General features: G+C 74.0%; 42 protein-coding genes and 5 tRNA genes (1 of these 47 running past the window's edge). 23 read left to right on the top strand and 24 right to left on the bottom strand.

What is annotated here, in order from left to right:
* From AB0G14_RS12220 to AB0G14_RS12210, 3 genes are all read right to left on the bottom strand, one after another.
* Positions 1 to 1,095: the 5' portion of an exonuclease SbcCD subunit D gene (locus tag AB0G14_RS12220; RefSeq protein WP_350711643.1), read on the bottom strand. 54 nt of this gene lie to the left of the window's left edge; the window shows 1,095 of its 1,149 coding nt (coding positions 1-1,095); its start codon is at positions 1,093 to 1,095; its stop codon lies beyond the left edge, outside the window.
* A gap of 11 nt (positions 1,096 to 1,106) precedes the next feature.
* Positions 1,107 to 2,861 (bottom strand): ATP-binding protein, encoded by a 1,755-nt coding sequence (locus tag AB0G14_RS12215; protein ID WP_357696469.1) that lies wholly within the window; start codon positions 2,859 to 2,861, stop codon positions 1,107 to 1,109.
* A gap of 143 nt (positions 2,862 to 3,004) precedes the next feature.
* Complete coding sequence (locus tag AB0G14_RS12210; protein ID WP_357696467.1) at positions 3,005 to 3,751, bottom strand: pyrimidine reductase family protein; 747 nt, start codon at positions 3,749 to 3,751, stop codon at positions 3,005 to 3,007.
* Positions 3,752 to 3,901: 150 nt separating this feature from the next.
* Here AB0G14_RS12210 and AB0G14_RS12205 point away from each other — a divergent pair, with 150 nt between their 5' ends.
* The 3 genes from AB0G14_RS12205 (at position 3,902) to AB0G14_RS12195 (ending at position 7,195) form a co-directional block, all read left to right on the top strand.
* The gene (locus AB0G14_RS12205; RefSeq protein WP_357696465.1) at positions 3,902 to 4,447 is read left to right on the top strand and encodes a plasmid pRiA4b ORF-3 family protein; all 546 of its coding nucleotides are present in this window, start codon (positions 3,902 to 3,904) and stop codon (positions 4,445 to 4,447) included.
* Between the two features lie 182 nt (positions 4,448 to 4,629).
* Positions 4,630 to 6,063 (top strand): GH1 family beta-glucosidase, encoded by a 1,434-nt coding sequence (locus AB0G14_RS12200; protein WP_357696463.1) that lies wholly within the window; start codon positions 4,630 to 4,632, stop codon positions 6,061 to 6,063.
* Between the two features lie 85 nt (positions 6,064 to 6,148).
* Positions 6,149 to 7,195, top strand: coding sequence for a LacI family DNA-binding transcriptional regulator (locus tag AB0G14_RS12195; protein ID WP_357696461.1), 1,047 nt, complete (start codon positions 6,149 to 6,151; stop codon positions 7,193 to 7,195).
* Positions 7,196 to 7,380: 185 nt separating this feature from the next.
* Here the strand turns inward: AB0G14_RS12195 and AB0G14_RS12190 are convergent, their stop codons facing one another.
* Together AB0G14_RS12190 and AB0G14_RS12185 are read right to left on the bottom strand one after the other, a co-directional pair.
* Positions 7,381 to 8,604, bottom strand: a complete 1,224-nt coding sequence (locus AB0G14_RS12190) for an acyl-CoA dehydrogenase family protein (RefSeq protein WP_357696459.1) — start codon at positions 8,602 to 8,604, stop codon at positions 7,381 to 7,383.
* Positions 8,604 to 9,692, bottom strand: coding sequence for a phosphotransferase family protein (locus AB0G14_RS12185; RefSeq protein ID WP_357696457.1), 1,089 nt, complete (start codon positions 9,690 to 9,692; stop codon positions 8,604 to 8,606). Before AB0G14_RS12185 ends, AB0G14_RS12190 begins: the two co-directional genes overlap by 1 nt.
* A 150-nt stretch (positions 9,693 to 9,842) precedes the next feature.
* On the opposite strand from AB0G14_RS12185, the gene AB0G14_RS12180 reads away from it, so the two are divergent.
* Both AB0G14_RS12180 and AB0G14_RS12175 read left to right on the top strand, forming a co-directional pair.
* Entirely contained in the window at positions 9,843 to 10,547 is a 705-nt protein-coding gene (locus tag AB0G14_RS12180; protein WP_357696455.1) for an amino acid-binding protein, read from the top strand.
* Between the two features lie 120 nt (positions 10,548 to 10,667).
* Entirely contained in the window at positions 10,668 to 11,729 is a 1,062-nt protein-coding gene (locus tag AB0G14_RS12175; protein WP_357696453.1) for a GNAT family N-acetyltransferase, read from the top strand.
* Positions 11,730 to 11,786: 57 nt separating this feature from the next.
* On the opposite strand, the gene AB0G14_RS12170 is transcribed toward AB0G14_RS12175, so the two are convergent.
* From AB0G14_RS12170 to AB0G14_RS12160, 3 genes are all read right to left on the bottom strand, one after another.
* Positions 11,787 to 13,352 (bottom strand): aldehyde dehydrogenase family protein, encoded by a 1,566-nt coding sequence (locus AB0G14_RS12170; protein ID WP_357696451.1) that lies wholly within the window; start codon positions 13,350 to 13,352, stop codon positions 11,787 to 11,789.
* A 481-nt stretch (positions 13,353 to 13,833) separates the two neighbouring features.
* Positions 13,834 to 14,598: an LPXTG cell wall anchor domain-containing protein gene (locus AB0G14_RS12165; RefSeq protein ID WP_357696449.1), complete on the bottom strand. Its 765-nt coding sequence runs from the start codon at positions 14,596 to 14,598 to the stop codon at positions 13,834 to 13,836.
* A gap of 410 nt (positions 14,599 to 15,008) precedes the next feature.
* A complete protein-coding gene (locus AB0G14_RS12160) occupies positions 15,009 to 15,968 on the bottom strand; it encodes a hypothetical protein (RefSeq protein ID WP_357696447.1) in 960 nt (319 codons plus the stop codon).
* A 126-nt stretch (positions 15,969 to 16,094) separates the two neighbouring features.
* Between AB0G14_RS12160 and AB0G14_RS12155 the strand changes: the two genes are divergently transcribed.
* The 3 genes from AB0G14_RS12155 (at position 16,095) to AB0G14_RS12145 (ending at position 18,622) form a co-directional block, all read left to right on the top strand.
* The gene (locus AB0G14_RS12155; RefSeq protein WP_357696445.1) at positions 16,095 to 16,619 is read left to right on the top strand and encodes a DUF488 domain-containing protein; all 525 of its coding nucleotides are present in this window, start codon (positions 16,095 to 16,097) and stop codon (positions 16,617 to 16,619) included.
* A 66-nt stretch (positions 16,620 to 16,685) separates the two neighbouring features.
* Positions 16,686 to 17,201, top strand: coding sequence for a SigE family RNA polymerase sigma factor (locus AB0G14_RS12150; RefSeq protein ID WP_357696443.1), 516 nt, complete (start codon positions 16,686 to 16,688; stop codon positions 17,199 to 17,201).
* The gene (locus tag AB0G14_RS12145; protein ID WP_357696441.1) at positions 17,201 to 18,622 is read left to right on the top strand and encodes a WD40 repeat domain-containing protein; all 1,422 of its coding nucleotides are present in this window, start codon (positions 17,201 to 17,203) and stop codon (positions 18,620 to 18,622) included. Before AB0G14_RS12150 ends, AB0G14_RS12145 begins: the two co-directional genes overlap by 1 nt.
* Here the strand turns inward: AB0G14_RS12145 and AB0G14_RS12140 are convergent.
* From AB0G14_RS12140 to bioB, 3 genes are read right to left on the bottom strand one after another with little or no spacing between them, the layout of a single operon-like run.
* Positions 18,612 to 19,118, bottom strand: coding sequence for a GNAT family protein (locus AB0G14_RS12140; RefSeq protein ID WP_357696439.1), 507 nt, complete (start codon positions 19,116 to 19,118; stop codon positions 18,612 to 18,614). The genes AB0G14_RS12145 and AB0G14_RS12140 overlap by 11 nt on opposite strands.
* A gap of 5 nt (positions 19,119 to 19,123) precedes the next feature.
* Positions 19,124 to 19,351 (bottom strand): hypothetical protein, encoded by a 228-nt coding sequence (locus AB0G14_RS12135; protein ID WP_357696580.1) that lies wholly within the window; start codon positions 19,349 to 19,351, stop codon positions 19,124 to 19,126.
* A gap of 37 nt (positions 19,352 to 19,388) precedes the next feature.
* Complete coding sequence (gene bioB / locus AB0G14_RS12130) at positions 19,389 to 20,384, bottom strand: biotin synthase BioB (protein ID WP_350711677.1); 996 nt, start codon at positions 20,382 to 20,384, stop codon at positions 19,389 to 19,391.
* Positions 20,385 to 20,539: 155 nt separating this feature from the next.
* On the opposite strand from bioB, the gene AB0G14_RS12125 reads away from it, so the two are divergent.
* The 4 genes from AB0G14_RS12125 to AB0G14_RS12110 all read left to right on the top strand — a co-directional run bounded on the left by AB0G14_RS12125 (position 20,540) and on the right by AB0G14_RS12110 (position 24,923).
* Positions 20,540 to 21,676, top strand: coding sequence for an 8-amino-7-oxononanoate synthase (locus AB0G14_RS12125; RefSeq protein WP_357696436.1), 1,137 nt, complete (start codon positions 20,540 to 20,542; stop codon positions 21,674 to 21,676).
* A gap of 138 nt (positions 21,677 to 21,814) precedes the next feature.
* Positions 21,815 to 22,516, top strand: coding sequence for a dethiobiotin synthase (gene bioD / locus AB0G14_RS12120; RefSeq protein WP_357696578.1), 702 nt, complete (start codon positions 21,815 to 21,817; stop codon positions 22,514 to 22,516).
* A 54-nt stretch (positions 22,517 to 22,570) separates the two neighbouring features.
* Positions 22,571 to 24,256 carry a histidine kinase gene (locus tag AB0G14_RS12115; protein WP_357696434.1) on the top strand — a complete coding sequence of 562 codons (1,686 nt, stop codon included), beginning with the start codon at positions 22,571 to 22,573 and terminating at the stop codon, positions 24,254 to 24,256.
* Complete coding sequence (locus AB0G14_RS12110; protein ID WP_357696432.1) at positions 24,246 to 24,923, top strand: response regulator transcription factor; 678 nt, start codon at positions 24,246 to 24,248, stop codon at positions 24,921 to 24,923. The genes AB0G14_RS12115 and AB0G14_RS12110 overlap by 11 nt, the downstream gene beginning before the upstream one ends.
* 286 nt (positions 24,924 to 25,209) lie before the next feature.
* Here AB0G14_RS12110 and AB0G14_RS12105 read toward each other — a convergent pair whose 3' ends face one another.
* The 5 genes from AB0G14_RS12105 to AB0G14_RS12085 all read right to left on the bottom strand — a co-directional run bounded on the left by AB0G14_RS12105 (position 25,210) and on the right by AB0G14_RS12085 (position 31,685).
* Positions 25,210 to 26,373 carry a cytochrome P450 gene (locus AB0G14_RS12105; protein WP_357696430.1) on the bottom strand — a complete coding sequence of 388 codons (1,164 nt, stop codon included), beginning with the start codon at positions 26,371 to 26,373 and terminating at the stop codon, positions 25,210 to 25,212.
* 9 nt (positions 26,374 to 26,382) lie between these two features.
* A complete protein-coding gene (locus tag AB0G14_RS12100) occupies positions 26,383 to 27,051 on the bottom strand; it encodes a 50S ribosomal protein L11 methyltransferase (RefSeq protein ID WP_350684270.1) in 669 nt (222 codons plus the stop codon).
* Positions 27,052 to 27,148: 97 nt separating this feature from the next.
* Positions 27,149 to 30,076, bottom strand: a complete 2,928-nt coding sequence (locus AB0G14_RS12095) for a M36 family metallopeptidase (protein WP_357696428.1) — start codon at positions 30,074 to 30,076, stop codon at positions 27,149 to 27,151.
* Between the two features lie 278 nt (positions 30,077 to 30,354).
* Entirely contained in the window at positions 30,355 to 30,930 is a 576-nt protein-coding gene (locus tag AB0G14_RS12090; RefSeq protein WP_357696426.1) for a TIGR03086 family metal-binding protein, read from the bottom strand.
* A 152-nt stretch (positions 30,931 to 31,082) separates the two neighbouring features.
* Positions 31,083 to 31,685, bottom strand: coding sequence for a TetR/AcrR family transcriptional regulator (locus AB0G14_RS12085; protein WP_357696424.1), 603 nt, complete (start codon positions 31,683 to 31,685; stop codon positions 31,083 to 31,085).
* Between the two features lie 283 nt (positions 31,686 to 31,968).
* Between AB0G14_RS12085 and AB0G14_RS12080 the strand changes: the two genes are divergently transcribed.
* From AB0G14_RS12080 to AB0G14_RS12070, 3 genes are all read left to right on the top strand, one after another.
* Positions 31,969 to 32,041: transfer RNA gene (locus tag AB0G14_RS12080), tRNA-Gly, on the top strand.
* 34 nt (positions 32,042 to 32,075) lie between these two features.
* Positions 32,076 to 32,146 (top strand) — tRNA-Cys (locus AB0G14_RS12075).
* A gap of 13 nt (positions 32,147 to 32,159) precedes the next feature.
* Positions 32,160 to 32,234, top strand: a tRNA-Val gene (locus AB0G14_RS12070).
* 436 nt (positions 32,235 to 32,670) lie between these two features.
* On the opposite strand, the gene AB0G14_RS12065 is transcribed toward AB0G14_RS12070, so the two are convergent.
* Together AB0G14_RS12065 and AB0G14_RS12060 are read right to left on the bottom strand one after the other, a co-directional pair.
* Positions 32,671 to 34,341 carry a helix-turn-helix domain-containing protein gene (locus AB0G14_RS12065; protein WP_357696422.1) on the bottom strand — a complete coding sequence of 557 codons (1,671 nt, stop codon included), beginning with the start codon at positions 34,339 to 34,341 and terminating at the stop codon, positions 32,671 to 32,673.
* 185 nt (positions 34,342 to 34,526) lie between these two features.
* Positions 34,527 to 34,766, bottom strand: coding sequence for a DUF6458 family protein (locus AB0G14_RS12060; RefSeq protein WP_357696420.1), 240 nt, complete (start codon positions 34,764 to 34,766; stop codon positions 34,527 to 34,529).
* 175 nt (positions 34,767 to 34,941) lie between these two features.
* Here AB0G14_RS12060 and AB0G14_RS12055 point away from each other — a divergent pair.
* The 7 genes from AB0G14_RS12055 (at position 34,942) to AB0G14_RS12025 (ending at position 48,234) form a co-directional block, all read left to right on the top strand.
* Positions 34,942 to 35,014, top strand: a tRNA-Gly gene (locus tag AB0G14_RS12055).
* A gap of 49 nt (positions 35,015 to 35,063) precedes the next feature.
* Positions 35,064 to 35,138 (top strand) — tRNA-Val (locus AB0G14_RS12050).
* A 198-nt stretch (positions 35,139 to 35,336) separates the two neighbouring features.
* Complete coding sequence (locus AB0G14_RS12045) at positions 35,337 to 36,347, top strand: NAD-dependent epimerase/dehydratase family protein (protein ID WP_357696418.1); 1,011 nt, start codon at positions 35,337 to 35,339, stop codon at positions 36,345 to 36,347.
* A 142-nt stretch (positions 36,348 to 36,489) separates the two neighbouring features.
* Positions 36,490 to 36,942 carry a hypothetical protein gene (locus tag AB0G14_RS12040; protein ID WP_357696416.1) on the top strand — a complete coding sequence of 151 codons (453 nt, stop codon included), beginning with the start codon at positions 36,490 to 36,492 and terminating at the stop codon, positions 36,940 to 36,942.
* A 112-nt stretch (positions 36,943 to 37,054) separates the two neighbouring features.
* Entirely contained in the window at positions 37,055 to 40,774 is a 3,720-nt protein-coding gene (locus AB0G14_RS12035) for a LamG domain-containing protein (RefSeq protein ID WP_357696414.1), read from the top strand.
* 177 nt (positions 40,775 to 40,951) lie between these two features.
* Positions 40,952 to 47,824, top strand: coding sequence for a polymorphic toxin-type HINT domain-containing protein (locus AB0G14_RS12030; RefSeq protein WP_357696412.1), 6,873 nt, complete (start codon positions 40,952 to 40,954; stop codon positions 47,822 to 47,824).
* A gap of 41 nt (positions 47,825 to 47,865) precedes the next feature.
* Positions 47,866 to 48,234 (top strand): hypothetical protein, encoded by a 369-nt coding sequence (locus AB0G14_RS12025; protein ID WP_357696410.1) that lies wholly within the window; start codon positions 47,866 to 47,868, stop codon positions 48,232 to 48,234.
* Between the two features lie 91 nt (positions 48,235 to 48,325).
* Here the strand turns inward: AB0G14_RS12025 and AB0G14_RS12020 are convergent, their stop codons facing one another.
* A complete protein-coding gene (locus AB0G14_RS12020; protein ID WP_357696408.1) occupies positions 48,326 to 49,300 on the bottom strand; it encodes a nitroreductase in 975 nt (324 codons plus the stop codon).
* Positions 49,301 to 49,603: 303 nt separating this feature from the next.
* On the opposite strand from AB0G14_RS12020, the gene AB0G14_RS12015 reads away from it, so the two are divergent.
* Positions 49,604 to 50,242 (top strand): response regulator transcription factor, encoded by a 639-nt coding sequence (locus AB0G14_RS12015; protein ID WP_357464030.1) that lies wholly within the window; start codon positions 49,604 to 49,606, stop codon positions 50,240 to 50,242.
* 99 nt (positions 50,243 to 50,341) lie between these two features.
* On the opposite strand, the gene AB0G14_RS12010 is transcribed toward AB0G14_RS12015, so the two are convergent.
* From AB0G14_RS12010 to AB0G14_RS11990, 5 genes are all read right to left on the bottom strand, one after another.
* Positions 50,342 to 52,018, bottom strand: a complete 1,677-nt coding sequence (locus AB0G14_RS12010) for a GAF domain-containing protein (protein ID WP_357696576.1) — start codon at positions 52,016 to 52,018, stop codon at positions 50,342 to 50,344.
* Between the two features lie 99 nt (positions 52,019 to 52,117).
* Complete coding sequence (locus tag AB0G14_RS12005; RefSeq protein ID WP_357696406.1) at positions 52,118 to 53,155, bottom strand: nitroreductase; 1,038 nt, start codon at positions 53,153 to 53,155, stop codon at positions 52,118 to 52,120.
* 41 nt (positions 53,156 to 53,196) lie between these two features.
* A complete protein-coding gene (locus AB0G14_RS12000; protein ID WP_357696404.1) occupies positions 53,197 to 54,069 on the bottom strand; it encodes a universal stress protein in 873 nt (290 codons plus the stop codon).
* Positions 54,066 to 56,468, bottom strand: a complete 2,403-nt coding sequence (locus AB0G14_RS11995; protein ID WP_357696402.1) for a phosphoketolase family protein — start codon at positions 56,466 to 56,468, stop codon at positions 54,066 to 54,068. Before AB0G14_RS11995 ends, AB0G14_RS12000 begins: the two co-directional genes overlap by 4 nt.
* A 127-nt stretch (positions 56,469 to 56,595) precedes the next feature.
* A complete protein-coding gene (locus tag AB0G14_RS11990; protein WP_357696401.1) occupies positions 56,596 to 57,423 on the bottom strand; it encodes a universal stress protein in 828 nt (275 codons plus the stop codon).
* Between the last annotated feature and the right edge of the window lie 248 nt (positions 57,424 to 57,671).

Here is a 57,671-nt window from a genome sequence, read left to right as displayed (position 1 = left end):
GGTGTGCCCCCGGCTGTCCAGGTAGTCGGCGAAGAGCTGCCGGGGCGAGCGGCCGGCCCGCTGCGCCACCCGGGCGCCGCCGCCCGGGGCGGGCACCAGCTCGGGGTCGATGCGGATCTCCAGGGCGCGGGGGAGCAGCTCCTGCACCTCCTCGCGCAGCCCGGCGCGGGGCTGCTCCCGCACGTACACCCGCAGCCAGGCGTCCGGCACGTCCATCTCGGCGAGCTGGGCCAGGGTGCCCCGGACCGTGCGCAGCGTGGCCGCCGCGACGACCGGCACCTCGCGGACCTGCGCCGCCGTGGTCGCGGTGACCTCGACGACCGTCACCGACGGCACGTTCTCCTGCTCGCCGAAGTCGACGGCGAGTGGGCTGCCGCTGTAGCGGATCGGGCAGGGGCCCTGGACCCGCTGCGAGCGGTGCAGGTGGCCCAGCGCCACGTAGTGCGCGGTGCCCGGGAAGACGGTCGCCGGCACGGCGTAGCCGAGCACGGTGTGCGCGTCCCGCTCGCCGCCGCCGGTCGCCGCGCCGACCACGGTCAGGTGGGCGGTGACCAGGTGCACCCGGTCCGGCTCGGTGAAGCTCTCGGTCAGCCGGCCCAGCACCCGGCCCAGGTGGTCGGCGTACGTCTGGGTGGCCTCGGCGGCGGTCAGCTCGTACATCTCCACGGCCCGGATGGCGTAGCGCTGGGAGAGGAACGGCAGCGCGGCCAGCCGCCAACGCTCGCCGCCGGCCGTGGTGCCGTCGACGACGTGCTCGTCCGGGTTCTCCCGGACGCCGCCGCGCAGCGTGATCCCGGCCGCCTCGGCCCAGGGGCGCAGCGCGTCGAGGGCCTGGCCGTTGTCGTGGTTGCCGCCGATCGCCACCACGTCGGCGCCGGTGCGGCGCAACGCGGTCAGGGCCCGGGTGACCAGCCGGGTGGCCTCGGGCGTCGGCGCGGCGGTGTCGTAGAGGTCACCGGCGACGATGACCAGGTCGGGCCGCTCGGCCCGGGCGACGTCGATCACCCCGGCGAGGACCTGCTTGTGCTCCTCGGCCCGCGACTGGCCCTTGAGGACCTTGCCGACGTGCCAGTCGGAGGTGTGCAGGATCTTCACGGGTTCTCCCCCTAGAACGGGATGTCGTCGTCGCTGGCGCCGCCGCCGGAGCCCACCACCGCGAACGGGTCGACGGACTGGGTGATCGACCGGAGCGTCTCCGACGGTGCCCGGCCGGCCTCGGAGACCCGGGTGGCCCAGGCCGGGAACGGGAACTCCAGGCAGAGCGGCACCGGGATGTCGGGCTGGTTGACGAACATCGTGCCGGGCTTGGCCAGCAGCGCGCGCTGCCGCTGGGCGGGCGGCAGGAAGCCGTACTCCGGGCGGGACGCCTCGGCCGGGTCGAGCCGGCCGACCACCCGGATCGCCGAGTTGGTGACGATCCGCCGCTCCACCTCGCTCGCCGTCTGCTGGGCGCCGACCAGGATCACCCCGAGCGAGCGGCCCCGCTCGGCGATGTCGAGCAGCACCTCCTTGATGGGGGAGGAGCCCTCGCGGGGGGCGTACTTGTTGAGCTCGTCGAGCACCACGAAGAGCAGCGGCTTGGCGGTGCCGGCCTTCTCCTTGCGCTCGAACTCGCTCTTGAGCGTCACGCCGACCACGAACCGCTGCGCGCGGTCCGGCAGGTTGTGCAGGTCGACCACGGTGACCTGGGCGCTCTCGGCGGTGTTGATCGAGTGTGGGCGGCGGGTGGCCAGGTCGCCCCGGATCAGCCGGGACAGGTCCTTCTTGCTGCCGATCAGCCGGCGGGCGAACGCGTTGACCGTGCCCAGCCCGACAGCGCTGCCGGCCCAGTCGGAGCGGGTCTCGTCGTCGTTGAGCTGCTCGACGACGTGGTCGACCAGGTCGGCGTACGAGCCGAGCCGCACCCCGTCGATGCTCACCCCGCCGTCGGCGGGCTGGGCGTGCCGGGCCAGGTGGGCGGCGACCGAGTGGACGACCATCGTGTACTGCTGGCGCTCGTCGTCGGCGTCGGCGAAGACGTAGGGCAGCAGGCGGTCGGCGCAGAACTCGGCGAGCGTCCAGTAGAAGCTGTCCACCCCGGTGAGCCGGCTGCTCACGTCGGGCGTGCCGGAGGAGTCGCCGACCCTGGGCGGGGCGTAGACCCGCACGTCGGGGAACGCGCCGGCGGTCAGGCCGAGCTTCGCGTACGCGGCGCGGGTGGCGTCGTCGAGCCGGGTGTTGGGATGGTCGAGGAAGAGCAGGTCCTCGCCCTTGACGTTGAAGATGAGCGCCTTGGCGTTGACGGCGTCGCCGCCGAGCACCCCGGAGCGGAAGACCGAGTAGAGCAGGAAGGTGGCGAAGCTCGTCTTCGTGGCGACGCCGGAGATGCCGGAGATCGACACGTGCGCGCCCCGGCTGCCGTCGAGGAAGTCGGCGTTGAGGTAGACCGGCACCCCGTCGCGGCCCATCCCCATCGGGATCCGCCGCTCCATCCGGTCGAAGTGCAGCGCCCGCGCCCGGGCGTCGCCCTCGGCGCGGTGCACCACCGCACCGGGCGACGGCGGCACGTAGAGCTCCGGGTCGACGCGGGTGGTGGTGATCTCGGCGGCCTCCTGCACCTGCGCCGGCAGCGTGCCGTCGGCGATGGCGAAGACGTCGGAGTCGAACTGGGCGCCCTCGTGCCGGGCGCGCACCTGGGTGACCACCCCGGCGATCGTCACCGGCTCGCGGTCGGGCAGCTCCCGGCGGGTCACCACGACGTCGTCGAGCTGGAGGTAGCTGCCGGGGGAGACCGCCGTCCAGAACTGCAGGGGGGTGGCGTCGGCCGTGCCCAGCACCCGGCCGACCTCCTCGCCCGGGCCGTCGAACCCGTCGTCAGTCATCGGGCAACTCCGGTCGGCTGGTCGTCGCGGTCGGGGCACACGTGGTGCATCCTGCCGCAGGAGTACGACAGGTTGCCACGCGACGCGGCGGACGCCACGCACCCGGCCCGCCACCCCGTCGCAGGGTGCCCGCCCGACCACGCTCAGTCGCGGGCGTAGCGGAGCATGAGGACGCCGTCGGCGGCGGCCAGCACGTGCCGCAGCGGCAGGTGGCGCACCTCGCTGGCGTCCCCGGCGGTGATCCGCCCCGGGCCCGCCCCGGCGAGCAGCGGGGCGACGGTGAGGCAGACCTCGTCCACCAGGTCGGCGGCGGTGAGCGCGCCGAACAGCCGCGGCCCGCCCTCGCAGAGCACCTGGTCGAAGCCGCGGCGGCGCAGCTCGGCCAGGCCCGCGGCGAGGTCCACCCGGTCGTCGCCGCAGCGCACCACGTCGGCGACGTCGGTCAGGCCGGGCGGCGCCGCCGCGTCGGACCGGGTGAGCACGACGGGCCGCGCCGGCGCGTCGGCGAACGCGGCCTGCGCCGGGTCGAGGTCGAGCGAGCCGGAGACGACGACCAGGGTCGGGTACTCGGGCAGGCCGTGCTCCCGGCGCCACGCCCGGCGCCGCTCGTCGAGCCGGACCGCGCGGTAGCCCTCGTGCCGCAGGGTGCCGGCGGCCACGACGAGGGCGTCGCAGAGCATCCGCAGCAGGCCGAAGACGCGCTTGTCCGGCTCGCCGGAGAGCCCGGCGGAGTAACCGTCGACGGCGACCGCGCCGTCGACGCTCGTCACGAAGTTCACCCGCAGGTGGGGGCGGTCCGCGCGCCCGTAGCGGGCCGTGAGCGCGGCGTCGTCCAGCGGCTGCGCCGACGGGTCGGGCCAGAGCGCCGAAATCGGGATTCCGACGCTCATTCGCCGGCCGGACCGGTGACCGGAGGGGTGGGTCGGGGGGTACGGTGCTGGCAGTCGCACCAGTTCCGCCCCGGACAGTCGTCGTGCCGCCTCGCCCGGCACGCTCGGCAGATCATGCTCGCAGCCTATGCCGAGGAAGGATGGGACAGCATGCCGCGTCAGATCTTCCAGCTGAAGATTTCCCTGGCCGGGGTCCGGCCGTCCGTCTGGCGCCGGGTGCTCGTCCCGGGCGGCTACACGCTGGACCGGGTGCACCGGGTGGTGCAGCACGGCATGGGCTGGCGGGACTGCCACCTGCACTCGTTCGAGATCGAGGGCCGGCAGTACGGCGAGCCCGACGCCGACGGCGAGCTGGCCCTGCGCGACGAGCTGGACGTCCGGCTCGACGCGGTGGTCGGCAAGGGCAGCCGGTTCCACTACACCTACGACTTCGGCGACTGGTGGGAGCACGACCTGGTGGTGGAGGACGCCTTCACCGCCGACCCCGACGAGCGCTACCCGTCCTGTCTGGACGGGGAGCGGGCATGCCCGCCGGAGGACGTGGGTGGGCCGGTCGGCTACCAGGCCCTGCTGGCGGCGGTGGCCGACCCGGGCCACCCCGAGCACCGGTCGATGCGGGACTGGGTGGGCGAGCACTTCGACCCGGCCGCCTTCGACGCCGGCCGGGTCGCCACCCTGCTGCGCCGCTTCTGCTGAACGCCGCCGCCGGCCGGCTCCGAGTCGCGGGGCGACGGCCGCGGTAACGATCTGGGAACGCTCCCATTCGTTCGTTGACACCCCCCACGGCCCCCGACATGCTCGTGGCAGCGCCGCAGGCCCCTGGGTTCCCGTCGTCCTCCCGCGACACTGCGCGGGATCATGGAAGGTGCCGTCACGTCGTGAGCAATCCCGCCACCCCGCCCGCCGTCGGCGTCCTCGACGACCGCCCGCCGCTGATCTTCCCGCCCGGCTTCCTCTGGGGCGCGGCGACCGCCGCGTACCAGATCGAGGGCGCGGCGGCCGAGGGCGGCCGGACCCCGTCGATCTGGGACACCTTCAGCCACACCCCCGGCCGGGTGGTCGCCGGGCACACCGGCGACGTGGCCTGCGACCACTACCACCGCCTCGGCGCCGACGTCGCGCTGATGGCGGAGCTGGGGCTGAAGTCGTACCGGTTCTCGGTCTCCTGGCCCCGGGTCCAGCCCGGCGGCGCCGGCCCGGCCAACGCCGAGGGGCTCGACTTCTACTCGCGGCTCGTCGACGAGCTGCTGGCGCACGGGATCGAGCCCTGGCTCACCCTCTACCACTGGGACCTGCCGCAGCCGCTGGAGGACGCGGGCGGCTGGCCGGCCCGGGACACCGCAGCCCGGTTCGCCGACTACACCACGCTGGTCGCCGACGCGCTCGGCGACCGGGTGCGCTACTGGACCACGCTGAACGAGCCGTGGTGCTCCGCGTTCCTCGGCTACGGCTCCGGCGTGCACGCGCCGGGCCGCTCCGACGGGGCCGACGCCGTCCGGGCCGGGCACCACCTGATGCTCGGCCACGGCCTCGCCGTGCAGGCGCTGCGCGCGGCCCGGCCGGCCGCCGAGGTCGGGGTGACGGTCAACCTCTACCCGGTCACCCCGGCCAGCGACGCGTCCGCCGACGTCGACGCCGCGCGGCGCATCGACGGGCTGGCCAACCGGTTCTTCCTCGACCCGCTGCTGCGCGGGTCGTACCCGGCGGACCTGACGGCCGACCTCGCCCGGGTCACCGACTTCGGGCACGTACGCGAGGGCGACCTGGCGACCATCGCCACCCCGCTGGACCTGGTCGGCGTCAACTACTACAGCCGCCACGTCGTCGCCGCCCCGATGGCGGGCGCCGAGCCGGAGCCGTACTGGCGGGCGCCGTCCTGCTGGCCAGGCAGTGAGGATGTCCGCTTCGTCACCCGGGGCGTCCCGGTCACCGACATGGACTGGGAGATCGACGCCCCGGGCCTCGTGGAGACGCTGCGCCGGGTCCACGAGGAGTACACGGACCTCCCGCTCTACGTCACCGAGAACGGCTCCGCCTTCGTCGACGCGGTGGTCGACGGGCGGGTCGACGACGTCGACCGGGTGGCGTACTTCGACGCCCACCTGCGCGCCGCGCACGAGGCGATCGGGGCCGGCGTTCCTCTGCGCGGCTACTTCGCCTGGTCGCTGATGGATAATTTCGAGTGGGCCTGGGGCTACACCAAGCGATTCGGGATGGTCTACGTCGACTACGACAGCCAGGCCCGGATCCCCAAGTCCAGCGCCAGGTGGTACGCCGAGGTGATCCGACGCAACGGTCTGGCCGCACAATAGGCGAGGGCCAGCCATCAACGGGCGGCCCCGGCAACCACCCGCCCGGGGTGTGGCCGGGGCCGGCCCGCCGTCGGAGGAGCAGACGATGACAACGCAGCGCACCCGGTCGCTCGGGCGCCCGACCCTCGACGCCGTCGCCGCCCGCGCCGGCGTCGGCCGCGGGACGGTCTCCCGGGTGGTCAACGGCTCACCGCAGGTGAGCCCCGAGGCGCGCGCCGCGGTGCAGCAGGCCATCGCCGAGCTGGGGTACGTGCCGAACCGCGCCGCCCGCGCCCTGGTCACCCAGCGCACCGACTCCATCGCCCTGGTCGTCTCCGAGTCCGGCGACCGGGTCTTCACCGAGCCGTTCTTCGCCGGCATCGTCCGGGGCGTCAGCTCGGGGCTGCTGGAGACCCGGCTGCAGCTCTGGCTCGCCATGGTGCAGTCGCCGATCGAGCGGGAGCGGGTCGAGCACCACCTGACCAACCAGCACGTCGACGGGGTCCTGCTGCTGTCGCTGCACGACTCCGACCCGCTGCCCACCCTGCTGGAGGAGCGCGGCCTGCCCACTGTGCTGGGCGGGCGGCCGGCCCGGATGCTCGTGCCCGGCGCGCAGCCCGGGTACTACGTCGACGTGGACAACGTCGGCGGCGCCCGCCAGGCGGTGGAACACCTGGCCGGCCGGGGGCGGCGGCGCATCGCCACCATCGCCGGCCCACAGGACATGGGCGCCGGCCTGGCCCGCCTGACCGGCTACAAGGAGGCGGTCCAGGCCGCCGGGGGCGGGGTCGACCCCGACCTGATCGCGTACGGGGACTTCAGCGAGGACAGCGGGGCGACCGGGATGCGGCGGCTGCTGGAGGTCTGCCCCGACCTCGACGCCGTCTTCGTCGCCTCCGACCTGATGGCGTTCGGCGCGCTGCGGGCGCTGCGCGAGGCGGGCCGGCGGGTGCCGGAGGACGTGGCGGTGGTCGGCTTCGACGACGCCCCGATCGCCCGGCAGTCCGACCCGCCGCTGACCACGGTCTTCCAGCCGGTGGAGGAGATGGGCCGGCAGATGGCCCGCCTGCTGGTCTCCCGCATCCGCGGCGAGAAGCTCCCGTCCCCCCACCTCCTCCTGGACACCAAACTAATCAACCGCGCCACCTCCTGACCCCCGCTCCCCACCCCCCCCGCCCCGCGATCTTGCACTTACTGCCCGGGCATTGCAGACATTGATCGCAAAACAAGGGCCGAAAGTGCAAGATCGACGCTGGAAACGGTGCGTGGGATGGGGCCCGCGCGGGAGTGCGGGGGCGGGGGCGGCGGCGGGGCGGGGTGGGGGCGCGGTGGGGTTTGTCAGGTGGAGGGAGGGGACCAGCGGCGGAGTTCGCGCTTGGCGAGGCTGGCGCGGTGCACCTCGTCCGGGCCGTCGGCCAGGCGCAGGGTGCGGGCCTGGGCCCAGAGAGCGGCCAGCGGGGTGTCCTGGCTGACGCCGGCGGCGCCGTACGCCTGGATGGCCTTGTCGATCACCCACTCGGCCATCGCCGGCGTGGCGATCTTGATGGCCTGGATCTCGGTGTGCGCGCCCTTGTTTCCCACGGTGTCCATCAGCCAGGCGGTCTTGAGCACCAGCAGGCGGGCCTGCTCGATGCGCACCCGGGACTCGGCGATCCACTCGCGCACGACGCCCTGCTCGGCGAGGGGCCGGCCGAACGCGACCCGCTCGGTGACCCGCCGGCAGAGCAGCTCGAGGGCCCGCTCCGCCATGCCGACCAGCCGCATGCAGTGGTGGATCCGGCCGGGGCCGAGCCGGGCCTGGGCGATCGCGAAGCCGGAGCCCTCCGCCCCGACCAGGTTCTCCGCCGGCACCCGGACGTCGGTGAAGTCGATCTCGGCGTGCCCGCCGTGCGGGGCGTCGCTGTAGCCGAACACCGTCATGCCCCGGCGGACCGAGACGCCGGGGGTGTCCCGCGGCACCAGGATCATGCTCTGCTGGCGGTGCCGGTCGGCCCCCGGGTCGGTCTTGCCCATCACGACGAAGATCTCGCAGGCCGGGTCCATCGCCCCCGACGACCACCACTTGCGCCCGTTGACCACGTAGTGGTCGCCGTCCCGGGTGATCCGGGTGGCGATGTTGGTCGCGTCCGAGGAGGCGACCTCCGGCTCGGTCATGCAGAACGCCGAACGGATCTCGCCCTCCAGCAGGGGCCGCAGCCAGCGCTCCTGCTGCTCCGGCGAGCCGAACTCGGCGAGCAGTTCCATGTTGCCCGTGTCCGGCGCGGCGCAGTTGACCGCCTCCGGCGCGAGGTGTGGGCTGCGCCCGGTCAGCTCGGCCAGCGGGGCGTACTGGAGGTTGGTCAGCCCGGCGCCGTGGCGCGGGTCGGGGAGGAAGAGGTTCCACAGGCCGCGCCTGCGCGCCTCGGCCTTCAGCTCCGCCAGCACCGGCGGCCGCGCCCACGGATCACCGGCGGCGGCGACCTGCGCGGCGTGCACCGGCTCGGCGGGACAGACGTGTTGCTCCAGGAACTCGGTCAGCTCGGCCCGCAGCGCTTCCGTGCGGGCGTCGTACGCGAAGTCCATCACCGCTCCCCGGCGGCGGTCAGCCCGTGCTCGACCAGCGGTGCCACCATGTCGCCGATCCGGTCGAAGCCCTCGCCGAGCGTCTGCCCGAGCGTGTGCCGGTAGTGGATGCCCTCGCAGATCACCGCGAGCTTGAAGCAGCCGAGCGCGACGTGCCAGTGCAGCGGCCCGACGTCGACGTCGCCGAGCCCGGCGTACCGCTCGATCAGCTCCGACCCGGTGGGGAAGCCGGCGCGCGGGCCGAGCCCGTCGGCGACCGGGTTGCCGGCGGCCGAGTCGCTGCCGCCGAGCACGTCCCAGTAGGTCAACAGCAGCCCGAGGTCGGCCAGCGGGTCGCCGAGGGTGGCCATCTCCCAGTCGAGCACCGCCCGGACGGCCACCGGGTCGACGGTGGCGAGGAGGTTGTCCAGCCGGTAGTCGCCGTGCACGATCCGGCCCGCGTCGGCGCCCTCCGGCGCGGTGGCGGCGAGCCGGTCGCGCAGCTCCTCGATGCCGGGCAGCGGCCGGCTGCGGGAGCGGTCGAGCTGGCCGGACCAGCGGCGGACCTGCCGGGCGAGGTAGCCCTCCGGCCGGCCGAAGTCGCCCAGCCCCACCGACGCCGGCTCGACGGCGTGCAGGGCGGCGAGGGTGTCCATCATCGCCATCGCCAGCTCCCGCCGCTGGCCGGCGGTGAGCGGGTCCGTCTGGGCGCGGGTGCGGAACACCTCGCCGCGCACCCGCTCCATCAGGTAGAAGGGCGCGCCGATCACCTCGGGGTCCGCGCACAGCAGCAGCGCCCGCGGCACCGGCACGTCGGTCGGCGCCAGCGCGGAGATCACCCGGTGCTCCCGGGCCATGTCGTGCGCGGTGGCCAGCACGTGCCCGAGCGGCGGGCGGCGCAGCACGACCTCCTGCCCGCCGGCGTGCAGCAGGTAGGTCAGGTTGGACTTGCCGCCGGCGATCAGCCGGGCCCGCAGCGGACCGTCGGCCAGCTCGGGCCGGTGCTGCGCCAGGTAGCCGGCGAGCCGGTCGAGATCCAACCCCCGGGGCGAGGTGGCGGGGGCGGGGCCGTTTCCCGGCCCGTACGCGTCGACGGCCGGCTCGGTCATCCGACTAGTTGATGGCAGCTCCGCCAGGTTGTCAAGGTCGGATTTGACCCTCGGGACATGCCGCTGCAACAGGGGCGAAACGGCCACGGGTCAGGCTGGTGCCCAGCCTGCCGGCCAGCGGTGCCGGCCCGCCGAGCGGAGGGTTCAGACATGTTGCTGCGAGTTCGGGTCACCCTGCCGGACCGTCCGGGCACGCTCGGTCAGGTGGCGCGCACCATGGGCGTGTCCGGTGCGGACATCGTCCAGGTGGTCGTCCTGGAGCGGCTCGGCGGTCGGGCGGTGGACGACTTCACCGTGGTCTGGCCGGGCGCGGCGCGGGTGGAGCGGCTGCTGGCCGGCCTGGCCGCGATCCCCGGGGTCCGGGTGGACGGGGTGTGGCGGGCGATCGGCGCGCCCACCACCACCGGGCAGGACGCCGAACTGCTGGCCCAGGTCGCGGCGAACCCCGCCGAGGGGGTGGCCACCCTGGTCGACGCCGTGCCCGGGCTGCTCGCCGCCGACTGGGCCGTGGCCGCGGTGGTGCCCGTGGACTGGGCCGCGCGGACCGGCACCACGGGGGAGGCGACCGTCGCCTACGCGAGCTGGCGCGCACCCGTACCGACACGGCTGCCCGAGGTGACCCCGCTGCGCGCCCGGGCGATGACCGCGCCCGACGGTGAACACTTCGCGGTCGCGCCGTTCGGCCGGGCCGGCCTGGTGCTGGTGGTGGCCCGCGAGCGCACCGGGACGCCGGCCGCGGCGGCGTTCCACGCCACCGAGGTGGACCGGCTGGCGCAGCTCGTCCGGGCCGGCGCGGTGATCCTCGGCGACCGGCTCGACCTGGTCGGAGCTCCGCCGGCGGCGGCGAACCCCTGAGCCCGGCCCGCCCGCCGGTCACTGTGGCGCAGGTCGCGGCGGCCGATCCGGGCCGTCACCCCGGGGCAACCGGCCCGCAACAGCCAGCGGCGAGGGTCGTACGGGGAAAGGGAGGCAACCATGACGTTGTGGCGGATCCGGGCGACCGTGGACGACCGGCCCGGCTACCTGTCCGTGCTCACGGCCAGCCTGGCGTTGCGCGGGGTCAACATCCTCGCCGTGCAGGTGCACACCACCGAGCGGGGCGCGGTCGACGACTTCCTGGTCGACGCGCCGGACGCGCTCGGCGAGGCCGACCTCGTCGCCGCCGTGGAGCGGGGGCGGGGCCGGGACTGCTGGGTCGCGCGCAGCGAGGCGCGCGGGCTGGCCGACCAGCCCACCCGGGTGCTCGGCCTGGCCAACCGCCTCGTGCGGGACCCGGACGCGGCCGGGGACGCGCTGCGCACCCTGCTCGGCGCGGACATGGTCAGCTGGCGGCCCGCGCCGGCCGGCGCCGGTGCCGGGATCACCGGCACCACCATGCTGCTGGCCGACCCGGGCGGCGGCGCGTTCACCCTGCGCCGCGTCGCCCCGGACTTCACCCCGGCCGAGTACGCCCGGGCGCAGGCCCTGCTGGAGCTGTCGGCCACGGCCGCACGTCGGGCCGCCGAGCAGGTCACCCTGGTGCTGCCCGACGGGACCGAGGCGGCCGTACGCCCGGCGGGTGCCGACGACCTGGCGGGCGTGGTCGAGCTGCACGAGGGGTGCTCGGCGCGCAGCCGGTACCGCCGCTACCTGGGCGGCGCGGTGGTGCCCTCGGCGGCCCGGCTGCGCCGGCTGCTGGAGCCGGCCCGGGGCCTGACCCTGCTCGCCACGGCCGGCGGCGACGCCGGGCCGACGGAGACGGTGCTGGCGATGGCGAACCTGCTCGCCGAGGGCGACGAGGCGGAGGTGGCGCTGCTGGTCCGGGACGACTGGCAGCGGCGGGGGCTCGGTTCGGCCCTGCTGCGCAGGCTGGTCCGGCACGCCGATCAGGCCGGGTACGCGGCCCTGGTGCTGCACGTCCACGCGGAGAACGCCCCGATGCTGCGCACCCTGCGGAGACTCGGCCGGCCCACGCCGACCGAGCGCGACGGTGCCCTGCTCACCCTCACCGTCCCGCTCGCCGCCGGCGCCGCCGTGGAGGGAAGGGCACCGTGTTGACGCCTCCGGTACGGGAAGGCCCCCTGCCAGGCGTCGGCAGGGGACCTTCCGCGCGCCTCAGGTCGTGGGGTAGCTGCTGTAGTCGGGGAAGTTGCCGTAGAGGCGACCGCCGCCGCCCTGGGTGACCGCCTGCACCAGCAGGTCGCCGCCCACGAAGGCGCCCTTCCAGGACGCGCCCCGGCCGCCGAACGGCTCCTCCCGGTCGCCCCGGGAACGCGGCTTGTTGATGCCCACCTTGAACGCCTGGAGGTCGACCGCCAGCTTCCCGGCCAGCTCCTCGTCGTCGCAGGCCAGCGAGGCGACCAGCGCGCCGTTGGAGGCGTTCATCGCGGCCAGCAGCTCGTCGGTGGTGTCCACCACCACGATGGTGTCGACCGGGCCGAACGGCTCGGCGTGCATCAGCCGGGACCGGCCGGGCGGGGCCAGCAGCACCGACGGCGCCACGTACGCGGAGGTGTCCTGCCCGTCCAGGAACGGCGCGCCGGCGAGCTTGCCCCGGTGCAGCGGCACCGCGCCGCCGCGTACCGCCTCGTCGACCTTGCGGCGCAGCTCGTCGGCCTTGGCGGCGCTGATCAGCGGGCCGAAGTCCAGCTCGGGCAGCGGGTCCCCGGCGGCCCAGTCGTCGCCGACGGCGAGCGGGTGTCCGAACCGGACCGAGCGCACCACCGGAAGGTACATGTCGAGGAACTCGTCGACGAGGTCCCGCTGGACCACGAAGCGCGGGTACGCGGTGCAGCGCTGCTTGCCGTACTCGAAGCCCTTCTTGAGGTGCCCGGCGAGCAGGTCCCACTGCGAGAAGTTCCAGATGCCCCAGGCGTTGAGGCCCTCCTGCTCGATGAAGTGCCGCTTGTCGGAGTCGAGTAGCGCCGCGGCCACCTTGCCGCCGTTGGAGCGGCCGCCGACGAACGCCACCGCGCCGACCTCCGGGGCCCGGACGAGCACCTCGGAGAGTTCCTCGCCGCCGCCGGAGACCAGGGTGGCGGGCAGCCCGGCCCGGTGCATCAGGGCGTGCGCGACGGTGAGGCAGACCGCGCCGCCCTGCGACGGGGTCTTGGCGATCACCGCGTTGCCGGCGAGCAGCTGCACCAGCTCGGCGTGCACGAGCACGCTCATCGGGTAGTTCCACGACGCGATGTTGCTGACCGGCCCGGGCAGCGGCTCCCGGCCGTCGGCGAGCATCCGGTCGATCTCGCCGACGTACCAGCGGACGCCGTCCAGCGCCCGGTCCACGTCGGCGCAGGCCAGCCGCCACGGCTTGCCGATCTCCCAGACCAGCAGCAGGGCGAGCAGGTCGCGGTGGGCGGTGAGGGCGTCCAGCGCGTCGGTGACCCGGGCCTTGCGCTCGGCGAGCGGGGTGTCGGCCCAGACGCGGTGCGCGGCGGCGGCGTGCGCGACCGCGGCGCGGGCGGTCTCCGCGTCGAGGCGGGGCAGGTTGACCAGCACGGTGTTGTCGACCGGCGTGCGGACCGGGCTGGGCGTGCCCACCGCGTGCCAGTCGCCGCGCACGAGGTTGTGCAGCGTGGTGACGCCGTCGACCGGGGCGCCGAACGCCTCCGGCGCGGCGGCCACCGCGCGGGCGAGGGTGTCGGACCAGGCGGTGCCGTCGGCAAGTCGTAGAGCCATCGCGATCTCCTCAGGGTGTGGCCGGGGGAGCGGCGGCGTCGATGGCACCGCTGGTGTCGCGTACTGTCGCGCGCCGGAAAGCGGCGCGGCAACCGTACGTTCGTATGCCGGAACGCCCGGCCCGCGCCCGGCCGGCCGCGGCGCGACCTCCCGGCCACGATCCCCGGCCCTGAGCTGGTCGTACGCGGGCAGGACATGCATAGGCTTGGATGATGTGATGCACGTCCGGGTGGCGTCGACCGGCTCGCCCGTCAGTGCGCTCAAGCGGCTCCGGCGGATCGACGCGCCAGCCGCCAGGTCGGGAAATGGCGCCGGCCGAGGGGCCGCCGATTGGCGCCGCCGACGGGCGGAACGGCGGCCGGCCGGCCCGGGACGAGACCGGAAGCAGCCCCACGGGAGGCGCCGGGTGCGACGGCTGGGGGTGGAAACGGCGACCGGCCGCCGGACGAGGTGTCCGGCGGCCGGTCGGGCTCAGGTGGGATCAGCTGGTGAAGGTGACGTTGTCGCGCCGGCGGCGCAGCATCAGCAGCGCGCCGCCACCGATCAGGACGAGGCCGCCCAGCGCGATGCTGGTCGTCGCCACGCCGGTCAGCGGCAGGCCGCCCTCGTTCTCGTCGTCGCCACCACCGCTGCCGCCCGTGCTCTCCGACGGCGTGACCGACGTCGACGGCGAGACCGACTCCGACGGCGAGACGGACCCGCTCGGGGAGGTGGACTCCGACGGGGACACCGACGTCGAGGGCGACACCGAGGTGGACGGCGACGGGGAGGCCGACGCCGACGGGCTGGGGGTCGGCGACTGCGTCGGGGCGGTCCCGGCGCAGGTGTGGCTCAGGTTGAACCGGTCGGCCTCGCCGCTGATCGTGGCGGTGCCGTCGACCAGGGTCCACCCGGCCGGCGTGAACACGTAGGCGTGGATGACCCGGCCGCCCGCGGAGTAGAGGTAGTCGGGGTAGGCGTCGGAGGCGTCCGGCACCTTCACGGTCACCGGGCCGGTGCCGTTGTCGAAGGTCAGGGTGATGCTCTCGAAGCTCCCGGACTTCCCGCCGCCGGGAAGCACGAAGTGCCACCCGTCCTGGCCGGCCGCGAGGTCGTCGAAGCGCTCGTCGTCGCACTCCTGCTGGAAGGCGGCTGCCGTCGAGCCCTGGTGGGCCGGGTGGAGCGGGGCCGTGCTGCTGGCCCAGGCGGGGGTGGCGAGAGCGAGAAGGGCCGTAGCGGCGGCTGTGGAAACGGCAGCGCGCGCCACGCGCCGACGGTGTGCCATGAGGACTCCTCTGGAGTTGATCGAGGGGACAGCACATGATCGCACAATGCGTGACGGTCGTGGACATCGGTCGATCGGCCTGAGCAGCGGCGACGCGGCAAGATTGAGCGACCCGGCGTCGGAATTTCTCACCCTTCGCAGGCGTGTCGATGTAACGCGATAGGCCCCGACGACGCTCCGTCCCGGCGCCCGCGCTGGGACCGGTTCATCCTGGCCAGTCGTCACGGCACCCACACCGGCCCGGGCCCCGGCCCGCCGGGCTCTCACACGACACCCACACCGCCACGGACCCCAGCCCTCCGGGCTCTCACGGCACCCCACCGTCCTGATGCTCACCGGTCGCGCGGATCTTGGACAGTACCCGTTCGCGAGGTGCGGGAACTGTCCAAGATTTACTTCGCGGGTCGCCAGCCGGCGGCGATGAGGGCCCGGCGGACGGAGTCGGCGACCTCGTCGGGGCGGGCGCGGACCAGCCACGCCGGGAAGCGGAGGATGCGGTCCCCGGAGGTCCAGACGTCGTTCTGGCGCTTCATGTCGGCCGCCCAGTGCCGGACGTCCATGTGGTGGGCCCCGTCGATCTCCACGTGCAGCCCCCACTCCCGCCAGTACGCGTCGAGCCAACGGGTGCGCCCGGCGGCGTCGGCGCGCCGCTGCTGGAGGCCGGGCGCGGGCAGGCCGTGGCGGCGGCAGAGCCGGACGAAGTCGAGCTCCGAGAGCGCCTCCGCACCGCCGGAGATGTCGGCTACGGTCTGCCGGATCAACGCCCGCCGACGGGCTCGGGGTAGCGCCTCCACCACGGCCGACAACTCTTCCGGCGTGACCCGTCGCTGCTGACAGCCCGCCGCCAGCGTCGCCTGCGCCTGATCGACCGTACGGGCCCAGCCGGCGGCGTCCACCAGTGCCCGGGCGGTGCAGGTCCGCGGCGGACGGGCGCGCTGGAGATGCGCCGCCGGCAGCACCGACGTGCGGTGCACGACGACCGCCGGCATGTCGATCGGCAGCCGGCCCAGCACCGTGCGGCCCGCCCGCCGGTGCGCCGGCACGAGCACGTGCAGAGGATCCCGCCGCAGTCCGCGTACGCCCGCCTCGGCGGCAGCCGTCGCGCCGGCCAGCACGGCCCCGGGACCCGTGGCGAGCACGGCCACCCACAACTGCTGGTCCCGGGTCAGCCGGCCGTTGCCGGTGAGCAGGACGCCCCGGCAGATCGAGCGCCAGCGCCCGGAGCGGACGTGTCCGCGTACGGTGCCCTCGGTCAGCAGCCGGGTCGCCTGGGCGGTGGTGACGACGCCGGCCTGGTCGAACGCCAGCCAGTCGAGCGCGTCGGCCTCGTCGGAGGGAAGGATGGGCCACATCCGTCCCACCATCGCCGCCCGCCCGGCCCCGCGCCGCCGGATCCCCGACCGTCCGGCCCGCGGATCCTGGACAGCTTCCGTTTCCCGAGGACGGTAACTGTCCAGGATTCGGGGCATCCCCTCCACGTGGAGTTGCTGACGGTGGGGCACGGGGCGGCGGACCGGGCGCGGCTGGGCGAGCTGCTCGCCGGCGCCGGGATTGCCCTCGTCGTGGACGTGCGGCGGTTCCCCGCGAGCCGCACCAACCCCGACGTCCGCCGTGAGGAGCTGGCACGCTGGCTGCCGGCGGCCGGGATCGACTACCGCTGGGAGCAGCGCCTCGGCGGGCGGCGGCACACGCCGGCCGGCATCGCCGAGCCGGACAGCTGGTGGACCGTCGCCGCCTTCCGGGCGTACGCGGCGTACACCCGTACCGCCGACTTCCGGGCGGCGCTGGACGCGGTGCTCGCCGGCGCGGCGGCCCGGACCACGGCGGTCATGTGCAGCGAGAGCGTCTGGTGGCGCTGCCACCGACGACTGGTCGCCGACGTGGCCGCGCTGGGGCGCGGCGTGCCGGTGGTCCACCTGATGCCCGACGGGCGGCTCGCCCCGCACCGGCCCGCCGCCGGCGCCCGCCGGCTGGACGGCGGCGACCTCGTCTGGGACGGCTGAGAAAATGTCCCACCGGACCCACCCGTCGGGGCGTCGCCGCGCGTGGTCCCCGTCGGGAGGTGGGGTGTGGACCCTGAGGAGTCGTTCCGCGCGTACGTGTCGGGGCGCATCGCGGCGCTGTCCCGCGCGGCGTGGCTGCTGACCGGCGACCGCCACCAGGCCGAGGACCTCGTCCAGCTCACCCTGGTGCGGGTCGCCCGGCACTGGGAGCGGATCAGCGCGGCCGGCGATCCCGACCCGTACGTGCGGCGCACCATGTACAGCCAGCACGTGTCGCTGTGGCGGCGCCGGTGGCGGGGCGTGGACCTGCGGGCCGAGCCGCCGGAGCGGGCCCTGCCGGACGGCAGCGCCGACGTCGCCCGCGCCCTGGTGGTGCGGGCGGCGCTGGCCCGGCTGGCGCCCCGGCAGCGGGCCGTGCTGGTGCTGCGCTTCTACGAGGACCTCACCGAGGTGGAGACGGCCCAGACGCTCGGCTGCTCGGTCTCCACCGTCAAGAGCCAGACCCGGGACGCGCTGGCGCGGCTGCGTACGCAGGCTCCCGAACTGGCCGAGCTGGTCGGCGCGACGGCGGGGGAGGCGTGATGGGCGAGGAGCTGCGGAACGTGCTGCGGGATCTGGGCGAGCGGATGCCACCGGTCCGGCTGGGCGACGACCCGTGGACGGCGGGACGGCGGCTGCGGCGGCGGGCGCGGCGGCGGGCCGCCGTGGCGTCGCTGGTGGTGGTGCTGGCCTGCGCCCTCGGCGTGCCGGTGACGCTCGGCGCCGTCGAGCAGCGGTCGATGACGGGCGCCGTGCCCGCCGCCGTGCCGCACCGGATCGGGCTGCCGTACATGTGGCAGGCGACCGTCGAGCAGGATCCGCCCGGCCGAGCGTCGCTGCTGTTCAGCGGCGGCGACCACCTCGGCCTCCGTGGCATCGACCCGATCGACCACGAGGGCAAGGTGGCGGTGCTCGGCATGGGTGGGAAGTACCGCATGATGCTCTACGGCGAGGCCGAGCGCAGCGCCGGGATCGACGTGCTGCTCTCTCCGGACAGCCGGTACGTCGCGGACGGTTCCGCCGACGGGTGGGTCCACGTCACCGACCTCACCACCGGCGACCGGCGGTCCTTCGCCGGCGGGGCGGACAGCACCTGCTGCACCACGCCGGTCGCCTGGGCCCCGGGCGGCGACGCCCTGCTCGTGCTGTCCCACGCCGACGCCGACGCGGACGGCGACGGGGTGTACCCCAGCCGGTTGCTCCTGCTGGACCTGGCCACCGGCGCCAGCCGTCGGGTGGGGGGCGACCTCGGCGACCGGTGGGGCCTACGCACCGGGTCGCTGGCCGCGTTCTCCCCGGACGGCACCCGGATCGCCGTCGCCGCCGGCGGCGAGCTGACCATGCTGGACCGCGCCGGCACGGTCGCCTGGTCCCGCGAGCTGGGGCCGGACGAACGGCTCGCCGGGGTCGGCGCGTTCACCCCCGACGGCTCGGCGGTCGCCGTCTTCCGTCTCGACGGCTGCCGGAGCGGGTGCGACGCCGACCAGCGGGCCGCCCGCACGTGGCGGACCGGCTACGTCGACGCGGCGACCGGCGGGGACGGCACCGGCCCCGCCCTGCCCCCGGCCGAGGGGCAGGCCCTGCGCGCGCTGGGCTGGCGCAACGGCCGCGCCCTGGTCGCGCTCAGGTACGTCCCGAAGCCCGGCGTGATCATGGGGGAGAGCAACGAGTGGGACGACACCGGCTACTGGGAGACCGGCCACGTCCAGCTGGTGTCGCTGCGCCCCGACGGGCGCGTCCAGGTGCTGCTCGACCCGCCCGACGGCGTGCGGGCGATGGACGTGGCGCGCCACCTGATGGAGGCCGGCCGGTTCGGCGCCTCGCCCCCCGACCCGCGTGCGTTCCCGGCCCGGCCGCTCGTCCTGCTGCCGGCCGTGCCGGTGCTGCTGATGGTCGGCGGGGTCGCCGGGGCGGTGCTGTGGTGGCGCTGGCGCCGGCGCCGGCGCCGGGCGGTCAGTCGGTGAGCTCGTCGGCGAGCAGGTCCATCAGCAGCCCGTCGTGCCAGCGGCCGTCCTCGCCGCGCTCGTAGCGGCGCAGCACGCCCACGGGACGGAAGCCGACCTTGGCGTAGCTGCGCACGGCCGGGGTGTTGGCCGCCGCCGGGTCGATGGTGAACCGGTGGTGCCCGTGCGCCTCGACCAGGTGCCGGACCAGGGTGCGGATCGCGTCCGGCCCGAGCCCCCGGCCGTGCACCGACGGGTCGAGGAAGACGTCCAGGCTGGCGTGCCGGTAGTCCGGGTCGTCCTCGGCGTACCACTGGATGGCGCCGACCACCCGGTCGTCGTGCTCGATCGCGTACACCGACAGGTCGTCGTCGGCCAGGTCGGCCCGCACGGCCGCAGCGAGGTCGTCGCCGCCGCGCCACCAGCGCCGGACCTGCGGGGTGGCGCGGATCGCGGCGAGCGCCGGCACGTCGGCCGCGGTGGCCGGACGCAGCGTGACCGCCTTGCCCCGCAGCATCCCCCTCAGCCCCGGATCTCGCCGTGCTCGACGCAGACCGCCGCCCAGCCGACCGGCAGCACCTGCACCTTCATCCGGCGGCGGCAGCGCGCGCAGTACCGCGGCGGCTCCAGCTCGCGCGCCGCCCGGCAGGCCGCGTGGGCACCGGCGCCGGCCGGCTCGCCGCACCGGTCGCACCACGGGTCGGCGGCCACCCCGCCGCCCGCCGCCGGCACCCCGTCGCTCGTCGTCACCGGGGCGCTCACCGCGTCGCTCGTCGTCACCGGGCGCTCACAGCGTCGCGGAGAGCGCCTTGACCGGCATCTTCAGGTCGTCGAGCAGCTCGAGATCCGCGGTCGCCGGCCGGCCCAGGGTGGTCAGGTAGTTGCCGACGATCACCGCGTTGATGCCGCCCAGCAGGCCGTCGCGCGTGCCCAGGTCACCGAGGGTGATCTCGCGGCCGCCCGCGTACCGCAGGATGGTGCGCGGCATCGCGAGCCGGAAGGCGGCGATGGCGCGCAGGGCGTCCTTGCCCTCCACCACCGGCCGGTCGCCGAGCGGGGTGCCGGGCCGGGGGTTGAGGAAGTTCAGCGGGACCTCGTGCGGGTCCAGCTCGGCGAGCTGCGCGGCGAACTCGGCCCGCTGCTCCACCGTCTCGCCGAGGCCGAGGATGCCGCCGCAGCAGACCTCCATGCCGGACTCGCGGACCATCCGCAGCGTCTCCCAGCGCTCCTCCCACGAGTGCGTGGTGACCACGTTCGGGAAGTAGGAGCGGCAGGTCTCCAGGTTGTGGTTGTAGCGGTGCACGCCCATGTCGACCAGCTCGTCGACCTGCTCCTGGCTGAGCATGCCCAGGGACGCGGCCACCTGGATGTCGACCTCGGCCTTGATCGCGGCGACGCCCTCGCGCATCTGCTTCATCAGTCGGGCGTCCGGGCCGCGCACGGCGGCCACGATGCAGAACTCCGTCGCCCCGGTCGCGGCCGTCTGCCTGGCCGCCTCGACCAGCGACGGGATGTCCAGCCAGACCGAGCGCACCGGCGAGGTGAACAGGCCGGACTGCGAGCAGAAGTGGCAGTCCTCCGGGCAGCCGCCGGTCTTCAGCGAGACGATCCCCTCGACCTCCACCTCGGGGCCGCACCAGCGCATCCGCACCTCGTGGGCGAGCTGGAGCGCGGCGGGCAGGTGTTCGTCGGGCAGGTTCAGCACGGCGAGGACGCCGGCCTCGTCGAGACCGACGCCGTTCTCCAGCACCTGGGTTCGGGCCTGGTCGAGGATCTCTGGCATGGCTCGTACCCTACAAGGCCGCCCGGCCGGGAAGAACGGCCAGCGTGTCGGGCCGGCGGCGCCGGGGTGGACGCGCCGGGCCAGGTCCGGCGGGTGGTAATTTCGCCCGGCGGAAGCAGCCGACGACGAGCGGCACGGGCGGCGTGGGGGTGACGGTGGCGGACTGGCTGGCGGCGCTCGACCGCCGCGCCGAGCTGCGCGCGAAGGCGGGGCTGACGCGCACGCTGCTGCCCCGGGCCGCCGGCGACGCCGCGGTCGACCTGGCCGGCAACGACTACCTCGGCCTGGCCACCCACCCCGAGGTCACCGCCGCGGCGGCGCGGGCGCTGTCCGCGTACGGGCTGGGGGCCACCGGGTCGCGGCTGGTGCGTGGCTCCACCGACGCCCACCACGCGCTCGAGGACGCCCTCGCCGACTGGCTCGGCACCGACCGGGCGCTGGTCTTCTCGTCCGGCTACCTGGCCAACCTCGGGGCGGTCCGGGCGCTCGTGCGGCCGCGTACGCTCCTGGTCTCCGACGCCCACAACCACGCGTCGCTGATCGACGGCTGCCGGATCTCCGGCGCGGAGACCGTGGTGACGCCGCACGCCGACGTGGCGGCGGTGGCCGCCGCGCTCGCCGCCGCGCCGGGCCGGCCGGCGGTGGTCGTCACCGAGTCGGTCTTCTCCGTCGACGGCGACCTCGCCCCGCTGGCCCGGCTGCACGCCGTCGCCCGGGAGCACGGCGCGATACTGCTCGTCGACGACGCGCACGCCCTCGGGGTGACCGGCCCGGCGGGCGCCGGGGGCGTCGCCGCCGCCGGTCTCGCCGGCCAGCCCGACGTGGTGGTCACCGCGACCCTGTCCAAGGCGCTCGGCGGCGCGGGCGGTGTGGTCGCCGGGCCGGCCGCGCTCGTCCGGCACGTGGTCGAGACCGGGCGGACGTTCATCTTCGACACCGCGCTGCCTCCGGCAGTCGCCGCCGGCGTCCACACCGCCGTCGGGTTGGCCCGCGACGGTGACGGCCTGCGCGCGGAGTTGGCCGAGCGGGCCGCCCTCGCGGTGCGCCGGCTGACCGCCGCCGGCCTGGCCGTCTCCGACCCCGACGGCGCGGTCGTCTCGGTCACCGCACCGGGGCCCGAGGCGGCGACCGCGTGGGCGGCCGACTGCCGCGACCGGGGGGTGGCCGTCGGCTGCTTCCGCCCCCCGTCCACCCCGGACAGCCGGTCCCGGCTGCGGCTCACCATCAGCGCGGCGGTGCCCCGGCGGGACTTCGAGCGGGCCCTGGAGGTCATCGTGGAGTGTGCACCGTGAGCGCGAGGAGTGAGCCGGTGTTGCGAGCCCCGCAGTCGCGAACTGAGGTGGCAGCGTGAGCGCGAGGAGTGAGCCGGTGTTGCGAGCCTCGCAGTCGCGAACTGAGGTGGCACAGTGACCAAGCCGTGGCGGGGGCCGGTGCTGGTGACCGGCACCGACACCGAGGTCGGCAAGACCGTGGTGACCGCCGCGATCGCGGCCGCGGCGCAGGCCGCCGGCCTGCGCGTCGCGGTGGTCAAGCCCGGCCAGACGGGTACGGCCACCGGCGAGCCCGGCGACGTCGACTCCGTCACCCGGCTGGCCGCCCCGCTGACCGGCCGCACCCTGGCCAGCTTCCCGGACCCGCTCGCCCCGCTGGCCGCGGCCCGGGTCGCCGAGCTGGAGCCACTGGAGCTCTACACCGCCGTCGACGCCGTCCGCGAGGAGGCCGAGAAGCACGACCTGGTGCTGGTGGAGGGCGCCGGCGGGCTGCTCGTACCGATGGGGCTGCGGCCGTCGGGGGCGCCCTGGACGGTGGCCGACCTGGCGGTCTCGCTGGGCTCCCCGGCCGTGGTGGTGGCCCGGGCCGGGCTCGGCACCCTGAACCACACCGCGCTCACCCTGGAGGCACTGGAACGCCGGGCGGTGCCGGCCGGCGTGGTGATCGGCGCGTGGCCGGCCGACCCGGAGCTGGTGCACTGGGCCAACCTCACCGAGCTGGTGCCGCACCTGCTGGGCGCCCTGCCGGCGGGTGCCGGCGCGATGGACCCGGGGGTGTTCCGGCGGTCCGCGCCCGGCTGGCTCACCCCGGCGCTCTACGGGGTGCTCGACGACTGGCGTGCCTGGGCCGACGAGATATGAGCACCTGACTTTCGTCGGTGCCCGCCCAGGTCGGGCGTGGGTAGCCTGGCCGCCGTGGAGAGCTGGTGGGCCTCGCGCGCGGGCGGCGGACGGGTGGCCCGGGCGGGCGTCCGGCGGTGGACCGGTGACCTGCTCCTGTGGCTGGTGACCGCCGCCCCGATCGGGTACGCGGGCGTCACGCCGCCGCACTCCGGGCGGGCCGTCGCCCTGACGGTCGGCGCGCTGCTGCTGCTCGCCGCGGCGGTCGCGGTGAGCCGGCGGTGGCCGGTGGCCGCCCTGGTGGCGGCGGTGCTCGGCTCGTTGCTGGACGGCAACTTCCTCTTCGCGATCCCGGTGTTCAGCTACCTGACCGGCCGCCGCAGCGCCACCGCCGTGCCGGCTGCTCTCGCCTTCGCCGCCATCGCGGCCGGCGGCACCGCACTCAACCTGGGGCTGCTCGGCACCGGCGCGGCCACCTGGTTCCTGCTCGCCTCGGTGCTGCTCTTCGCCGGGGTGTTTCCGTGGCTCGTCGGGCGGTACCGGCGCCAGCAGGCCGCCCTGGCCGACGCCGGCCGGTGGCACGCCGAGGCCCGGGACCGCGAGCAGCGGGGCGCCGCGGAGCGGATCCGGCTGCGGGAACGGGCCCGCATCGCGCAGGAGATGCACGACTCGCTCGGGCACGACCTGAGCCTGATCGCCCTGCGCGCGGCCACCCTGGAGGTCACCGACGACCTCGCCCCGGCGCACCGGGCCGCCGCCGGCGAACTGCGGGCCAGCGTCGCGGCCGCCACCGAGCGACTGCACGGGATCATCGGGGTGCTCCGGGACGAGGGCGGAACGGCCACCACCCGGCCGGCCGACGAGACCGTCGCGGACCTGGTCGACGGGGCCCGGGAAGCCGGCATGGCGGTCGACGTGGACCCGCCGGGCGGGCTGCCGGACCTTCCGGCGGCCACCGCGCGCACCCTGCACCGGGTGGTCCGGGAGGCGCTCACCAACGCCGCCCGGTACGCGCCCGGCGCGGCGGTCACCGTCGCCCTGGCCGGCGACGGCGACCGGGTCGAGGTGTCGGTCGTCAACGCGCCGCCGCCGGCCGGGCCGCTGCCCGGCCCGCCGTCCAGCGGTTCCGGCCTGCTCGCCCTCGCCGAGCGGGTCCGCCTCGCCGGCGGTGCCCTGACAGCCGGTCCCCTGGGCGGTGGCGGCTTCGCCGTCCGCGCCCGGCTGCCGCTGGACGGCCTTTCCGTCGCCGACGCCGTCCTCCCGCCCGGCGACGTCCCAGGCCTCGGCGACGCCTTAGGCCTCGGCGACGCCCCAGGCCCCGCCGGCGGCCCAGACCCTGCCGGCGGCCCAGACCCTGCCGGCGGCCCAGACCCTGCCGGCGGCCCAGACCCTGCCGCCGGCCCTCGGCCGGCCGAGGCCGAGCAGCGGCTGCGCGCCGCCCGCCGACGGGTCCGGCGTAGCCTGCTGACGGCGCTCGGCGCCCCGGTGGGCCTCGCCCTCGTCCTGTCGCTGGTCTACTACCCGGTCGCCACCGCCGGTACGGTGCTTCACGCGGACGCCTTCGCGCGGATGCCCCTCGGCGCGGAGCGCGCCGCGCTGACCGGGCTGCCCCGGCGCCAGCTCGACCCGCCCGCCGAGCCGGCGCGGCCCGGCTGCGAGTACTACACCGACGGGAACTTCCCCCTGGCCGAGCCGACCTGGCGGCTCTGCTTCGCCGACGGCCGGCTGGTCAGCAAGGAGCGGATCACGGATGAACGCTGACATGGGCGGCCCGGTGCGGGTCGTGCTCGCCGACGACGAGGCGATGATCCGGGCCGGTGTCCGGGCCATCCTGGCCACCGATCCGGGGATCGAGGTGATCGGTGAGGCTGCCGACGGCCGGGCCGCCGTGGACCTCGTCCGGGCGCACCGGCCCCGGGTGGCGCTGTTGGACATCCGGATGCCGAGGCTGGACGGGCTCAGCGCGGCCGCCGAGATCCGCCGCCTCGTGCCGGAGACCGCGACGGTCATGCTGACCACCTTCGGCGAGGACGACCACGTGGCTCGGGCGCTCGGGCACGGGGCCAGCGGGTTCCTGCTCAAGGCCGGCGACCCGCGCGAGCTGATCGCCGGGGTGCACGCCGTCGCCGACGGCGGCGCGTACCTGTCGCCGCGGGTGGCCCGTCGGGTGATCGAGCTGGGCGGGGACCGGGTGGCCCGCCGGCCGGTGGCGCGGGACCGGCTCGCCGGGCTGACCGAGCGGGAGCGGGAGGTGCTCGCGCTGGTCGGGGCGGGACTGTCCAACGCCGAGATCGCCCGCCGGCTCTACCTGGTCGAGGGCACCGTGAAGAGCTACCTGACCAGCATCTTCACCCGGCTGGAGGTGCGCAACCGGGTGCAGGCGGCGATCCTCGCGTACGAGGCGGGGCTGGTCGAGCCCGGCGGCTGACCCGCCCCGTGCCCGCACGCGCCCAGGGCGGCGCCACCGGGCACGGCACCCCACCGGGCGCTGTCGACCTGCCCTCATGGACGGGGCGGCGGGCGCCTTCGGGTGGTCTGGGGGACGGCGGCGCCTTCCGGGGTGGTCTCATGGATGGGGCAGCTCGACAGGGGCGCTCAGACTGCCCGCCCTCGGCCGAAAGCGACCGACCGGAAGGCTTCAATCTGGCCACCCGGCCCCCCGACCATCCGCCGCCACGCCGCCACGCCGCCACGCCACGCGGGGCGTCGGCGGCTCAGCGGCGGCGGACGACGAAGGCGTCGGGCATCCGGAACGTGAGGTTGTCGGGGCACCACGGCTCGCGGACGACGGCGACCCCGTCCAGCAGCGGCGCCGTCTCGCCGACCACCACCGCCGCCTCCATCCGGGCGAGCTGGTCGCCGACGCAGCGGTGTGCGCCTGCCCCGAAGGCCAGGTGCCGGCGGGATCCGCGCTGCCCGGGCCGGAACTCGTCGGGCGCCTCCACGGTGGCCGGGTCCCGGCCGGCGCGGGCCAGCCACAGCACGATGCTGGTGCCCGCCGGCACCGCCGTCGCGCCCAGCGTGGCGTCCACGGCGGCCACCCGTCGCCAGGTGACGATCGGCGGCTCCAGCCGCAGCCCCTCCTCGACCACGTCGGCGACCGCGACGGTGCCGGCCCGCAGGCCGGCCAGCACGGCCGGCTCGCCGGCCAGCCGGTGCAGCAGCAGGGTGAGGAACTGCGACGTGGTCTCCTGGCCGGCGACGAGCAGGAAGAACAGCGCGCCGACCACCACGTCGGGCGGGTGCCCGGCGGCCCGCAGCGACCCCGCGAGCCCGCCCCCGGTCTCGGCGAACTCCCGCAGCACCCGGTGGAACCGGCCCACCTCGGCCGCGAGCGCCGCCTGGCGGTCGGCGTCCAGTGGCGCCCAGAACAGTTCCAGCGCCGCGCGGGCGAACTCCTTCACGGCCGCGACCGGCGTGTCGGGCAGCTCGACCAGCCGGGCCAGCACCAGCAGCGGCAGGTCGGCGGCGAGTTCGGCGTAGAGGTCGACCGGCGCGCCCGCGTCCAGGGCGGCGCCGATCGCGGTGAGGCGCTCCCGGACCAGTCCGGTCAGCCAGGGCCGTTGCGCGGCGACCCGGGTCGGGTGCAGGGCCTCGGCGACGATCGCCCGAATCTGCGGGTGGCTGGCGCCGCCGTTGTTCGCCAGGGTCGGCGGCAGCCGGAACCGGTGCCCGGCCAGCACCCGCAGGGCGGCCACCGGGATCGGGGTCACCGCGTCCAGCGCGTTGTCCGGCCGGTACGTGACCGGGTCGGTCAGCACCTCCCGGACCAGCGCGTGCCGGGTCACCACCAGGTGTTCGACACCCACGTGGTCGGCCACCCGGGCCACGTCCGGCCAGTGCGCGTCGGTGGTCTGCGCCCAGCTCCGGAACAGCACGTCGACACGCTATCGGGCGGCTCCCGGCAGCCCGGCCCGCAACTGCCACACCGTGGTGCGCTTCACCCGTACGCTCTCCAGCGTCTCGGGCACCGGCACGTCGTAGGCGGCCAGCTCGTCGAAGCGGTCGCGGGGCAGGAACGCCCGGCCGGGATCGCCGACCAGCACGTCCGCCCCGGCGCGGGCGGCCCGGAGCAGGAAGCGCAGCACCCGGTTGGCCATCGCCTCGCTGTAGAACACGTCCCCGGCGAACACCACCTCGGCCCCGCCGGCGTCGCCGTCGAGGATGTCGCCGAGTTCCGCGTCGACGCGTACCCCGTTGGCCTCGGCGTTGACCGCCACGGCCGCGACGGCCAGCTCGTCGATCTCCACGGCGCGGACGGCGGCGGCGCCGGCCCGCGCGGCGGCGATGGCGACCAGGCCGGAGCCGGCGGCGAGGTCGAGCACCCGGCGGCCGGCGACCAGCTCGGGATGGTCGCTGACGTACCTGGCCAGCGCCTGCCCGCCGGCCCAGGCGAAGGCCCAGAACGGCGGCGGCTGCGCGCTGCGGAACTCGCCCTCGGTCAGCTCCCACAGCCCGATGGCGTCGTCCGCCTGGTGCAGCCGCACCTCGGGGACGAAGGCGACCGGGGCGAGGCGGGCGTGCAGCCGGACGAAGGCGGTGGAAAGGTCGGACACGCCGCCGATTGTCTCCCGCCGTCCGTCGGCCGGCGCCACCGGCCGTCGGGGCTGGCCGTCGGGGCCGGCCGGCGCGCCGACCGGCCCCGACGGACGGTCACTTCGAGAACGCCTGGAACTCCGCGATCCGCACCTGCGTACGCGCCGGGCTGGCGGTCGCGCAGTCGGTGGTGGTCGCCGGGTCGTCGTCCTGCTCGCCCGCGTAGTCCGGCCCGCCGGTGCACTGGCTGGCCAGGACCTCCAGCCGCAGGTGCGTGGCCAGCGTGGTCGGCACCGGGAACTCGCGCAGGTTGATGTCCCGCACGTACGCCCGGTACGCCCCGCCCGGGAACGCGTCCGCCGCGCTGGTGTGGATCCGCTGCCAGTTCGCCGGATCCGCGCAGTCGGTGGTCTTCGCGTTGCAGGCCGACACCGCGAACGACCGCAGCGCGCTGAGCGAGTTCTGGCTGCCCGGGTCGGCGTCGCCGGTGATCGACGGGCGCAGCATCGCGCTGACGTTGACCCGCTTCACGACCTGCGGCGCGTCGCCGGGCAGCGCCACGGTGACCTGCTTGCCGGCCACCCCGTCGAGGGAGGCCCAGTTGGTCGCCTCGGTGTCGTCGGCGATCCGGTCCAGGTTGACCCCGTCGCCGGTGATCGTCGCGCCGGAGGCGGTGGACGCCAGGTTGCGGCTCATCCGCAGGTCGACGTACCCCTCCTTGCCGGCCTTGGCGACCACGGTGAGCCGTTGGTGGCCGAAGCCGGGCGCGACGGCGAGCAGTTGGTACGTGCCGGGCACCAGCTCGATCCGGTCCGGCAGCGCCGTCGCCGGGTCGGTGTCGGCCACCGGGACCGCCCGCGCCTCGTACGCCCCGACGTACACCCGGATCGGCGCGTCGGCGCTGTCGCCCTTCGGGCGGAGGGTGAGCACGGCGTTGTCGGCGTCGGGGGCGGCGAAGCTCGGCGTCGGGTCGGTGTCGGAGGCGCCGTTGCTGGCGGCGTCCCGGCCCATCCCGGAGCGGGCGAACTCGGCCCAGATCAGGTCCTGGTTGGCGCCGCCGAAACGGAGCAGGTCGGCGGTGAGCATGTTGTCCCGCATGTCGAGCATGCTGACCTGACTGGCGGCCTGGAGCAGGAACGAGTCGAAGACGAGCTGCGCCCAGCGCCGGTTGCCCGGGCACCGGTCCACCGCCACCCTGCCCTGCGCGCAGTCGAGCTGGCGCTGCGGGGTGCCGACGCCGTACCGCTTCATCAGCGCGGCACGGATCCGGAAGTTGGTGGCGCTCCAGATCTCGCCGTCGGCGTGCACCGCCGGCCCGCCGGTGTTGTATCCGACGTCGGAGTAGTTCAGCGGGCTGCGGCTGAAGTCGTGGTTGCGGATGCCGCTGACCAGGTTGCCGGTGACGTACCCGCCGGTGACGTAGGGCGTCTCGCCGGGGGCGCGCAGCCCGTGCTCGAAGAGGTACTCGGCGGCCAGCAGGTCGCTCCACGACTCGCCCATCGAACCGCCCTGGTGCCCGCCGATGCCGCTGTCCGGGCCGGCGATCATCCGGTTGGTGATGGCGTGGGTGTACTCGTGCCCGATCACCGTCATGTCGTAGTCGCCGTCGACGCAGGGCGGGTACGGCCCGCCGGCCTGCGGCTGCCACAGGTACATGTTGGTGGTCGGCGGCAGCCCGTCGCGCGGCGTGCCCTGGTTGGCGTTGTTCCGGTTGCCGCTGAGCGCGCCCTGCTGCGCGCGGCCCTGCTCGGCGTCGCCGCCCCGGCCCTGCGGGGTCAGGTTCACCGCCTGGAGGTTCCAGCTGGCCTCGGTGAAGCCGAGGTGCCAGGCCCAGTCGTGCATCCGGTTGTGCATGGCGAAGAGGTTGGCGATCGCGGCGTCGTCGTCGTTGCGCTGCGCCGAGGTGAACACCGCGGGGTTGCAGCGGGCCTGGTGCCACTGGTCGGTGAACGGATACTCGTAGCGCCGCTCCGGGCTGGGCGTGACCGGCACGGCCGGCGTGCCGCTGCCCCAGGACCGTACGGTGTTGGCGGAGTTGCCGCGCGCGGTGCCGGTCGGCGTGCCGGTGGCCGCGTCGACGTCCCACGGCTGCCCGGTGGCCGGGTCGCGGAACCCCTCCCGGCACTCCGGTGCGGGGTCGCCGCACCAGCGCACCCGGGGGTCCTGCCCGGGGCCGAGGTCGCGCGGCGGGGTGGCCGGGAAGACGGCCCAGCTCGGGTTGTCGGAGTCGAAGTCCACGAGGTCCTCGCGGACCAGCACCTGCCCGGTGATCCCGTCGACGTAGGTGGTGAACGCCTCCGGGTGGTCGTCGTCGGCGCCGATCAGGGTCACCTCGTACGCGGCCCGGGGCCCGTCGAGCGGGGTGGGCACGGCGACGGCCCGCACGCTGTGGCTGCGGACCGCGTCGGCGGCCAGGCCCGCGTCGGCGAGTGCCGCGCCGTACGCCTGCTCGTCGGTGAGGGTGGCGGGCGCCGGCGCGGCGGTGTCCCGGGAGAGCGAGGAGCTGACCGCGAGGACCGTGCCGGCGGCCACCGCGACGGTGACCAGGCCGTCGTGCCCGGCCGGCAGGGCGCCGAAGCGCTGCCGGAGGGTGACCACCGCGCCGTCGCCGATCGGCCGGACCAGCAGCCGGTCCATCGCCTCGACCGCGGCGGCGTCCAGGCCGAAGAGGTCCTGGTTGCCGGTCAGGTACGCGCGGGCGGCCGCCTCCGGGTCGCCGGGGAGGCCGGTGGCGAGCGGGGCGCGGGCGGGGCCGAGCGCGTGCGGGGTGCCGAGCCGGTTCCAGCGGACGTCCGGGTCGGCCTTGCGGGCCAGGCCCCGCTGCCGGGCGTCGGGGGCGGCGGTGCCGGGGCGGTTGTCGACGTCGGCGTGCTCGTGTCCCTCGGCGAACGGGCCGGAGCGCCGTTCGGTGGCGGCACCGCCGGTGGGGGCGGCGCCGGTGGGGCCGGCGGGGAGCAGCGCGGCCACCACCGCGGTCGCCGCCAGGACGGGAACGAGCCGGCGTCGACGCCGGCTCATCCAGGGTGTCCACTCCGGTTGTGCCACGGGACCTCCTCGTGGGAGCGGGGTGGCCGGCTCTCCGCCGGCCGCGCAGCGCGGTGAAGCATGCGCATCTGTGGATATCAGCCCGGGTCGGCGGGAACAAGGGCCACGCCTACTCAAGGGCCGGCCGCGATGGCGGCTGCACGGATCGTGGAGACCGGGCGGTGATCGATCACCTGGAGCGTCATGGGCTCGTGGGCGACGCACCCCGGCCGCCGCCGGGAGAAGATGGTGGTCGCCGCGCTGGTGCCGCCCGGGTGGCGGCGGGCGCGACGCGGGGGCTACGGCGCCCAGTCGGGGTCGCGGCCGAAGGCGGCGACGAGGCGGTCCTGCTGGTCGGCCTCCGCCGGCACGTCGGCCTCGGCCCGGATCAGCCTGTCCCGCTGGTAGTCGCCAATCCGTCGGCCGAACCAGCGGGCGCACTCGGCGACCGCGTCGGCGTCCAGCCGGGGGTCGGCGCCGATCGCCACGGCCAGGTCCCAGCCGTGGATCAGGTGTTCCGCGACGAGCTGGTGCAGGTACTCGTCCGCCGGGGTCTCGCCGGCGGAGAGCGCGACGGTGCGTGCCAGCGCCCCGGGGTGGGTGAAGGCCAGCTCCGCCTGCGCCGCCGCCTCCCGGGCCGCCTCGACCGGGTCCGGGCCGAGCACGTCGCCGTCGTAGCGGTCGCCGACCTCCTCGATCGTCCGGCCGGCGAGCAGCGGCACGCACCACCGGTCCTCGCCGACGACGTGGTTGACCAGCGCCCGGACGTCCCAGTCCGGGCAGGGGGTCGGGTCCGACCACTGCCCGGGGCCGACCAGCTCCACCCGGTCGGTGAACTCGGCCAGGCTGCGGCGGTACGTCTCCAGCGGGTCCATGCCGACGATTGTTCCGGGCGGCCCCGGGGGCCGAGCCGTTTTGCCGGCTTCAGCCGAGGATGACCGTATCGGCCGAGCCCGTCCGCTCCACCGCCCTCCGGTGGCGGGCATCGGTCGAGCTGGTCCGCTCCGCCGGCCTCGGGGGGTCGGGGTCAGTCGAGCTGGTCCGGGTCGAGCCCGAGTTCGCGGGCGGTGACCAGGCGGACCCACTCGGCGAGCTGGCGGCGGGAGATCACCCGGTCGTGCACTGCGAGCTGCACCGCCAGGCCGTCCATCACGGCACTGATCCGCCACGCGGCGCCGGCCGGGTCGGCGCACTCGAAGGTGCCGTCGCGAACGCCTTCCGATATCACCGCCGCGAGGTCCTCCCGCCAGCGCAGGTCGAGCCGGCGGGAGACCTTCTCCAACTCCGGGGTGCGCAGCGACTCTGCCCAGCCGTCGATCCACATGGCCCACGACGTCGCCCGGCCGGCCGGCGTGTAGAGCTTCACGATCCGGCGCAGCTTGGTCAGCGGCGGGGCGCTCGACCTCATCACCGCGTCCAGTCGGGCCAGGTCCTGCTCCACCGCGTACGCGAACGCCTGCGCGAGCAGCCGGTCCTTCGTGGCGAAGTGGTAGAAGACCAGCGCCTGGCTCACCCCGGCCGCCTGCGCCACGTCGGCCGTGCGGGTGTTGGCCAGACCCCGCTCCGCGATCACGTCACAGGCCGTGCGCAGCAGGGCATCCAGGCGGATCTCGGCCGCACGTCTCGTCACGCCGTTACCGTAGCGCATCAGCTTGAACACGAGGCGTCACCGATCACGGCCCGTCCGCCCTTCCGAGAGTCAGAAGCCGGACAGTTCGACCACGCCACGAACGGCGTCGCGGCCGACCCGCTCTCTTCGCCCGGACCGGGGAGGAGAGGCTGGGTAGCCTCCTAGGAAGCTCAGGGGTGGGTCGGTCCGCCACCATCGGACGCGCCGAGAACCACCCCGATTTGGCAACCGCTCGCCGGCTCGGCTAAAGTTCTCACCCGTCACCGGTTAACGCCGGAGACACGCGGACGTAGCGCAGCTGGTAGCGCATCACCTTGCCAAGGTGAGGGTCGCGGGTTCGAATCCCGTCGTCCGCTCGGAGATGCCGCCACGCATGACGGGGGCAACCTCGGTGGGGTGGCCGAGAGGCGAGGCAACGGCCTGCAAAGCCGTGTACGCGGGTTCAAATCCCGTCCCCACCTCGGCAACAGACGAGGGCGATTGGCGCAGTGGGAGCGCGCTTCCTTGACACGGAAGAGGTCACTGGTTCAAACCCAGTATCGCCCACCAGAACGAAGGCCCGTCACCATCCGGTGACGGGCCTTCGCCGTTCCCGGACGCCGCTGCGCCGAGCCTCCGCAGGGCACTGCCGTTCGGACCGGCACCGTTCGCGGGCCGCGCCCGGATCGCCCCGGTGCACCCGGAGCCACGGACGACCACGGCCGCCCGCCCGCGATTCGTCGCGGACGGGGCGGCCGCACCCCCCGGAGCCGGCCGGACGCGTCCCCCGTTGCGGCGCGTCCGGACGTCGGTCGTCAGCTCACCGGATGGCCGGTCGGGCTCGACTGGTGGCGTCCTCGCCGCCGTCTCCCGTCAACGGTAGGGAGCACCGCCGGCCGGGCGCGAGGACCGATCCGCACAGCGACGGCGCCGGCGGTGTCGGGCTGCACAGCGACCGGACCGGCGCCGCTGCTCGGGGGGCGCACGGGCGGGAAGCCACCGGCGGTCAGGCGGGCGGCCACCCGGCCGGGTCGGCGACCAGGCCCGCGTCGGCGGTCGCGTCGAGGGTCCGTAGGGCGAGCCAGAGCTCGTGCCGGGCGCTCGGCCCGCGCAGCAGGGAACGCCCCAGCGCCTGCTCGGCCCGGCCGAGGCGCTTGCGTACGGCGGACACCGAGACGCCGAGCGCGGCGGCGGTGTCGGGCAGTCGCGCCTCGGCGCGCAGCCACGCGCGTACGGTGACCAGGCCGACGGGCGTCCCGCCGGCCTCCAGGGGTGCGAGCTGGCCGCGCGCCCAGAGGCCCAGGGCGGGGGTCGCCAGCAGCCGGTCGAGGCCGACCCACCGGTCACCGGGTGCCGCCCCCTGCCCGAACGCGCCGTCCGCGCCACCACCACCGACGGGCGGTGCCTCCGGCACGTCTTCCGGGGTCGCGGCGGAACCGAGCAGGTGCAGGGCCAACCACGCGACCGACTGGTCGGAGATCCGGGACAGGTCGAGCCCGAGGCGGTCGCGCAGCAGCGCCAGCCGGGCCGCCAGGGTGTTGCGATGGATCCGCAGGTGCCGGTGGGCCGCGCCGTCGAAGGCGAGCCAGGAGCCGAGGGTGGCGAGCAGTTCCTGCCCGTCGGGATCCATCCGTCGGGCCGGCCGGTACGACAGGCACGGCGCCAGCAGCAGCCGCGCCCAGTCCTGCCCCGCGGCGCCGAGCAGGGCGCGCAGCTCCGTCGCCCGGTCGAAGCGACAGTGCCCGTCCGGCCCGTTCCGGGCCACCGCGAGGGCGTGGAACGCCTGCTCGTAGCCGGCGGCGGTGCGGCGCAGCGGGACCGGCTCGCTCACCCCGATCCGCGTCCCGGGCACCCGTCCGGTGACGAGTCTCCCCAGCGCGTCCGCGTCGCCGGCCTCTCGCGGCCCGGCGCGGTCCGGGGCCGGCACCAGCGCGATGAGGTGCCGGGAGCGGACCGGGCAGGGCACCACCCAGGCCCGCCCGCCCAGCGCACGGGTCACCTGCCCGGCCGCCTCGCCGCGTCGCCGGGGCGCGCACTCGACGACGCACACCCGGACCAGGTCGGGCAGGTGGGGACGCAGTGCTGCGGCGATGCGCCGGGCCGGTGCCACGTCGCCGACCATCAGCAGGTGCAGCACCGCCTCCCGGCTGCGGACGTCGCCGGCGGCGACTCGCCGCCGGGCCCGCTCCGAGCGTTCCAGCCGCCAGCAGAGACCGAGGATGCGCGCCGCGTCGGCGAGCAGGTCGCCGGGGAGCGGGTCCACCGGGTCCACCACCGCGAGCCAGGGGGCGGGCTCGGTCCCGCCGTCGGGGTCGCACGCCGCGCCGTCGTCGGGCTCCCCGGCGCCGAGGGCGACCAGGTGGACGGTGGGTGCGCCCGCGCCGCCCCGCACGGCCGCCGGCGTGCCGCGTGCGTGCAGCTCAGGTACGCCGCGGGCGGCGGCGCCCAGCATGGTCCGGTCGAGCGGGTTCCGGCCCGGGTGGACCGTCAGCAGGGCGCCGTCCACGCCGATCAGGGCGGCCCCGGTGGACCGACGGGCGAGCGTGTCGAGGACGGCCCGGACGGGATCGGGGCCGGCGGCGAGGCGGGTCATCGCGACGACGGCCTCGGCGCGCTCGAAGCGGACTCGCGACGGCTGTCGCCCGGGCGTTCGCGACCCGTCCTGCTCCGTCCGCACGACAGCAGACGGTAGTACCCGGGTGGCGAGGGTCACGAGGAGAGGCGGCGGAGGGGTGACGCCCGGCACGCCGGCAGGCCTACGGCGGGTGGGGTCGGTGACGTCGACGTGCCGGCCACCCTCGCGGGGTGCCCGGCACGTGCGTCCGGCGACCGTCCGGCTCCGTCGGTCGCGGGGCGGTCGGTTCAGAGCGGCGGGGCGATGTCCCGGCGCTCCTCGACCCGCCGGTACTCCACCGGCTCGGTCGTGCTGACCACCTGGCGGCGGCGTCCCCAGATGAGCGTGGTCATGATCAGGCCGAGCACGCCGGCCGCCATCAGGATCCAGCCGACGATGTCGAGGTCGATGCCGCCGAGGCTCGCGTCGAGCGCGAAGGTGAGGATCGCGCCGAGCGCGATCAGGAAGATGCTGGTGCCGATACCCACGACAGCCTCCTTGGTCAGGGGATGTGGTGTGCTGTCGAAGGAGGTCAGTACCCCGTGGCTGACCAGCGCAACCATCGGCTGCGCGGGAGCCGCCACGGCGGCCGGCGGGGCGGCGTGCCGGGCGATCTTGCCGTCGGGTAGAGTTTCTCCCGTCGCCGGGGAACGCCGGCGGCACGCGGACGTAGCGCAGCTGGTAGCGCATCACCTTGCCAAGGTGAGGGTCGCGGGTTCGAATCCCGTCGTCCGCTCGCATCCTGCCCCTGCCGGCCCGGTCTGCCGGGCCCGGGTGGCCACCACGGGCGATTGGCGCAGTGGGAGCGCGCTTCCTTGACACGGAAGAGGTCACTGGTTCAAACCCAGTATCGCCCACCAGATGATCCGCGAGGCCCGTCACCGTCGTCGGTGGCGGGCCTTCGTGCTCTCCAGGTGTACGGACGGGCGGATGCACTCCGCCACCCGTGCAGCCTTCCGCCCGGGGCGCCGTCGCCCGCCGGATCTTCTGCCCTGGGCAGATCCGCTCACCGTGAACAGGGGGCCGGACGACCGGTCCGAGCCGGCACAGTGGAGCACATGAGACTGCTGGTGTTGGGTGGGACGGGTTTCGTGGGCGGCGCCACGGTCGCCGAGGGGGTGCGTCGGGGCTGGTCGGTGACGGTGTTCAACCGGGGCCTGCACGGCGCGGCGCCGCAGGGCGTACGCCGGTTGCGGGGTGACCGGACCGCGCCCGGCGGCCTGGCGGCGCTGGCGGACGGCGAGTGGGACCTGGTGGTCGACACCTGGGACGGCGCGCCCCGGGCGGCGCGGGACGCCGCCCGCGCGCTGGTCGACCGGGTCGGCAGCTACGTCTACGTGTCCAGCGGCTCGGTCTACGCGCAGCCGGTCGTCGACGGGGTGGGCGAGGAGGCCCCCGTGGTGGACGCCGAGTCGGACGCCGACGACGGCGACTACGCGCACAACAAGGCCGGCGGCGAGCGGGCCGTGCGGGAGGTGTTCGGCGACCGGGCGCTGCTCGCCCGGGCCGGGCTGATCCTCGGGCCGGGGGAGGACATCGGCCGGCTGCCCTGGTGGCTGGAGCGGATCGCCCGGGGCGGGGAGGTGCTGGCGCCGGGCCCGGTCGACCTGCCGTTGCAGTACGTCGACGTGCGGGACCTGGCGGGCTGGATGTTGGACCGGGGCGCGGAGGGGCTGGGCGGGACGTTCAACGTGGTGAGCCGCACCGGGCACGCGACCATGGGCGAGCTGCTCGACGCCTGCGTCGCCGTCACCGGCGCCGACGCCCGGCTGCGGTGGACCGATCCGGAGCCGATTCTGGCCGCCGGGGTGGTGCCGTGGAACGACCTGCCGGCCTGGATCCCGGCCGGGCACGAGTACCGCTGGTTGCAGGAGCGCGGCGTCGAGAAGGCGTACGCGGCCGGGCTGACCTGCCGCCCGGTGGCGGAGACGGTCGCGGACACCTGGGCGTGGCTGCGGAAGGTGGGCACGGTCCCGCCGCGGGCGGGCCGGCCGCAGCGCGCCCCGGTCGGTCTGGCCCCGGAGCGGGAGGCGGCGCTGCTGTCCGCGACGGGCCCGGCCCGGGCCTGATCCCGCTTCGGCACCACCGGCACGACGGCGGCCGTCCACTGTCCTGAGTGGACGGCCGCCGTCGTGCTGCCCGGAAAGCGTTCACCGTGGGTGGTTTCCCGGCACCCGGTGGGCGGCGAAATCCGGTCCGGGGTCACGGACCGTGATCGATATAGACAAGGGTCGGGGGCGCCCCTACAGTTCGGCCGACTGGTTCTCATCTTCCACGGGGGATTGCGATGACTACTGGCCGCTGGCTGCTGCCTGCGCGCAGGTCGAGAGGTGCCTGTTCTGCCTCGGGCGGCGGCAGAGGGCGGTCAACGGGACGGTCGAGCACCGATGTTCCTTCAGCGTCTTCGGCGTCGGCGTCGACGGGCTCAACGGCCGGGTGGCCGACGCGATGATGACGTCCCGGGTGATGAACGACGAGGACGACCTGTCGACCTGGACGCACCTGGTCGGGGTCCACCACCAGTCGCGCCGGGAGGTCCGGCTCTACGTCAACGGCAAGCCGGAGTCGACCGCCGCGTACGGCACCGGGTCGTTCACCTGCACCTTCGACGCCACCGGTCCGCTCACCGCGGAGTCCACGACGGCCACCGACACCGTGGGCTGAGCACCACCGGTGCCCTTCCACCTCACCCAAGTTCCGCTGTTTTTCGATCACGCCTTGGAGGCACACGGTGACACGCGTCCCGAATGCATCACGCAAACAACCACCAAAGCCCATGAACCGCACTCGCGCGGCCGCCGCCGCGCTCGTGGCCGGGACGCTCGTCGCCTCGGTCCTGGGGGTGCCGTCGGCGGCCCAGGCCGTTCCGGCGGCGCCGCGGACTGATCCCTCGGTGGCGCCGGATGCGGGGTCGGCGGCGGTGGCGGCGGTGCGGTCGGGTCGGCGGGTGGAGGTGGCGTCGGCTCGGACGGAGTTGACGCAGGTGTTCGCGAATCCGTCGGGTGGGTTCACGTCGGAGTCGGCGGTGGTGCCGCAGCGGGTGAAGCGGTCGGACGGGTCGTGGGTGGATGTGGATCTGTCGTTGCGGCGTGGGTCGGATGGTTGGCGTCCGGTGGCGTCGGTGGCGGATGTGCGGTTCTCGGATGGTGGTGCGGGTGCGGCGGTGACGTTGGTGCGGCGGGGGAAGTCGTTGTCGCTGTCGTGGCCGGGTGGGTTGCCGAGGCCGGTGGTCAGTGGTGATGCGGCGACGTACGGGGAGGTGTTGCCGGGGGTTGATCTGGTGTTGCGGGCGACCCGCAGCGGGTTCACGCATGTGTTCGTGGTGAGGTCGGCGCAGGCGGCGGCGAACCCGAAGTTGCGGGAGTTGCGGTTCGATCTGGGTGGGGACGCCCGGGTGGTGCGGGGCGCCGACGGGCGGCTGACGGCGATGGCGGGCGGCGAGTTGCTCGCCTCAGCCGAACCCGCCGTCATGTGGGACTCGAACGACACCTCGTCGGCCGCCACGGCCCGGTCGGCCGGAGCGGACCGCGCGCCGGCGGCCGACGCCCCGACCGGTGGCGGGCTGCCGTCGCGGTCGTCGGCGACGGCGCCGGGCGACGCGGCGAAGACCGCGCCGGTGGGTGTCGAGGTGGCCGGCGGTGACCTGGTGCTGCGGCCGGACGCGAAGCTGCTCGCCCCGGCGAACGCGACGTTCCCCGTCTACATCGACCCGGCGTGGTCGACCGGCAAGTCCCGGTGGGCGTACGCGACGAGCAACAACAGCAACAACACCGACACGACCGTCGCCCGGGTGGGCAAGGACCCCGAGAGCGGCAGGCTGTACCGGTCCTTCTTCGACTTCCCCCTCACCGCCATGAAGGGCAAGCACATCGAGTCGGCGTACGTGCAGATGAAGCTCGACCACTCCTGGTCCTGCACCAACACGCCCACGTACATGTACCACTCGGCCGGCATCGCCTCGACGCCCCGCACCGGCTGGTCGCCGAAGCTGAACAGCCTGAAGTCCTCGGCCAGCTCGCATGCCAACGAGGGCTACGGCTGCTCGGACTCGCCGCAGCCGGACATGACGGTCAACTTCACCGGCTCGGCGGTGACCAGCGTCATCCAGACCCACGCGACCAGCAACGCCACGAACATCACCTTCGGCTTCTGCGCGTGCAGCGCCACCGACGGCTCGGGCGAGTCGACCACCGACCGGTGGAAGAAGTTCTTCCCCAACAACGCCAAGCTGATCGTCGACTACGACAACATCCCGGGCAAGCCGAGCAGCCTCCAGGCGGCCGGGGTGGCCTGCCCGGCCAGCACCACGCTGGTCGTCGGCACCCTGAAGCCGACCTTCTCGGCGATCTTCCCGGACGCCGACAGCACCCAGGCGCTGACCACGGCGTACGAGTGGGTGCAGGTGCCCGCCAACGGGGTCATCGACGCGTCGACGCCGCGCCGGACGCCGCCCGCCGGAGCGTCCGTGCCCGCCGGCCAACGTTCCACCACGGCGGCGGTGACCGTGTCCGAGGCCGTCACGTACGCGTTCCGCGCCAGGGCCACCGACCCCGCCCCCTACAGCCGCACCAGCGTCTGGTCCGACTGGTGCAAGTTCGTGGCCGACACGAAGGTGCCCCCCGTGACCGCGACGCTCACCTCGGCACCCCCCGTGCCGGGCACCGTGGCCACCTTCGCGGTCCGCTCCACCGACACCACCGTGACGAAGTTCCGGTACGGCTGGGTGAATCCGCCCACCACCGAGGTCGTCGCCACGACCGGCACCTGGATCGACCCGTCGTCGGGGTTCCGCATCACGGGCAAGCAGGCCACCGTGTCGCTCATGGTGCCGAAGTACGGCCAGAACACCGTCTCCGTCTCCGCCGTCGACGGCGCCGGCAACATCGGCTACGGCTCGCACGAGTTCACCGCCGCCCGACCGACGCCCGCGATCGCCCGCTGGGGGCTGGAGAACTACCCGGGCGTCGACCCGGGACCGATGGCGGACAGCCAGCCGACGCTGGCCGGCGACAACTCCTTCACCGGAGGCAGCGTCTTCTGGACCGGTGACCTCAGGTTGATCCGGGGCGAGACGGCGTCCTTCAACGGCACCTCCTCGGCGTTGACGACCACGACCAAGGTCGTCGACACCACCAGGTCGTTCAGCGTGGCCGGCTGGGTGCGGCTGAACTCCCTGCCGACAACGGCGGACATGGTGGTGGCCTCGCAGGAGGGCGTGAGCACCGCCGGGTTCCACCTCGGCACGCGTCTCGAAGGCTCGCCGTCGACGCCGCGCTGGTCGTTCCTGATGAAGGACACCGACCTGCAGTCCAGCACGAGCCGGGCCGCGTTCAGCAGCACCGCGTTGACCTCCGCGGACGTGGGCCGGTGGACGCACATCGCGGGTGTCTACGACCAGACCGCGGGCAAGGTGCGGCTCTACGTCAACGGCGCCCTCACCGCCGAGGTCGCCCGGACCGCGACGCCCTGGAGCGCGAACGGCAGGTTCGCCGTGGGGCGCGGCTGGAGCTCCGGCGCGGTGAGCAACTACTTCAAGGGCAACCTGGCCGACGTCCAGGTCTACGACCGGATCCTCGTCGACCACGACTTCATCGGCCAGTCCGCCGAGGACCCGGAGTCGGGCGGCTTCGACGAGCCCGGCATGCTCGGCGCGGTCAAGGTCGGCGACTGGACCTTCTCCGGCGCCCAGCCCTGCTACGAGGAGTTCCTCGACCCGACGCTGTGCAGCGCTCCCGAGGCCGGCCAGTTCGGCCGCCAACTGGCCCTGACCCAGGGCAGCAACGTCGGGGCCGGTCACCGTGACGACGGGCTGCTGTTCGACGCGGTGCACTTCACGGAGGACACGACCGACCCCTACTACGGCCTGGCCACCCGCGAGTACGGCCTCTCCCAGGACAACCTCGGCGAGCCCCAGAACCCCGTCTGGCAGAACGGCCGGGTCCTCCGCACCGACCAGTCCTTCTCCGTCGCGGTCTGGGTACGCCCGTCGGCGCTCGGCGGCACGCAGACCGCCGTCTCCCAGATGGGCGCGAAGCAGTCCGCCTTCTACCTCGGGCAGCGCGCGAAGGTGGTGAACGGTGTGACGGAGAACCGGTGGTGTTTCAGCGTCTTCGGAGCCGACAGCGACCTGAACGGCAACAGCAAGGAAGCGCAGATGATGTCCCGGTTGATGAACGAGGAGGACGACCTCTCCCGGTGGACCCACCTGGTGGGGGTCCACGACGCCTCCCGACGGGAGATCCGCCTCTACGTGAACGGCGTCCTCGAGGCCAACATCCCCTTCGGTACGGGCACCTTCACCGGAGCGTTCGACTCCACCGGCCCGCTGGCCGTGGGCGGCGCACAGTGGACCCCGGCCGGGGGAGCGCCGAGCATGACCGACCGGTGGCGCGGTGAGATCGACGACCTCGGTCTCTACCAGGGCGCGTTGACGGACACCGCCGTCAAGATCCTCTTCAACTCCGAGTCCGCCGAGACCGTCGAGCCGGTCGACTGACCCCTCTCATCCCTCTTCCTCTCCATCGATCCCTGCGACCGAGCCTGTGGAGGCACAGTGAAACGCGTCCCGAAACCACTCCTCGAACCACCGCAAAGGCTGCGAAAGCGGCCTAACCGGATACATGTCGCCGTCGCGGCGGCGCTCACCGGCGCGCTTGCCGTCTCGGGCCTGTCGGTGCCCGCGCAGGCGGCGCCCGATCCGGCGAAGCTCACCGGCCAGCGCGAGAAGCTCGACAAGCACGGCACCACCGCGCAGGGGCGGGCGTACCCCGTCAAGGAGGCCGAGAGCGCGAAGCTCGCCGCCCCGGTGTGGCCGAAGCCGGGCAAGGCGTCCGTGACCCTGCCCGCCGCACCGGCCGGCGAGCGGCGGGCCGCCGTCGCGCCGGTGAAGGCGGGCGCGCTGCCGGTGTCGGTGGGCCGCGCCCCGGGTGCGGCGGGCGACCGCGCGTCGGCGGTGTCGGTGGAGTTGCTGGACCGGTCGGCGGTGCCGGCGCGCTGGCGCGACGGCCTGCTGCTGCGCGTCGGCGGCGTCAGCGCCGACCAGCCGGCGACCAGGGCGGGCGCGACCGGCGCGCCGGACGGGGCCGCGCCCCAGCCGGGCGCCGCCACCGTCTCGGTGGACTACCGCGGCTTCAAGCACGCCTTCGGCGGCAACTGGTCGTCGCGGCTCACCCTCTGGCAGGTGCCGGAGTGCGGGCTGCGCAACCCCGGGAAGGCCGAGTGCGCGGCCACGCCGCTGAAGTCCCGCAACGACGGCAGCTCCGTCAGCGCCGAGGTGCCGGTCACGGCGAGCGGCGCGGACGCGCGGAGCGCCGGAACCGCCGCCACGCTGGTGGCGTTGGCGGCCGGCTCCTCCGGGCCGGAGGGCGACTTCTCCGCCACCCCGATGTCGGCCAGCGCGACCTGGTCGGCGGGCACGTCGACGGGCGGATTCACCTGGTCGTACCCGATGCGGATGCCGCCGGCCATCGGCGGCCCGGCGCCGACCCTGGGCCTGTCCTACACCTCCGACAAGGTCGACGGCCAGTCGGACGCGTCGAACAGCCAGCCGTCCTGGGTCGGTGAGGGCTTCGACCTCTGGTCCGGCTACATCGAGCGCAGCTACGTGCCGTGCGCCGACGACATGACCGGCGGCAACAACAGCACCAACCGCACCGGCGACCAGTGCTGGCGGTCCGACAACGCCACGCTGTCGCTCAACGGGCGCGGCGGCGAGCTGATCTACGAGGCCGGCAAGGGGTGGCACACCCGCAACGAGGACGGCTCGAAGATCGAGAAGCTGACCGGCGCCGGCAACGGCGACGACAACGGTGAGCACTGGAAGGTCACCACGTCCGACGGCGTGCAGTACTTCTTCGGCCTGAACAACCTGCCGGGGCAGGGCAGCGCGACGAACTCCGCGTGGACCGTCCCCGTCGCCGGCAACCACACCGACGAGCCGTGCAACGTCTCGTCGTTCGCCTCGTCGTTCTGCAACCAGACCTGGCGGTGGAACCTCGACTACGTCGTCGACCCGCGCGGCAACACCCTGTCGTACTGGTACGACAAGGAGACCAACTACTACGGCAAGAACGCCACATCGACCAACAAGGCCCTGTACACCCGGGGCGGCGTGCTCAAGCGGATCGACTACGGCACCTGGGACCGCGGCGCCACCGACCGGTCCGTGACCCCGCTCGCGCAGGTCGTCCTGACCAGCGTCGACCGGTGCGCGTCGGACTGCCACGTCAAGGACGCGGCGCACTGGAAGGACGTGCCGTGGGACCAGGAGTGTACGGCCGGGGCGGCGGACTGCAAGGAGAACTACGGTCCGACGTTCTGGACCACCAAGCGGCTGTCGACCGTCACCACCCAGGTCTGGGACACCACGAAGACCACCCCGGCCTGGCAGCCCGTCGACTCGTGGACGCTCAGCCACACCTACCCGGCGGTCGGTGACGGCAGCGACCACGCCGGCCTGTGGCTCAGCTCGCTGCAGTACAAGGGCCTCGTCGGCGGCACGGAGGCGATGCCGCCGGTGACCTTCGAGCCGGTGTCGATGCCGAACCGGGTCCTCAGCAAGAACAACACCAGCAACAACCGGATGCGGATCGGCAACATCGTCACCGAGACCGGCGGCAAGATCCAGGTCACCTACAGCCTGCCCGACTGCACCTCCGGCAGCCTGCCGTCGGCGCCGGAGACCAACACCCGGCTCTGCTACCCGGTGGTCGGCCCGGACCCGTACGACTCCAGCAAGGAACTCACGGAGTACTGGCACAAGTACGTCGTGAAGCAGGTGTCCGAGTCGGACATCATGGTCATGGCCAGCGGCTCCGACCGCGGCCAGCCGGTGCAGAACACCTACTACAAGTTCCTCGGCGACCCCGCCTGGCACTACGCCGACGACAACGGGTTGGTCAAGCCGAAGCGCAAGACGTGGAACCAGTTCCGCGGCTTCGCCCAGGTCGAGGTCCGCAAGGGCGACGCCCCGACGCAGACCCTGACCCGCACCACCTTCCTGCGGGGCATGCACGGCGACCGGCTGAACAAGTCCGGCGGCACCCGCGACGTCACCGTCGCCGCGTCCCTGGGCACCGAGACGGTGTACGACGAGGACCAGTTCGCCGGCATGGTGCGCGAGCAGGTCGTCTACAACGGCGTCGACACCAAGCCGGTCAGCAAGACCGTCAACGTGCCGTGGCGCTCGCCGGCGCTCGCCACCCGCACCATCAACGGCGACGAGGTCACCGCCCGCTGGACCAACACCCGGATCGCCTACAACGCGACCGCGCTGGGCGTCGACGGGGCGTCGGGCTGGCGGGTCTCCCGGTCGGTGTCGAGCTTCAACGACACCTACGGCACCACGGACAGCGTTCAGTTCGATGGTGACATCGCCAAGACCGGCGACGAGAAGTGCACGACCTACCTGTACAACCGCAACACCGGCGCGAACATCACGCAGACGGTCAAGCAGACCACCGTCAAGGCGGTGCCCTGCGCGACCGCGCCCGCCAGCCAGGACGACATCCTGGCTGACGAGCGGAAGTTCTACGACGGCGCGACCAGCGTCGACACCGCGCCGACGACGGGTGCGGTCACCCGGGTCGACCGGCTGAAGGACTGGTCGGCCGCAGGCGGCACCGTCTGGCAGACCGTCAGCCAGGCTACCTTCGACGCGTACGGGCGGCCGAAGACCGCCACCGACACGCGCGGCCGGACGGTGACCACGGAGTACACCCCGGCCACCGGTGGCCCGGTCACCAAGGTGGTCACGAAGACGCCGGACCCGAACGGCAGCACCACCGACTGGACCACCACGATCGAGACCCGGCCCTACTGGGGTCAGCCGATCCGGACCACGGACTACAACGGCCGGGTCGCCGACATGGAGTACGACCCGATGGGCCGGCTCGCCCGGGGCTGGAAGATCGGCTGGTCGAAGGCGGACAACCCAACCAGCCCGTCGGTCGAGTACACCTACTCGTACGCGCCGAACAGGGACGCCTACCCGTACACCAAGAGCCGGACCCTGCACGCCGGGGGCGGCTACCTCACGTCGTACGACATCAAGGACGCCTTCCTGCGGCCGCGTCAGACACAGGTCGCCGGCGTGGGCGGTGACCGGGTGGTCACCGACACGCTGTACGACGCCACCGGCCGGGCCGTCACGACCTACCAGGCGCACGCCGAGCCGGGCGCGCCCTCTGGCGCGCTCTGGTGGGAGCCGGAGTGGTCGGTGCCGGCGCTGTCGAAGACCGTCTACGACAACGCCTCCCGGCCCACCGACGGGATCTTCTTCGGCACCGACGGCGTCACCAACCTCATCGAGAAGTGGCGCACCACCACCCGCTACCTGGGTGACACCACCACGGTGACCCCGCCGCAGGGCGGCACGGTCACGACGACGAAGACCGACATCGAGGGCCGCACCGTCGAGCTGCGCCAGCGGGTCGACGCGACCGGGACGAAGCCGGACCACGTCACCACCTACACCTACAACCGCAAGGGCCAGCTGGCGCTCGTCAAGGACACCGGCGGCAACGAGTGGGTCAACGCCTACGACGTCAAGGGCCGGCAGATCACCGCGAAGGACCCGGACAAGGGCACGACCACCACCACCTACACCGAGTACGACCAGGTGGAGACGACCACCGACGCCAACGACAACGTGCTCGTCAACCAGTACGACTCGCTGGGCCGGCGGACCGGCCTCTACCAGGGCAGCATCGCGGCGACGAACAAGCTCGCCGAGTGGAAGTACGACAAGCTCTACAGCGGCGAGACCGTCCGCGGTCAGCTCACCCAGAGCATCCGGTACGAGTCGGCGGGCTCCGCCAACGCCTACAAGTGGCAGGCGCGCGGCTTCAACACCCGCTACCAGCCGACCGGCGCGAACTACGTCATCCCGGCCAACGAGGGCACCAACCTGGCCGGCACGTGGATCTACGCCTACGGCTACTCGCCGTACGACGGCAGCCCGACCGCCATCACCTACCCGGCCGGCGGCGGCCTGACCACCGAGAAGGTCGAGACGAAGTACGACTCCGTCACCGGCCTGCCGACGGAGTTGGCCACCAACCTGATCAACGTCGGGCGCTACGTCATCGGTCAGGACTACACCCAGTACGGTGAGCCGACGCTGACCACCCGCAAGGTCGACGGCGGGGTGTACGTCCAGGACACCACCTACTACGACCTGACCACCCGGCGGGTCGACCGCGTGAAGATCAAGCCGGAGACCGCGACCGGGACGGTGGCGGACACCCGCTTCACGCGCGACGCGGCCGGCAACATCCTGTCGATCGCGGACACCCCGGAGGTCGGCGCGGCGGACACCCAGTGCTTCCGCTACGACGACCTCCAGCGGATGACCAACGCGTGGACGCCGAAGTCGGGCATCGACTGCGCCGCGGACCCGAGCCTGCCCAACCTGGGCGGCCCGGCGCCGTACTGGCACGAGTGGACCGTCGACGACGTCGGCAACCGCAGCACCGAGAAGGTGCACACCGCCGCCGGCGACACCAGCCGCTCCTACACGACGCCCGCCAGCGGCAAGGACGTCGTGCGGCCGCACGCCGTCACCCAGGTCGTCACCCAGGCGCCGGGCCAGTCGGCGGTCACCACCAGGTACGCGTACGACGACGCCGGCAACATGACCTGCCGGCCGACCGGCACGGCCGCCAACGCCTGCGACACCGGGACCAACTCCCAGACGCTGAACTGGAACTCCGAGGGCAAGCTCGCCTCGGTGAGCGCGGGCGGGCAGACCGTCGAGACCAACATCTACGACGCCGACGGCGTGCGGCTGATCCGCCGCGACGCCACCGGCACCACCCTCTACCTGCCGGGCCAGGAGATCCGGCGCGAGAACACCTCGGTCGTCACCGGCACCCGCTACTACAGCTTCGCCGGCAAGACCGTGGGTAACCGGACGCCGAGCGGGCTGACCTGGCTCTACACCGACCACCAGGGCACCCAGCAGACCGCGATCAACGCCGGCACCCAGGCGGTCAGCGTCCGTCGGCAGACCCCGTACGGCGATCCGCGCGGTAGCCAACCGCAGTGGACCAACAGCAAGGGCTTCGTCGGCGGCGACAAGGACCCGACGGGCCTGACCAACATCGGAGCGAGACAGTACGACCCCGGGTTGGGGCGCTTCATCTCGGTCGACCCGATCCAGGACCTGACCGACCCGCAGCAGTGGAACGCCTACGCCTACGGCAACAACAGCCCGGTCACCTTCGCTGACCCGACCGGCCTCAAGTCCTGCTCCGACGACAACTGTCGCGGTGGCGCGGACTACGAGGACTTGTACGGGGACTACGTCGAGGTCGACGGCCCGAACGACGGCTGCAACGGCAGGTGCGGCGACGACGACTGGGCTGCGGCCCGCGCGGCGCATGAGGCCGGCGGCGGCAACGGTGGCGGCAAGGGCGGAAAGAACGGCGGCCCCACCGACGAGCAGATCAAGCGCGCCAAGGAAATCAAGAAGCAGAACGCCATTGACATCATCATCAAGGCCGGCGGTCAGATCCTGCTCGAGTTCTTCGGCATCAACGACATCATGGACTGCATCGGCGGTGACCTGAAGGCATGCGCCTGGTCACTCGCCGGCATGCTGCCGTGGGGCAAGGCCCTCCAGTTGGCCAACAAGGCCGGAGACCTGGTCAAGATGCTCGGCCGGGCGGGCAAGGCGTTGATGAAGTGGTCCGAGGAGTCCAAGTGGGCCGACGACATCATTGAGCAGGCGGAGGCATGCCTCGTCAAGCACAGCTTCGCCCCCGGCACAAAGGTCTTGATGCCCGACGGGGTGGAAAGGCCGATTGAGGAACTGAAGGAAGGCGATCAGGTTGTCGCCGCCGATCCCGAAACCGGCCGCACGGCAGCTAAACCGGTCACCCAACTCCACCGTAACGAGGACACGGATCTGACCGATGTGCGGGTTGCGGTTAAGGGTGGGGGTGAGTCGGTCCTCCGGACCACGAATCACCATCCGTTCTGGAGTGAAGAACGGGATGAGTGGGTCTACGCGGCGGACCTACGAGTTGGCGAGAAGTTGCGTTCGGGCGACGGGCGCGAGGTTACGGTAAGGGCCGTTCGCTCCTACGTCGGAGCGAAGGTGATGCACGATCTGACCGTTGCCGAGTTGCACACCTATTTCGTCATGGTCGACGACGCGCCTGTGCTCGTGCATAACAATGGGTGTGGCCCAGGGGTTCCCTCTCACTTGGTTGGCAAGGGTGACGATCCTCTCGTTCCGGAACTTGTGGCCGAGATTCAAGGGCGCTACCCGGGACATGTGCGGGCGGAAGGCATCAAGATCATAGGCGAGAACGCTGAGCCTTTGACTGACTTCGACATTGTGACAAGGAACGCCGTGATTCAGGTGAAGAGTGGAAATGCCAAGGGTGCCTTAAAGCAGGCTCTCAAGACGCAGACACTCACGAATCTCCCCGTGGTCGTGTATATTCCTCAAGCTCGAGGAAGTGTGGTCAAGGGACTGGAGCGGGCGGGGGTCATGGTCACGAGGGATAAGGAACTTCTCCTGGAAGTCATCAAGCCTTAGAGCTGCAGGTAGGGGATGGGATGCGTCCAACAATCGTTTTGTTGTCCGACCCCAAGGGCAGGTCGGAGCTTGAAAACCGCTTGCGGAGGGCGGGAGAGTATCGCCGGAGGGAGCCGTTCGACCTCTTGACGATGGGCGAATGCTCGTTCGGTATCGATCTATCCAACGACGTCATGTCGGAGTATGAGGAAAGGGAACTGGAAGATATAGCTGGTCATGTAAACGAGGCTGGCGGAATCCTCGTCGAGTATTCTGGCGTCGGTTGCGTGCGGCGGCTGCTCGAAGTCGTTCTCCCGCAACTCGACGGGCTTCTTGATACCAACCACGGTGAGCTCGTTCCATACCCGGAGGTGCTGTCCAGGTTTAAGAGTGAGCCCAACTGGGACTGGTCGGTTCCTTCCTCGCAGTAACACGGCGCAGACATGGTGATCCCTGCGGCAGTCGTCGCAGGGATCACCTGTTGCGTGAATTGCCGGCCGTTGGGCAGATAGGAGTCATTGCTTACACGTGCGGCACCGGCAGATCGAGAACTTTCTCGACGTCGCGGCGCGGGGTCGGCCAGCCCGGCTGGCCGTACCCGATGCGCATCACCATCTGCGGCGTGCCGAACCGCCCCAGCGACAGCCGCAACCGCTCCCGCGCGCTCGGCACCTCGATCGGCTGGGACAGCATCGACACCGCCAGCCCCGAATCCGTCGCGGTCAGCAGCACCCGCTGCAACGCCTGCCCGGCGACGACCTGGTCGACGGCGGTGTTGCCGGGCGAGCCGAGCACCACGACCAGCGGCTCCGGCTCGAAGTCGCGCCCCGGCGCCCGGTCCAGGCCGCCGAAGCCCCGGGAGGGCAGCAGGTCCTGCGGCTCGCCCAGCGGTCCGCCGGACGCGACCGGCACCCCGTCGGGGGCGGGGGTCGAGCGCACCCACTCCTGGCGTTCGGCCACGTACGCCGGGTCGCGTTCGAGGACCCGGTGGGCGCTGCGGGCGATCTCGGCGAACGCGTTGACGGCGCTGACCCCGATCAGCAGCTCCAGCCAGCAGTGCTCGGCGCGGGCCGCCTCGGCCAGCCGCCAGCGGGCGTCGGCGGGCACCGGGTCGGGCCAGAACGGCGCCCGGTTGCTGAACCGGCGGGGGATCGCCGCGTGCAGGGCCTGGTCGGCGGGGGTGGGGTGGCGCGGCACGTCCGGGACCAGTCGGGCCACCACGTCCGGCTCCGCCGGGTAGGGACGCAGCCGTACGGTCGCCGGGGCGCCGGCCGCGGCGAGGGAGAGCCGCAGGTTGAACAGCGCCGCGCCACAGGCGATCCGGACGCCCCAGCCGTTCGGGTCGGTGGCCGGCAGGCGCCGGGCCGGGTCGACCAGCACCTCGATGCCGCCGTCGCGCAGCCGGAACCGCCACGGCTGGGTGTTGTGCAGCGACGGTGCCCGTACGGCGTCGGTCGCGGCGGCCCGTAGCTGCTCGACGGTGAAGCCGGTGTCCATGATTGTGCTCCTTCCCGTGGCAGGTCCTGCCGCCCCCGTCCGGTACACCTCCACGGTGCGTCAGCGGGGCGGGGTGCGGGCAGGGCCGGACGTCCCGTCCCGCCGGGCCCGACCGGCCCCGTCCCAGGTCAGGGACCTTCGGCCGGGCTGGCTCCGTCGCAGGTCAGGGGCCTTCGGCCCGGCTGGTTCCGCCCACCTGCCCGCGGGCATCCCGGCGGGGTGGCGCCGGACGACAGCCCGGACGGCCCGGTTCGGGACCTTCGGCCCGTGCGAAAACCGGTGGGAACGGGGTAGAAACGAGGGATGATCCGCGTGTTCCTGCTCGACGACCACGAGGTCGTCCGTCGTGGCCTGGCCGACCTGCTGCAGAGCAGCGGTGACATCGAGGTGGTGGGCGAGTCCGGCCTGGCCCAGGAGGCGGCCCGCCGCATCCCGGCCCTGCGGCCGGACGTGGCGATCCTCGACGCACGGCTGCCCGACGGCAACGGCATCGACGTGTGCCGGGACGTCCGGGCCGTGGACTCGTCGATCAAGGGCCTGATCCTCACCTCGTACGAGGACGACGAGGCGCTCTTCGCGGCGATCATGGCCGGCGCCGCCGGCTACGTGCTCAAGCAGATCCGCGGCACCGACCTGGTCGACGCCGTGCGCCGGGTGGCGGCCGGCCAGTCGCTGCTCGACCCGGCGATCACCACCCGTGTGCTGGAGCGCATCCGCAGCGGCGTCGAGCAGCCCCGCGAGCTGAAGTCGCTCACCGAGCAGGAGCGGCGGATCCTGGAGTACGTGGCCGAGGGCCTCACCAACCGGGAGATCGCCGGGAAGATGTTCCTGGCCGAGAAGACGGTGAAGAACTACGTCTCCAGCGTGCTGGCCAAGCTCGGCCTGGAGCGCCGCACCCAGGCCGCCGTCCTCGCCACCCGGCTCCTCGGCAAGGCCCGCTGACCGCCACCGGCCGTCGCGTCCGTCGTCCTGCCCCGTCCCGTGGGGCAGCTCGACAGCGTGCGCGAGGAAGCCCGCACGAGCGGGCGCCGGGTCGCGGCGTCAGGCGGGCAGGGGGACGGACCAGTGGAGTTCGGTGCCGCGGGGCTCGGCCCGGCGTACCTCGAACTCGCCACCGTGTCGCTCGGCGCGCTCGCGCAGGTTGACCAGCCCGCCGCGCGCGGCGGCCGGGTCGCAGCCCACCCCGTTGTCGGTGACGGTCAGCGTCACCCTGCCGGCGTCGACGCGCACCGCCACGGTCATCCGGGTGGCCTGGGCGTGGCGTACGGCGTTGGAGAGCGCCTCCCGCAGCACGGCGGTGACGTCGGGACGGACCTCGTCGGGGACGGCGCTGTCGATCGGCCCGGTCAGCTCCAGGCGGGGCCGGTAGCCGAGTGACTCGGCGGCCACCTCGACCGCCTCGCGGATCTCGGTGCGCAGCGCCGCGCTCATCGGGGTGCGCAGCTCGAAGATGGTGCGGCGGATGTCCTTGATGGTGGCGTCCAGGTCGTCGACCGCCGCGTTGATCCGCTTGGCCAGCTCCGGCCGGGTGGCCATCGGGGCGGCGCTCTGCAACTGCAGGCCCGTGGCGAAGAGCCGCTGGATGACCACGTCGTGCAGGTCCCGGGCGATCCGCTCGCGGTCCTCCAGGACCACCAGCAGCTCCCGTTCCTCCTGCCCGCGGGCCCGTTCCATGGCCAGCGCGGCCTGCCCCGCGAAGCTGCCCAACAGGGCCATGTCGTCGTCGGTGGCCACGGGCAACCGGTCGGGGCGGTGCGCGATCACCAGCACGCCGTGCAGGGTGTCGGCCGTGGCCAGCGGGGCGACCACCGCCGGCCCGGTGCTCAGCAACGCCGGCCAGGGCGCGGCGTGGGCCAGGTCCGCCACCTGGTCGTGCCGGCCCTCGACGACGGCGGCGGCGAAGCTCGTCTCGGCCGCGGGCAGCACCGTGCCGACCAGCGCGTCGGCCTGCTCGTCCGCCCCGTCCACCACCTCGACGGTGAACTCCTCGGCATCGGGGTCGTAGAGCAGGACCAGCGCCACCTCCGCCTCGGCGACCTCGCGGGCGCGCCGTGCCACCAGCCTCAGCGCGTCGGTGCGGCGCACCTCGCCCAGCAGCACGCCGGTGATCTCGGCGGTCGCGGCGAGCCAGCGCTCCCGCCGGTGGGCCAGCGCGTAGAGGCGGGCGTTCTCGATCGCCACGCCGGCCGCCGCGGCGAGCGCGACCACGATCTCCTCGTCGTCCTCGGTGAACTCCGCGCCGCCCTGCTTCTCGGCCAGGTAGAGGTTGCCGAAGACGTGGTCGCGGATGCGCACGGGCACGCCGAGGAAGCTGTGCATCGGCGGGTGGTGCGGCGGGAACCCGTAGGACTTCGGGTGCTGGGTGATGTCGGGCATCCGCAGCGGGCGCGGATCGTCGATGAGCAGGCCGAGCACGCCCCGCCCGTGGGGCAGGTCGCCGATCTTCGCGTGCAGCTCCGCGTCGATGCCGTAGGTGATGAAGTCGTGCAGCATCCGGTCCTGGCCGATCACGCCGAGCGCGCCGTAGCGGGCGCCAACCAGCTCGCAGGCCGCCTCCACGATGCGTTGCAGGGTGCTGCGCAGATCCAGGTCGGTGCTGATGCCGACCACCGCGTCGAGCAGGGCCCGCAGCCGCTCCCGGCTGGTCACCACCTCGCCGACCCGGTCCAGCATCTCCTGGAGCAGCTCGTCGAGCCGGATCCGGGACAGCGGGCTCAGCCCCAGGGAGGGGGTCACGTGCGGTTCGTACGGCGGGTTCGGTGCGCTGGCGGCCACCGGGCGATGGTATCTCCCGGTGGCCGTGGCCCAAGGCGCGCGCTACGCGCCCCCGGCGCGGACCGCCGACGTGTCCACCACCTGCCGCACCTCGAGCCGCGGGGTGTGCGGCGGTCCGGCGTGCGCCGGGTCCGCGATCCCCAGCCGCAGCACGAGGTACGGGTAGCCGAGGCCGGCCAGCAGCCCACGCAGCGTCTGCCGGGTGCCCGCCACCTCCACCACGCCGCTCAGCGGCACCACCGACACCCCGAGCCGGGTGGCGGTCAGCCAGGCGGCCGAGAGCGCCTCGCCGGCGCGCAGCCAGCTGTCCGGCTCGTCCTCGTCGCCGTAGAGGAGCCCGTACACGGCGGCCCGGTCGTGCCCCGGACCGACCGGCAGGGTGCCGGGGCGGCCGAAGTCCCGGGCCGGCACGGTGGTCTGCGGCGCCTCCTCGGGCAGCACCTCCGGCGGCAGGCCGGTGCCGGAGCCGCCCCGGCTCGTCCAGTACTCCAACTCCTCGCGCAGCTGCGAGTCCTCCGCCTCGACCGTCGCGGCGTGGCTGGCGACGGCGGCCAGCTCCAGGATGTTGTCGCGGTCGAGGAACTGGAGCTGGCACCCCTCGGCGGCGACCGCCGCCGCGATCCGCCCCAGCGCGTCGGTCGGCACCGGCTCGTCGCTGACCGGGCGCCGGTCCGTGTGCCGGACCTGCATGCACTGCACCAGGCGCATGGCCTCCGGGTCGGCCTCCACGCGGCCCAGCCCCGTCAGCCGGGCGAGCAGATCAGGGGCGTCCGGGTCAGGCATCCGCTCCACCACGGCCGTCCAGCCCTCCGCGGTCAGCGCCACCCGCGCGTGGTGCAGCGCCGCCCCACAGCTGTACGCCACCAGCCGGCCCTCCGGGTCCGTGGCGGTCAGCCGGGGATCCCGGACCACGCCCAGCTCCAGCGCGTCCGGCAGCACCCGCCACCGCCACGGCTGGCTGTTGTGCACCGACGGCGCGTGCCCGGCCGTCGCGGCGGCCTCCGCGAGGGCGGTGGTCAGCGGGCGGTCCCTGGCCGGCGTTTCGTGGCTCATCGTCTCGACCCTTCCGTTTCTCCCCATCGTGCCCCAGCCCGACACTGCCCGGACCAGGTCCCCTCCTCTCACCGCTCGCGGACGACCGCCACCGGGCAGTGGGCGTGCTGGATGAGCTGCTGGCTGACCGAGCCGAGCAGCATCCCCTTCAGGCCGCCCCGGCCGCGGGTGCCGACCACCACCAGGGAGGCGTTGCGGCTGGCGTCGACCAGCAGGGACGCCGGGCTGCCCGCCGCCACCTGCGCCTCGACCTCCACGTCGGGAAAGGTCCGGCTCCAGCGGGCCAGCGGCTCGTCCAGCTCGGCCCGGTCGGCAGCCGCCGCCTCCCGCGCCTCGGGACCCGACGGCGGGCGCTGGCCGGCCCCCGGATGCCAGGCCCGCAGCACGTGCAGCGGCAGCCCCCGGGCGGCCGCCTGCTCGTACGCGAAGCCGAGCGCCACCAGCGAGCATTCCGAGCCGTCCACGCCGACCACCACGGGCCCCGCCCGCCCGCCTGCGGCTGCCTCCTCGCGGACCACCACGACCGGGCAGTGCGCGTGGGCCGTGACCGCCACCGCCGTCGAACCGACGAGCAGCCCGCCGAAACCGCCGTGCCCCCGCGTGCCCAGCACCAGCAGGCCGGCCCGGGCCGAACGCTCCTGGAGCACCACCGTGGGCGGCCCGTCGAACACCTCACCGGTGACGGTCAGTTCCGGGTGCGCGGCGACCGCGTCCGCCGCCGCCTTGCGTACCAGCTCCTCGACCTGCCGGCGGGCCGCCTCGTCCGGCCAGATGCCCGGGGCGATGCCGGGGCCGACCCAGCCGGCCACGGTGACCCACTCGAAGACGTACGCCAGCCGGACGGGGCGTCCGCTGCGGCCGGCCTCCTCCAGCGCCCACTCCAGCGCGACCGAGGCGTCGGGGGAGCCGTCGTAGCCGACCAGGATCTCGTTGCCGCTCATGCCTCACCTCTCAGACCGGCGTCCGTCTCGCGGACCCAGCGCCATTCCGCCACCCGAGGGTCGTCCTCGCCGTACCGGCGGGTGTGGTCCCGGCAGGACTGGCGCGCGTCGACCATGTCCTGCCGCAGGTGGGCGGCCCGGGCGGCCAGCCCGGGCACCCGGTCGATCACGTCGATGACCAGGTGGAAGCGGTCCAGGTCGTTGAGCATCACCATGTCGAACGGCGTGGTGGTGGTGCCCTCCTCCTTGTAGCCGCGCACGTGCAGGTTGTCGTGGTTGGTCCGGCGGTAGGTCAGCCGGTGGATCAGCCACGGGTAGCCGTGGTAGGCGAAGATGACCTGCCTGTCCCGCGTGAAGATCGTGTCGAACTCCTTGTCCGACAGCCCGTGCGGGTGCTCCGTCGGGGGCTGCAGGCGCATCAGGTCGACCACGTTGACCACCCGCACCTTCAGCTCCGGCAGGTGCTTGTGCAGCAGGTCGGCGGCGGCCAGCGTCTCCAGCGTCGGCACGTCGCCGGCGCAGGCGAGCACGACGTCCGGCTCCTCGCCGCCGTCGGTGCTGGCCCAGTCCCAGATGCCGATGCCCCGCCGGCAGTGCATGACCGCCTCGTCCATCGACAGCCAGTTCGGCGCGGGCTGCTTGCCGGCCACCACCACGTTGATGTAGTGCCGGCTGCGCAGGCAGTGGTCCATCGTCGAGAGCAGGGTGTTCGCGTCCGGCGGCAGGTAGACCCGTACCACTTCGGCCTTCTTGTTCATCACGTGGTCGATGAAGCCCGGGTCCTGGTGGGAGAAGCCGTTGTGGTCCTGCCGCCACACGTGGCTCGACAGCAGGTAGTTCAGCGACGCCACCGGTGTGCGCCACGGGATGCCCCGGGTGACCTTCAGCCACTTGGCGTGCTGGTTGACCATCGAGTCGACGATGTGGATGAACGCCTCGTAGCTGGTGAAGATGCCGTGCCGGCCGGTGAGCAGGTACCCCTCCAACCAGCCCTGGCACAGGTGCTCGGAGAGGACCTCCATCACCCGCCCGTCCGGCGAGAGGTGCTCGTCGCCGGGCACCGTCCCGGCCATCCACGCCCGGTCGGTGACCTCGAACGCCGCGCCCAGCCGGTTCGAGGCGACCTCGTCCGGGCCGAAGAGGCGGAACGTCTCCGGGTTGGCGGTGATCACGTCGCGTATCCACGGGCCCAGCGCGCCCGTGGCCCCGGCCACGGTCTCGCCGGGCCGCTGCACGTCGACGGCGTAGTCGCGGAAGTCCGGCAGCCTCAGGTCGCGCAGCACCAGCCCGCCGTTGGTGACCGGGTTGGCGCTCATCCGCCGCTCGCCCGTCGGGGGCAGCTCGGCCAGCTCGGCCACCGGCGCGCCGGTCGCGTCGAAGAGTTCCTCCGGGCGGTAGCTGCGTAGCCAGCGCTCCAACTCGGCCAGGTGCTCCGGGTTCTTCCGTACCTCCGCCAGGGGCACCTGGTGCGCGCGGTAGGTGCCCTCCACCTGCTTGCCGTCGACGTCCCGCGGCCCGGTCCAGCCCTTCGGCGTACGCAGGACGATCATCGGCCAGCGGGGCCGCTCGACGGTGCCGCCGGAGCGGGCCCGCCGCTGGATGTCGGCGATCTCGTCCAGCGCCCGGTCCAGCGTGGCGGCGAGCGTCTGGTGCACGGTCGCCGGGTCGTCACCGGCCACCACGTACGGCTGGTAGCCGAAGCCGCGCATCATGTCCAGCAGGTCGTCCTCGGGAATCCGGTCTAGCACCGTCGGGCCGGCGATCTTGTAGCCGTTGAGGTGCAGGACGGGCAGCACCGCCCCGTCGCGGGCCGGGTTGAGGAACACGTTGGAGAGCCAGCTCCCCGCGAGCGGGCCGGTCTCCGCCTCCCCGTCCCCGATGACGCAGGCGACCAGCAGGTCGGGGTTGTCGAACGCCGCGCCGTAGGCGTGGCTCAGCGCGTACCCCAGCTCGCCGCCCTCGTGGATCGAACCCGGCACCTCCGCCGCCACGTGGCTCGGGACGCCGCCGGGGAAGGAGAACTGGCGGAACAGCCCGGCCATGCCGGCCTCGTCGCGGCCGATGTGGTGGTACCGCTCGCTCCAGGTGCCCTCCAGCCAGGTGTTCGCGACGATCGCCGGGCCGCCGTGGCCGGGACCGGTCACGAACATGGCCCGCAGGTCACGGGCGACGATCACCCGGTTGAGGTGGGCATAGAGCAGGTTCAGGCCGGGACTGGTGCCCCAGTGGCCGAGCAGCCGCGGCTTGACGTGCTCGGCCGCGAGCGGCTCGCGGAGCAGCGGATTGTCCAGCAGGTAGATCTGCCCGACGGTCAGGTAGTTCGCCGCTCGCCAGTAGGCGTCCAGCCGGCGCAGCTCGTCTCGTGTCAGGGGGCTGTGCAGGTCGAGAGCGGTGTCCATGCTGCATGAGCCTCTCGCGGATAGGGGAATCCTGCATCCTCGGAGCGCGGATTCGTCCGGGCCGGTCCCAGCTTCGCCGGTCGGCGCCGATGTGGATCAGGGCCGTTGGTCCCGCGCCGGGCGGGCGTTACGCCCCGTCCACCGGCCCCCCCGTCAGCCCGCGCACCACGATCACCGGCGCGGGGGAGTGGTAGAGCAGCGCCTGGCTGACCGCGCCGAGCATGCCCCGCCACGGCTCGTCGCCCCGGGCGGCGACCAGTGCCACCTGCGCCGAGCGGGACTGCTCGACCAGGACGGTACCGGGGTCGCCGCGGATCGTGTGGCACTCCGCCGGCACCGACGGGAACCGGCGCGCGTACCGCGCCACCAACTCGACGAGCAGGCCGGGGTCCTCCGTGCCGTCCTCCGGCTCGACGACCCGGACGGCCAGCAGCCGCGACTCCCGCCGGGCCGCGCACTCGAAAGCCCACTCCAGCGCGCCCAGGGAACTGGCGGAGCCGTCCACCCCGACCAGCACCGGGCCCTGCGGCGGCGGATCCCGGCGGGCCACCAGCACCGGGCATCCGGCCCGGGCGGCGAGCTGCACCGCCGGCACGTCGGCCGGCACGCAGTCGCCGCAGGCCGCCATGCCGGCGTCTCCGATGGCGAGCAGGAACGCCGACTCCGACCGACGGACCAGGGTGGCGACGACGGCACCCTCGACGATCTCGCCGCTGATCGGCAGCGACGGCTCGACCTCGGCGGCGACCTCGGCGGCCCTGGAGATCAGATCCTCGGCCTCGGCGCGCGGCCCCGCGATCGACGGGGCCTCCAGCGCGGCCGTCCAGTTGAACGCGTGCAGCAGGCACAGCGGGCGGCCGTGCGCGGCGGCCTCCTGCGCGGCCAGCCTGACCACCGGCAGGTTGCGCTCCGAGCCGAGCCCGACCAGCACGGCCGCCTCGGTGGCTGCGGCCATCCGGCATCACCTCCGCAGGCGTCGCGCCCGGCCCTGTCGTCGAGGCTAGTACCGGCGGTGGGGCCGCGGGGTGTGATCGGCGGTTGCTCCTGCGTGGCGGCTCGCCGGTCTGGTGGCGCTGTGGCTTGTTGTGGGTGTCGTGGTGGGTGTTGGGTTGCGGTGCGTGGTGGTGGGGGTGTGGCCCGCTGTGCCCGGCTCCGGGCGGTCAGGCTTGATCCCTGCGCCGGGCACGGCGGGCCACACCCCGT

This window comes from Micromonospora sp. NPDC023814 (genome assembly GCF_040639595.1).
In the GTDB taxonomy this organism is placed as follows: domain Bacteria; phylum Actinomycetota; class Actinomycetes; order Mycobacteriales; family Micromonosporaceae; genus Micromonospora.
The sequence above is the reverse complement of the archived record's forward strand: the minus strand, read 5'-3'. Positions and strand labels throughout refer to the sequence as shown.

Bases quoted from the DNA above. Each gene is read 5' to 3' on its own strand.
- AB0G14_RS12005 (WP_357696406.1), bottom strand. From the start codon at position 53,155: ATGGGGAGAAACGGAAGGGTCGAGACGATGAGCCACGAAACGCCGGCC.
- AB0G14_RS11995 (WP_357696402.1), bottom strand. From the start codon at position 56,468: ATGGACACCGCTCTCGACCTGCACAGCCCCCTGACACGAGACGAGCTG.
- AB0G14_RS12090 (WP_357696426.1), bottom strand. From the start codon at position 30,930: ATGGACCCGCTGGAGACGTACCGCCGCAGCCTGGCCGAGTTCACCGAC.
- AB0G14_RS12175 (WP_357696453.1), top strand. From the start codon at position 10,668: ATGACGTTGTGGCGGATCCGGGCGACCGTGGACGACCGGCCCGGCTAC.
- AB0G14_RS11990 (WP_357696401.1), bottom strand. From the start codon at position 57,423: ATGGCCGCAGCCACCGAGGCGGCCGTGCTGGTCGGGCTCGGCTCGGAG.
- AB0G14_RS12170 (WP_357696451.1), bottom strand. From the start codon at position 13,352: ATGGCTCTACGACTTGCCGACGGCACCGCCTGGTCCGACACCCTCGCC.
- AB0G14_RS12190 (WP_357696459.1), bottom strand. From the start codon at position 8,604: ATGGACTTCGCGTACGACGCCCGCACGGAAGCGCTGCGGGCCGAGCTG.
- AB0G14_RS12215 (WP_357696469.1), bottom strand. From the start codon at position 2,861: ATGACTGACGACGGGTTCGACGGCCCGGGCGAGGAGGTCGGCCGGGTG.
- AB0G14_RS12015 (WP_357464030.1), top strand. From the start codon at position 49,604: ATGATCCGCGTGTTCCTGCTCGACGACCACGAGGTCGTCCGTCGTGGC.
- AB0G14_RS12045 (WP_357696418.1), top strand. From the start codon at position 35,337: ATGAGACTGCTGGTGTTGGGTGGGACGGGTTTCGTGGGCGGCGCCACG.
- AB0G14_RS12160 (WP_357696447.1), bottom strand. From the start codon at position 15,968: ATGTGGCCCATCCTTCCCTCCGACGAGGCCGACGCGCTCGACTGGCTG.
- AB0G14_RS12140 (WP_357696439.1), bottom strand. From the start codon at position 19,118: ATGCTGCGGGGCAAGGCGGTCACGCTGCGTCCGGCCACCGCGGCCGAC.
- bioB (WP_350711677.1), bottom strand. From the start codon at position 20,384: ATGCCAGAGATCCTCGACCAGGCCCGAACCCAGGTGCTGGAGAACGGC.
- AB0G14_RS12000 (WP_357696404.1), bottom strand. From the start codon at position 54,069: ATGAGCGGCAACGAGATCCTGGTCGGCTACGACGGCTCCCCCGACGCC.
- AB0G14_RS12195 (WP_357696461.1), top strand. From the start codon at position 6,149: ATGACAACGCAGCGCACCCGGTCGCTCGGGCGCCCGACCCTCGACGCC.
- AB0G14_RS12035 (WP_357696414.1), top strand. From the start codon at position 37,055: ATGAACCGCACTCGCGCGGCCGCCGCCGCGCTCGTGGCCGGGACGCTC.
- AB0G14_RS12205 (WP_357696465.1), top strand. From the start codon at position 3,902: ATGCCGCGTCAGATCTTCCAGCTGAAGATTTCCCTGGCCGGGGTCCGG.
- AB0G14_RS12185 (WP_357696457.1), bottom strand. From the start codon at position 9,692: ATGACCGAGCCGGCCGTCGACGCGTACGGGCCGGGAAACGGCCCCGCC.
- AB0G14_RS12110 (WP_357696432.1), top strand. From the start codon at position 24,246: ATGAACGCTGACATGGGCGGCCCGGTGCGGGTCGTGCTCGCCGACGAC.
- AB0G14_RS12145 (WP_357696441.1), top strand. From the start codon at position 17,201: ATGGGCGAGGAGCTGCGGAACGTGCTGCGGGATCTGGGCGAGCGGATG.
- AB0G14_RS12180 (WP_357696455.1), top strand. From the start codon at position 9,843: ATGTTGCTGCGAGTTCGGGTCACCCTGCCGGACCGTCCGGGCACGCTC.
- AB0G14_RS12210 (WP_357696467.1), bottom strand. From the start codon at position 3,751: ATGAGCGTCGGAATCCCGATTTCGGCGCTCTGGCCCGACCCGTCGGCG.
- AB0G14_RS12020 (WP_357696408.1), bottom strand. From the start codon at position 49,300: ATGGACACCGGCTTCACCGTCGAGCAGCTACGGGCCGCCGCGACCGAC.